Source organism: Bacteroidetes Order II. bacterium (assembly GCA_016788705.1).
In the GTDB taxonomy this organism is placed as follows: Bacteria; Bacteroidota; Rhodothermia; order Rhodothermales; family UBA2364; genus UBA2364.
The window spans coordinates 1-40,986 of record JAEUSQ010000036.1 but is presented as its reverse complement, the minus strand read 5'-3'; the positions used below and the strand labels follow the sequence as shown (position 1 = coordinate 40,986).

36 protein-coding genes are annotated in these 40,986 nt (G+C 46.4%); 8 read left to right on the top strand and 28 right to left on the bottom strand.

The features are described 5' to 3' along the window. The first annotated feature begins 326 nt into the window (after positions 1 to 326). Positions 327 to 953, top strand: a complete 627-nt coding sequence (locus JNN12_09160) for a hypothetical protein (protein ID MBL7978498.1) — start codon at positions 327 to 329, stop codon at positions 951 to 953. Positions 954 to 1,012: 59 nt separating this feature from the next. Here the strand turns inward: JNN12_09160 and JNN12_09155 are convergent, their stop codons facing one another. The 8 genes from JNN12_09155 to JNN12_09120 all read right to left on the bottom strand — a co-directional run bounded on the left by JNN12_09155 (position 1,013) and on the right by JNN12_09120 (position 10,844). Then, positions 1,013 to 1,411 (bottom strand): hotdog fold thioesterase, encoded by a 399-nt coding sequence (locus JNN12_09155; protein ID MBL7978497.1) that lies wholly within the window; start codon positions 1,409 to 1,411, stop codon positions 1,013 to 1,015. A gap of 26 nt (positions 1,412 to 1,437) precedes the next feature. Next, positions 1,438 to 2,334, bottom strand: coding sequence for a DUF4249 family protein (locus JNN12_09150; protein ID MBL7978496.1), 897 nt, complete (start codon positions 2,332 to 2,334; stop codon positions 1,438 to 1,440). Between the two features lie 18 nt (positions 2,335 to 2,352). Further along, entirely contained in the window at positions 2,353 to 4,641 is a 2,289-nt protein-coding gene (locus JNN12_09145) for a carboxypeptidase-like regulatory domain-containing protein (GenBank protein MBL7978495.1), read from the bottom strand. A gap of 96 nt (positions 4,642 to 4,737) precedes the next feature. After that, the gene (locus tag JNN12_09140) at positions 4,738 to 5,580 is read right to left on the bottom strand and encodes a 50S ribosomal protein L11 methyltransferase (protein ID MBL7978494.1); all 843 of its coding nucleotides are present in this window, start codon (positions 5,578 to 5,580) and stop codon (positions 4,738 to 4,740) included. Further along, the gene (prmA, locus tag JNN12_09135; GenBank protein ID MBL7978493.1) at positions 5,567 to 6,445 is read right to left on the bottom strand and encodes a 50S ribosomal protein L11 methyltransferase; all 879 of its coding nucleotides are present in this window, start codon (positions 6,443 to 6,445) and stop codon (positions 5,567 to 5,569) included. The genes JNN12_09140 and prmA overlap by 14 nt, the downstream gene beginning before the upstream one ends. Positions 6,446 to 6,455: 10 nt before the next feature. Further along, complete coding sequence (locus JNN12_09130; protein ID MBL7978492.1) at positions 6,456 to 6,860, bottom strand: hypothetical protein; 405 nt, start codon at positions 6,858 to 6,860, stop codon at positions 6,456 to 6,458. 80 nt (positions 6,861 to 6,940) lie between these two features. Then, on the bottom strand, positions 6,941 to 10,186 hold the full coding sequence (locus JNN12_09125) for a PD40 domain-containing protein (protein MBL7978491.1): 3,246 nt from the start codon (positions 10,184 to 10,186) through the stop codon (positions 6,941 to 6,943). Positions 10,187 to 10,346: 160 nt separating this feature from the next. Then, complete coding sequence (locus JNN12_09120; GenBank protein ID MBL7978490.1) at positions 10,347 to 10,844, bottom strand: DUF4920 domain-containing protein; 498 nt, start codon at positions 10,842 to 10,844, stop codon at positions 10,347 to 10,349. A gap of 408 nt (positions 10,845 to 11,252) precedes the next feature. Here JNN12_09120 and JNN12_09115 point away from each other — a divergent pair, with 408 nt between their 5' ends. After that, a complete protein-coding gene (locus JNN12_09115; GenBank protein MBL7978489.1) occupies positions 11,253 to 14,639 on the top strand; it encodes a PD40 domain-containing protein in 3,387 nt (1,128 codons plus the stop codon). Positions 14,640 to 14,696: 57 nt separating this feature from the next. Here JNN12_09115 and JNN12_09110 read toward each other — a convergent pair whose 3' ends face one another. Next, entirely contained in the window at positions 14,697 to 15,461 is a 765-nt protein-coding gene (locus JNN12_09110; GenBank protein ID MBL7978488.1) for a hypothetical protein, read from the bottom strand. Between the two features lie 98 nt (positions 15,462 to 15,559). Between JNN12_09110 and JNN12_09105 the strand changes: the two genes are divergently transcribed. From JNN12_09105 to JNN12_09095, 3 genes are all read left to right on the top strand, one after another. After that, the gene (locus JNN12_09105; protein ID MBL7978487.1) at positions 15,560 to 16,096 is read left to right on the top strand and encodes a hypothetical protein; all 537 of its coding nucleotides are present in this window, start codon (positions 15,560 to 15,562) and stop codon (positions 16,094 to 16,096) included. 302 nt (positions 16,097 to 16,398) lie between these two features. After that, positions 16,399 to 16,776: an HU family DNA-binding protein gene (locus tag JNN12_09100; protein MBL7978486.1), complete on the top strand. Its 378-nt coding sequence runs from the start codon at positions 16,399 to 16,401 to the stop codon at positions 16,774 to 16,776. 135 nt (positions 16,777 to 16,911) lie between these two features. Continuing rightward, the gene (locus JNN12_09095) at positions 16,912 to 18,477 is read left to right on the top strand and encodes a response regulator (GenBank protein ID MBL7978485.1); all 1,566 of its coding nucleotides are present in this window, start codon (positions 16,912 to 16,914) and stop codon (positions 18,475 to 18,477) included. Between the two features lie 134 nt (positions 18,478 to 18,611). Here the strand turns inward: JNN12_09095 and JNN12_09090 are convergent, their stop codons facing one another. The 12 genes from JNN12_09090 to uvrA all read right to left on the bottom strand — a co-directional run bounded on the left by JNN12_09090 (position 18,612) and on the right by uvrA (position 32,398). Next, positions 18,612 to 19,184, bottom strand: coding sequence for a cell wall hydrolase (locus tag JNN12_09090; protein ID MBL7978484.1), 573 nt, complete (start codon positions 19,182 to 19,184; stop codon positions 18,612 to 18,614). Between the two features lie 463 nt (positions 19,185 to 19,647). Then, entirely contained in the window at positions 19,648 to 20,301 is a 654-nt protein-coding gene (locus JNN12_09085; GenBank protein MBL7978483.1) for a protein-L-isoaspartate(D-aspartate) O-methyltransferase, read from the bottom strand. Positions 20,302 to 20,311: 10 nt separating this feature from the next. Next, positions 20,312 to 20,920 (bottom strand): 3'-5' exonuclease, encoded by a 609-nt coding sequence (locus JNN12_09080; GenBank protein MBL7978482.1) that lies wholly within the window; start codon positions 20,918 to 20,920, stop codon positions 20,312 to 20,314. Positions 20,921 to 20,937: 17 nt separating this feature from the next. Beyond that, positions 20,938 to 21,510: an SIS domain-containing protein gene (locus JNN12_09075; GenBank protein MBL7978481.1), complete on the bottom strand. Its 573-nt coding sequence runs from the start codon at positions 21,508 to 21,510 to the stop codon at positions 20,938 to 20,940. A 3-nt stretch (positions 21,511 to 21,513) separates the two neighbouring features. Next, complete coding sequence (locus JNN12_09070; GenBank protein MBL7978480.1) at positions 21,514 to 22,551, bottom strand: GHMP kinase; 1,038 nt, start codon at positions 22,549 to 22,551, stop codon at positions 21,514 to 21,516. After that, positions 22,548 to 23,303 (bottom strand): nucleotidyltransferase family protein, encoded by a 756-nt coding sequence (locus JNN12_09065; protein MBL7978479.1) that lies wholly within the window; start codon positions 23,301 to 23,303, stop codon positions 22,548 to 22,550. The genes JNN12_09070 and JNN12_09065 overlap by 4 nt, the downstream gene beginning before the upstream one ends. Before the next feature lie 24 nt (positions 23,304 to 23,327). Beyond that, complete coding sequence (locus tag JNN12_09060; GenBank protein MBL7978478.1) at positions 23,328 to 24,983, bottom strand: CotH kinase family protein; 1,656 nt, start codon at positions 24,981 to 24,983, stop codon at positions 23,328 to 23,330. Between the two features lie 6 nt (positions 24,984 to 24,989). After that, positions 24,990 to 26,384, bottom strand: a complete 1,395-nt coding sequence (gene menE / locus JNN12_09055) for an o-succinylbenzoate--CoA ligase (GenBank protein MBL7978477.1) — start codon at positions 26,382 to 26,384, stop codon at positions 24,990 to 24,992. A 2-nt stretch (positions 26,385 to 26,386) separates the two neighbouring features. After that, complete coding sequence (locus JNN12_09050; protein ID MBL7978476.1) at positions 26,387 to 26,809, bottom strand: MaoC family dehydratase; 423 nt, start codon at positions 26,807 to 26,809, stop codon at positions 26,387 to 26,389. Positions 26,810 to 26,834: 25 nt separating this feature from the next. Beyond that, positions 26,835 to 27,962, bottom strand: coding sequence for a glycosyltransferase family 4 protein (locus JNN12_09045; protein ID MBL7978475.1), 1,128 nt, complete (start codon positions 27,960 to 27,962; stop codon positions 26,835 to 26,837). 20 nt (positions 27,963 to 27,982) lie between these two features. Next, on the bottom strand, positions 27,983 to 29,161 hold the full coding sequence (locus JNN12_09040; protein ID MBL7978474.1) for a glycosyltransferase family 1 protein: 1,179 nt from the start codon (positions 29,159 to 29,161) through the stop codon (positions 27,983 to 27,985). Positions 29,162 to 29,491: 330 nt separating this feature from the next. Next, a complete protein-coding gene (gene uvrA, locus JNN12_09035; GenBank protein MBL7978473.1) occupies positions 29,492 to 32,398 on the bottom strand; it encodes an excinuclease ABC subunit UvrA in 2,907 nt (968 codons plus the stop codon). A 765-nt stretch (positions 32,399 to 33,163) separates the two neighbouring features. Between uvrA and JNN12_09030 the strand changes: the two genes are divergently transcribed. Beyond that, complete coding sequence (locus tag JNN12_09030) at positions 33,164 to 33,892, top strand: FkbM family methyltransferase (GenBank protein ID MBL7978472.1); 729 nt, start codon at positions 33,164 to 33,166, stop codon at positions 33,890 to 33,892. A 333-nt stretch (positions 33,893 to 34,225) separates the two neighbouring features. Here JNN12_09030 and JNN12_09025 read toward each other — a convergent pair whose 3' ends face one another. The 3 genes from JNN12_09025 to JNN12_09015 all read right to left on the bottom strand — a co-directional run bounded on the left by JNN12_09025 (position 34,226) and on the right by JNN12_09015 (position 36,482). Continuing rightward, on the bottom strand, positions 34,226 to 34,843 hold the full coding sequence (locus JNN12_09025; GenBank protein ID MBL7978471.1) for an NAD(P)-binding domain-containing protein: 618 nt from the start codon (positions 34,841 to 34,843) through the stop codon (positions 34,226 to 34,228). Positions 34,844 to 35,092: 249 nt separating this feature from the next. Beyond that, the gene (locus JNN12_09020; GenBank protein ID MBL7978470.1) at positions 35,093 to 35,497 is read right to left on the bottom strand and encodes a hypothetical protein; all 405 of its coding nucleotides are present in this window, start codon (positions 35,495 to 35,497) and stop codon (positions 35,093 to 35,095) included. 10 nt (positions 35,498 to 35,507) lie between these two features. Beyond that, positions 35,508 to 36,482 (bottom strand): SGNH/GDSL hydrolase family protein, encoded by a 975-nt coding sequence (locus JNN12_09015; GenBank protein ID MBL7978469.1) that lies wholly within the window; start codon positions 36,480 to 36,482, stop codon positions 35,508 to 35,510. A gap of 119 nt (positions 36,483 to 36,601) precedes the next feature. On the opposite strand from JNN12_09015, the gene JNN12_09010 reads away from it, so the two are divergent. Next, positions 36,602 to 36,946, top strand: coding sequence for a helix-turn-helix transcriptional regulator (locus JNN12_09010; GenBank protein ID MBL7978468.1), 345 nt, complete (start codon positions 36,602 to 36,604; stop codon positions 36,944 to 36,946). A 112-nt stretch (positions 36,947 to 37,058) separates the two neighbouring features. Here JNN12_09010 and JNN12_09005 read toward each other — a convergent pair whose 3' ends face one another. The 4 genes from JNN12_09005 to JNN12_08990 are packed head-to-tail and all read right to left on the bottom strand — an operon-like array spanning position 37,059 to position 40,024. Next, complete coding sequence (locus tag JNN12_09005) at positions 37,059 to 37,646, bottom strand: DUF1211 domain-containing protein (GenBank protein MBL7978467.1); 588 nt, start codon at positions 37,644 to 37,646, stop codon at positions 37,059 to 37,061. A 4-nt stretch (positions 37,647 to 37,650) separates the two neighbouring features. Beyond that, on the bottom strand, positions 37,651 to 38,598 hold the full coding sequence (locus JNN12_09000) for a hypothetical protein (GenBank protein ID MBL7978466.1): 948 nt from the start codon (positions 38,596 to 38,598) through the stop codon (positions 37,651 to 37,653). Between the two features lie 26 nt (positions 38,599 to 38,624). Beyond that, positions 38,625 to 39,254, bottom strand: a complete 630-nt coding sequence (locus tag JNN12_08995) for a hypothetical protein (protein ID MBL7978465.1) — start codon at positions 39,252 to 39,254, stop codon at positions 38,625 to 38,627. Positions 39,255 to 39,259: 5 nt separating this feature from the next. Beyond that, on the bottom strand, positions 39,260 to 40,024 hold the full coding sequence (locus JNN12_08990; GenBank protein MBL7978464.1) for a type 1 glutamine amidotransferase domain-containing protein: 765 nt from the start codon (positions 40,022 to 40,024) through the stop codon (positions 39,260 to 39,262). A 172-nt stretch (positions 40,025 to 40,196) separates the two neighbouring features. On the opposite strand from JNN12_08990, the gene JNN12_08985 reads away from it, so the two are divergent. Further along, positions 40,197 to 40,541 carry a helix-turn-helix transcriptional regulator gene (locus JNN12_08985; protein MBL7978463.1) on the top strand — a complete coding sequence of 115 codons (345 nt, stop codon included), beginning with the start codon at positions 40,197 to 40,199 and terminating at the stop codon, positions 40,539 to 40,541. Positions 40,542 to 40,986: the final 445 nt, after the last annotated feature.

Sequence of the window (40,986 nt, the reverse complement as noted above, 5' to 3'; positions counted from 1 at the left end):
CTACACCCTATTCAAATGCCCAGATCAGAACCTACATGGGGTATGGAAAGGCGAGACCTTACCCTTCCCTGTCCCCATACTGCTTTCTACAGAACGGCCAGACGCATGGAAAAACCATTGCTGGACAATAATCTAAAACTTGTGTCCCTGATTTGAGGATCTACGGATCACTTGACAGTATTTAGACATATTTCCTATCGTATTTTTTTATTCTTTTGACTTATACTTAGTGGAAAAAATAATTTTCATCCATAGGTAAATCTATTGATCTTCTACCCATATCTATTGTAATTTCCGTTTATCATCCATTATCAAAAACATTTGCCATGAAACACTATTTCCTAACCCTCCTCTTCGGTCTTTTTGCCCTTGGTTGTTCCGAGCAACCCGCTACCACACAAAACAACCGTGTAGCAGTTAAAGAGGCCTCTTATTCCTTTGCGATCCCTCCAAATACTCCCGCAGCCTCACCTGAGCAAACATTGAAAATGAGAAAGATCGAAACAGAGGCCCACATAATTATTATGGGGAATCTTTCTCATGAAAAAGCACATGAAAAGTTACAACCGTTATTGACCCGCGCCCAAAACCTTACCGATGCTTATAGTTTTGAACAAAGTGTGGCGATGACGATGCTCGACCAACGTTTGTTGCAATCGGAAACCCTAACACCAGCAGAACTGAAAATCGTGGGGTTTTATACGGACTTGTTGCTTAAATGGAAAAACCCAGATGCCAGCATCATCCAGCCTGCCCTTGCAAAATTGGAGGGGACGTGGAGCCAAGAGAAAATACAACAAGCGAAAAATACTGCACTTACCGCCGCAACCGAGTGGATGCAGAAACAAGGAAAGCCTGTTTGTAAAGATTGTAGCACAACCGAAAAAGACTTAGACCAATCTAAATTCGGGCAGATTTCAGCTTCTGTGCAGGCTTTGCAACGTGCTGAATAAAGTCTTTTATACTTAGCAGTGCCTAAAATGCCCTTTCTTATCACGAGAAGGGGCTTTTTTTAGCGGTCTATTTGCACCACGGCCAAAGTACATCGGCAGATACAGATCATTTTCTCGGCCTCGTCGTAGAGTTTGGCTTCCCATACTTGGGTGGATTTTCCGGCATAGACTGGTGTGGCAACGGCCTTAAGGATGCCCGACTTTACAGGTCGGAGGTGATTGGCATTGATTTCCATCCCCATACAGGCTTTGCCCTCGTGCATCACACGCAAGGTCCCACCCACACTAACAACGGTTTCGGCAAGGGCTACACTTGCGCCCCCGTGCAAATAGCCCATAGGTTGGTGATGATCGGAGGTCACAGGCATGGTAGCAACCACCTGCTCGCCAGAGGCTTCAACAAACTGAATTCCCAATAATTTGGTGAGGCCCGTTGCTAATTTTTCGGGAGGAAACATGGAATAAAATAATTTTTCAGAGGTGATTATCGGTCTGCGGGCGTGCCATAGCCAATGGTTTTAACGACTTGATCCGAGAGCGTCCACTCCAGATCAAATTGCCCTACCGATCCAAAAAAGCCAAAACCGTTGGTTACATTCGTCAGTACGTTCGGTTGCGCAATCACATCTGGATCCCAAACGCCATTGGGTGCTTTCCATTTATCGTCCAATTGTATCAACCGAACACCAACGCCATAGAGAATCCGGTTATCGGTATTAAAAATTTCTTTGTCTTTCAGCAAGATTTTATCTCTGGAGTAGCGTAGTGTCATCGCATAATTCCCTCCGGAAGCTTTCCCCAATTCCCCATAGAGGATTTTGTATGGCGCTTTAGCATCTACAAACGGACCAACGGGTGGATTAAAGAAACGATACCAAACCTCGACGTCATAAGGCTCTTCGGGCACATCGTTCCAAGAGACTTGCTGGGTAACATCTGCAGCACCACTTCCAAACGTTCCCACGACAACGTTGCCTAATGTGATCGTTTTCCGTTTGGGAATGGTGGTTTCGGCATACGTGGTCTGTCCGTCCGAGCGTGTCACTTCTACGCGGTAGGTGTGGTTATCTTCTACCGGAAACCGAGCATAGAACACATGCCCAACCGTTCCTTTGGGAAACGTAATCACCGAATCTCGCCAATGTACCACGTTTCCATTGTTCAGGTCTATGGTTTTGACCGTGGCGTCTATGGTGGGGCTGTTTGCGGGCGTAACCACTGGCCGCAAAGGTACAACCCGCAAATAATGGACCGGACGCCCCATGTCTAAATACCCCAAAAGGGTGAAAATCTGAGAACTTTTGACAAAAGGATCAAAGGTGCTGTCACAAGAAGCCGTGGCCAAACACAACAGCGTTAATAGGTAATTCCGGAGTTTCATAAAGTTGGCGGCTAACAATTATTTAACGGTGATTTTCATCCCAAAAGTTGGGATCAGCGGCAATTGATCTACTCGTTCGAGCGTAAACAAATCCAAATAAAAAATATTGGTTTGGTTATAAGCATTAATCAAACCTGCCTGCAAGAGCAACTCCAAGCGTTTAGAGAAGTCAATTTTTTTCTCTACCGAAACATCTAAACGGTGATAATCTGGCATTCTGGCTTGATAGGGTGCGCCATACAACACACGCCCAATGGTACCTTCTTCTTGGGTAATATCTAACCGACCTGATAACATAAACCAATCATCGAAGCCGATGGATTGGGTAAAGGGCAAACCCGTTCCAAATTGCCACCGCGCATTGAATGCAAACCCCTTGACTGCATATGAGAGTACGGCATTGGTTTGGTGTGTCCGATCGTGTGGCGGATGGAAGACCAATTTATCTACACCATACCAAACCGGAATACTGGCTTGCTTGGCTTCGTATAACACCGAGGCATACCCATAACTGATGTAGCCATAGAACTTGCCAAGGTCTGCCTCTATGCGAAAGTCTGCCCCACGCACGTTTCCCGATGCGGGTTGGAGTTTGGTGGTAAAACGGGGATAAGGCGTCCATTCGCCAATAGCCAAGTTTTCGAGCGTTTTATAGAATCCCTCCACCGAGCAGGTAATTTTGTTAGAGGGTTTGTATTGCCAGCCGAGAATGGCGTGCATGGCCTCGGGTACTGCTTTCCCGAAGGGCGAGGAGGTCCAAGCCGTAAACACATCCCCGGCATCGCGACGGTCATTTAACCCTACAATTTCCTGATGATAGATTCCCCAAGCAGCACTTATTTTGTGTTTTAGATTAGGCGTAAATACGGTCTTAAATCGGGGTTCGATGTATTTACGATTGGCCCTTGGAAAGGAATGTAGCCTAACACCGGGGGTGAGTTTTAGCTTTTTGAACAAGACGATGTCGGCTTCTACATAGCCACCAACATCTGTCATGTATTCTGCATCCGAGGTAAAGTTTTGGTATTGTCCGCCGAGTGTATATCCCAAAGAATAGTTATTGAGAAAGATGCCATAATTCAGCCCACTTTCCCCGATCATGTAGGAAAGGTTGGCCGAAAAACCAAATTGCCGAACGTCCGCCTTTCGGGTTGGCTTGTTTCTCGGCCCAATTTCATTATGAAAAATCGAGGTGTTAAGGTTTATATCCGCCAAGACTGGAAAGTTGGTGGGGAGCAATAAAAACCGCACGCCATACGCCTCGTTCCCCCATCCGGCTTGTGTGAGGGTGGTATCGGAGAGGCTGGCATTGCTCAGTTTGTCCTGACTTGCTACAGTGCCACGATCGTTTGTCCGTAGGGCACTAACAGAAACTTGGCTACTGGGCGATAATGTGGCATGGAGTTTTGCAAATTGGTCCCCGAACTGAAACGGCAATGGACGCCCAACAAGTTTGGGGCCTACCAAATCCACTACTGATTGCCGCGCCGAGGCCATTAAAGAGACTTTATCGCGAATGATCGGGACTTCTAACCGCCCACTGGTAACAAAGGGTGCCACCGAAACCGCGCCGGCAAAGTTTCGCTTATTGCCATTTCTGGTTCCAATATCCAAGACCGACGAAATACGCCCACCAAATTTTGCGCCATAGCCACCCGCATATACATCGGCCTTATTCACAATATCAGACGGAAATGCCGAATAGAACCCCAAAATATGGAAGGGGTTATAGACCAGCATATTGTCTATATAGATTAGGTTTTGCGAGGCGGTTCCACCACGGATAAACAATTGTCCCCCTCTGTCGCCGTCTGAGACAACACCTGGCATGGTGGTGAGATAAGCCGCCAGATCGCCGGATACATCGGGTACAGGGATCCGGTCTATATCCACCGCACGTACGGTTTGAAGGCCTGCCGTTACATCGGCAGCACCCCGTTCATCGCGTGCCTCAATTACCACTTCCGAGGATTGTTCGTCTTCCTGAAGAATCAGGGATTTAGTGACTACTTGTCCGGCTTTTAGGCGCAGGGTTTCGGTATGGGTTTTATACCCCACAAAAGACACACTAAACGTATAGGTATCGGGTGCTAAGCGACTAAGTACGTAATACCCTTCGGTATTGGTTACTACGCCAACAATCTTGCCAGCCTCCGACCGCATGGCAACGGTTGCGCCAATCAAAGGGAGTCCATCGGTACTACCCGTTATAAATCCACGAATAGACTGCGCCTGAAGAGGGAAACAGAAAGCAATCAGAGACAACAAAAAGAGGCTAAAAGCGCTCCGGTGTGGGTTCTTTGGCATAAAACAGGAAAGGTTTCGGGAATACGGCTGAAAAAGATACGGCGGTTTGCGGAAATCCGGTACGACCATAGACCAAGTTTTGACAACAAGATAAACTCATAACGGTTTAAAAACACCTGACCACCAACCTTCTTCGACTTCGGCTTGGACGTGCTTTAGACCAGCGCGCATAAACGCCTCCAATACGTCTTCGGCTTCTGGTTCTTTTATACCAGACACCATCAAAAGCCCATCCAAAGACAACAGATCCATCAGCTCATGCACATTTTCCAAGTGAAAAGTTGCCGAGATATTGCTTAAAACCATCGAAAAATGTTTTTGCGGAAAGTCCTTAGGTGGCTTGGTCGTGAAATGAATGTTTTCTGGCGAGCATTGGTTGAGCAGCAAGTTATGCTGGAGTTCTTCTACCATCCATTCATGTAGATCGCTACACCAGACGGATGTAACCCCACATTGCAAAGCAGCGATGGTCAGAATACCCGTACCAGTGCCGATATCGGCCACGGTATCACTGGGCTTGAGGTACTTGGACAGCATCCGGAGCAGCATCCGTGTAGCGGGGTGCTGGGCCGTTCCAAACGCGAGGGATTGCTTAAGCAAGAGGTAATGTGGTGCCAACGTAGCAGGCTTGGGATGCAACCAGTCCGGCAAGACGTAGAAATCTCCTGCTAAAACAGGGCGAGAGAATACTTCCCACTGAACAGGGCTTTCTTCTCCTTGTATATGCCAATCTAATAAGCGACGGGCTTCTACAAAATGTGTTAATGTTTGAAACGTATGATTGGCAAAGACCCCTTTCCAGTCGGTGCGAAATGCTGAAGCAGCGGCATAGGCACTGGTCCCATAAGGGTGTTGCCAACCGATTTGGGCCAATGTCTGAACCCAATCTTCGGGATTTTCTCCTTCGGCAGGAAAGACAAAAAGACTAATTCTTTCCATTTGTGGAGACATTTTCAGCAAAGGTATTGTGCCGCAAGAATACCCCGCTCCACCATTCATCCTCGGTTGCTTCGTCTTCCAAGGTAAACCCATGCGCCGCCGCCGAAGCAATGATCGGTACGCGGTCTGTCTCCGTCAACAACCCAGCCAAGATCAGAAAGCCATTGGGCTTGGTTTTCTCCTGAAAGTCTGGCATCATCTCTAACAACACATTCCGCTGGATATTGGCAATGATCACATCAAAGCCAACTTCGTAGATACCCTCCATACCACAAATCCGTAGTTCATACGCATATTCTACATGGTTTAAGAGGAAGTTTTCCTGAACGTTTTCCTCTACCCAAGGATCGTCGTCGAAGACCAGTGCATGAAGTGCACCCAGTTTGAGGGCTGCAATTCCCAAAACCCCCGTTCCGGTTCCGGCATCCAATACGCGGTCGTTGGGCCGGACAAATTTAGGCAAAAAGCCTAAGACCAACCGTGTACTTTGGTGATGGCCTGTACCAAAACTCATCTTGGGGTCTATGCGGATAACGGTTTTCCCCACATATTCTCCCCCAACCGCACTCCAAGTAGGGGCAATCACAAACGATCCGGCCACAATCGGACGAATCGAGGCTTCCCATTGTGCATTCCAATTGCGCGGCTCTATTTCATCAAGAGAAACCTGCTGCGGGTATCCATGGTGTGCCAGCCAGTCTAATACTACATTTGCCGCCTCGGCAGGATATTGATTTTTAGCGACAAATGCCTGTATGTGGTCATTTTCCTGCAAAAAAGACTCAAAGCCAAGGGCAATCAACTCTGCGATGAGCAAGTCCTGTTCTTCAGACGGGACGGAAACCGTAAGGGAAACGTAGTTCATGTAAAAAGAATTAGGGCTGTGTTCCCAATGAAAGATCGCGCTTAGCAGACGAAATGGTGACGGTAAACCCGGCCACCACATCTACCAAAGACATGACCGCAATGGCCAGGAAAGTGGCATTTCCACACGCTCTGACGGTAATGAACTCTATCAGGAATAAGACAAAAATAATGGTGGACAGACCATGATCTACCACCGAAGCGGTTGTGGTGCGGGTGGCCTTTATAATCTCGAAATATAAGACCACAACGCCCACCATCAAGAGAAGATGTCCCAAATCCAAGATAAAGCGTGCTCCGGAAATAAGCGGGACATCCAAAATAACGGTCTCCAATGCCCGATCGCTGGCAAATACCACCATATTGAGCACCAACAAAAGCCATGCAAATAATGGAATAGACTGTAAGATTTTCATATCAGAAAAGATTAGGTGAAACAGTATAGAATACCACAAAAGGTGCAGAAGAAGGAAATAGAAAGGAGATAGAGCACCCTTTAATGCGCTCCAAAACATCCACAGGCTGCTTCTCCAAAGCCAAATGTTGCCCCTTTCCAGATAAAAGCATCTGCAATTTTGTTGTTTTCCCACCAGAAGGGGCCGCGTTTGGCATCCCCATTACCGATTTCGTTCATGGTGTGTGCGTCGTAGAGGCGCCCATTCTTCATGACATAGCGAATCGTCTCGGTATTACGGATGTTTTCGAGCGGATTTTGGTCCATCACCACCAAATCGGCAAGCTTTCCTGCTTCAATAGAACCCAAGTCACGATCCATGCCAATATATCGTGCACCATTCAATGTGGCCGTCCGGATGGCTTGCAGGCTTGTCATACCGCCTTGTGCCATCATCCACAACTCCCAGTGTGCCCCAAGGCCCTGTAACTGGCCGTGCGCCCCCAAGTTTACCCGAACCCCGTTTTCAGTGAGCGTCCGCGCCGACTGTGCCAGCCCAATGTGTCCAAAGTCGTCATCTGGTGCCATCATCCTGCGGCGGCTCCGTCCATCTACAATAGGCCGAGGAACAAAATTGAGCAAGCGTTTATTTTCCCAAACATTCGTTTTTTGGTACCAATAGTTTTCTCCCCAGATGCCGCCATAACCAACAATAAGGGTGGGCGTATATTGAACCTGCGTTTTGCCCCAAAATTGCTGAACGTCTTTATAGAGGGGCGCCACCGGGAGCGCATGTTCTACGCCCGTATGCCCATCTGCCACCATTGTTAGGTTGTGTTGTAAGAAGGAGCCTCCCTCGGGAACCACCATCATACCCAACTCGGCGGCAGCCGTCAGCACCTGCTGGCGTTGGTTCCGACGTGGTTGATTGTAGCTTTTCACCGAAATCGCCCCAACGGCCTTCATGCGGCGCAGGTGGCTACGGGCATCGTCTAAGCTATTGACAACGGCCTTAAAATCGCCATCGGCACCGTATAGAATGGTTCCGGTGGAATAGATACGCGGGCCGGTCATTATTCCTGCTTGTACCATTTCCGCTTGCGAAAACACCATTTCGGTATCTGCCGAAGGGTCGTGTGCAGTGGTTACACCAAAGGCCAGATTTGCAAGATACGACCAACTTTGTTGGGGCGAGAGGCCATTGTAACTTGTTCCGAGATGGGCGTGAACATCCACAATGCCAGGCATAATCGTGGCTCCTTTCACCTCTATTGTTCTGTAACCACGTGTAGGGAGTGCTTTCCCGACGGCGACAATACGGTTGCCTTCTACCAAAACGGTTCCGTTTTCTATCACTTCATCGCCCTTCATGGTGATGATCCGTGCTCCAGTAAGGGCGAATCTTCCAGAAGGCTTATCCGACTTTAGCATCAGCCCGATTCGAATGCCTGTCGAGTCTGGCACAGGCAGTTTTTCTGACGCACCGGTCACAAAAGAGAACGTTTCGCTCAACTCGCGGTGGAAGTATGTGCCTCCGATTGTCCACAGCAGTGCCTTGCTATCCGCAGACCAATGCAGATAGTCCCCTGCATCGCGGGTGATGCGTGTAACAGGTACCTCTTTCATGTCTTTGTTCAGCTCCACTGTTCGTCCGGTTTGGGGAAAAGGTGCCACATATAGGTTGTATAATTCTCGCCAAGCCACCCATTGCCCATCTGGGCTTGGAATCACGTCATTGGGATATTTCATCGAGAAATGCGTCCGTACATCACTTCCATCCAAGTCTATGCTCTTATAAGATTTGGATAGTCCGCCGCCACTCAGATAAAACACTCGGTTCCCATCCTTCATCCAACGCGGCTCGGTTCCTTCTTCGGTAATAAATTGCAAGTCTCCACCATTGGCATCCACCCAGTACAAGCCTGGCGCAAGGGCAAACGTAAAGCCGAGGTGAGGATTTCCGGTACCCCGCTGAAAAGCCACCTTTTTGCCATCTGGTGAAAAACGGGGTGATAGATAATATCCTTTTGTGGTCGTCAATTTTTGGGCCGCGCCGCCATCAATTGGCATTTTATAAAGCGCTCCATGCGCTACATCGTTCCAGCCACTATACACCACCCACTTCCCGTCGGGTGAAATATCCGGATAATAAGCCCCGTGCGTGCGGTCTGTTAGGCGTTCTGGCTTGCCATCGGGTAGGTTTTTTCGCCACAACTGCCCAGCCGCAACAAAGACCAAGGTTTTGCGATCGGGTGTGGTAATGGCGTGGCGCACCATCTTCACCTCGAAGGTCTCTGGTGAAACTTCTACTGGAAAACGGAGGGCCTCGGTCATAGTATGTTTCGCCTTCACTTCAAAGGGAATCTCCGTGGCCTTTTTGGTAGCCAGATCAATCCGGCGGATTTTACCCATGGCCCAAATCACCACACTTTTGCCATCGGGCATCCATGCAAATCCTGGATAAACGCCAAATGTGGCCCATGTCTCTTGCTGGTCTTTCGAGAGGGCATCATAGACGGGCCACTCCTCCCCGGTTTGCAAGTCCATCATATACAAAACAGTCTTTAGCCGTACCCGTTTGATAAAAGCAAGCAACTTACCATCTGGGGAAGGCTGTGGCCGCACCGCTCCTCCGGCACTGGTCACCAAATTCAATATTTGCCCAGTCATACGGTCTAAGCGCCGGATATAATAAATACTGCCATTCGGATCTTTGTTATACTCGAAAGAGCTCCCGCCAGACATGTCTTCGCTCCAATACAGGTAACGGCCATCGGGCGAAAAAACGGGTTCTCCTGCATCCTGTTGATCGTTTTTACGAGTCGTTAAAGGCAACCCACTGGTACCGCCTGATACATGATAGAGCCACATCTCACCAGCCCCCAACGACCGCGTAGCCGTGAAGTGCTTTCGGGCAACTATATATTGTCCGTCGGGGCTCCAGGTCGCGTTATTCAGCAAGCGGAACGTTTCTTTTGTGATTTGCTTCGTACCACTGCCATCACGACGCATCATCCAGATATTATCGCCGCCGTCACGGTCCGAGGTAAAGGAAATCCACTGCCCATCTGGTGAATAACGAGGTTGAAGTTCCCAAGCAGGCCCACCAGCAAGCAAGGTGGCTGTTCCACCCGAAGCAGGCATCGTATAAAGATCACCCAAGAGATCAAATACAATCTCTCGACCATCAGGCGAGACGTCTAAACTCATCCACGTTCCTTCATCTGTGGTAAATTGGTTTTCAAATGTCTTACCAAAGGGCTTGGTTACATCCCATTTTGTGTCTTGTGCATGCAAGAGTGCCGGACAGAGTAACAGAAAGCCTAAATGTCTTAAATACTTTTTCATGATGAACAAACGATGTAATGAATAAGGAACCACAATATACAACCTTATAGGACGAAGTGCGGACTTCCGCCCTACTCGTTTGTTACCTTCATAAAGACAAAAAAAGGCACCTATTCTCAAACAAGTGCCTCTAAGAACGCGATTAAGCCGGAGTGGCCCCTTATTTCTTCAGCAGAACGCCACTGGCCAAGAAGCCCCAGGTAGTTTTAGGGGAAGTAATGGCGTCAATTTCAGATTGCGGTTTGCCTTCATCCTCAGCCAAGTGGCGAAGGTGCTCTACGGATTCCTCCTTTTTCTCGAAAACACCCGTAGCTACAATTTGGCGTCCAGCAATGTCTTTGGGCATAAAGAATGCATAATCCTTAAACGTAACCCGAATGGGTTCCCCACTGGTCGTTTTTAACGTCATCCAACAACCTTTGGCCTGACATACTTTTTCCACCTCCCCTTTCACCACCACAGCCTTGCCTGGTTTGGTTTGGGCAGACGCCAGTCCTTTCTCAACCGGAATAGCGGCACTCAACCGAACGGGCGATAACCCAATGTGTTCATATCCGACAGGCGACGGTATCGAGGAATTGGCCTCAGCCGTTTGCTTTATCGAACTCGTACAGGCCGCGAAGCCCAACATCAGCCCACATAGAAGAAAAATTCGCATATATACTCCAGGTTTTGTGAATGGTAAATTCTGTCACCGAAAGATACACCACCTTCATGTATAGTTGTGTGATCATCTCAAAAAAACAACCTATGGCGTCCTTCAGCAAACAAGAAGCCAAAAGAGATCACTAAAATTGCATGATTCTCTGCGCCATAGAAGCCACAACAGCCCCTAAACAAGGAATGTCTTGGGCTTTTTTATCATTTCGGGTATTTATCTTGGGCCTCTTTATGGAGATTGGGGTATATTAACCGGGTAGCTGTTTACCGAACAAGCGTGCCGGATGGTACGAATGAGGGGGTGAATGGTGTAACCTTTAGAGAACCCAAAGCGGCAAATACGGTGTATTCCGACCAAAAAAACGTGCGTACTGGTGACGCGCCCATCTTTTAGACCCCAAAAAACATGCGTATCCAAAAAAAGTTACGGATTTGTTTGCTCTTATTACCACTCATCCTGCTGTTTGGCGGGCAAGCCGAGGCCCAGTATTTCAATTTTGGAAAGAACCGGGTTAATTATGGCAACCACATCTGGTCCTTTATTCAGTCCAAACACTTCGATGTCTATTATTACGAAGGTGGAGCATATCTAGCCCGCTTCACCGCCGATGCTGCCGAAGATGCCTACAACCAAATTGCCAAGGACTTCAATCACGACATCTCGGACCGCATTACGATTATGGTCTATCAGAGTCACAACGACTTTGCCGTAAACAATGCCGCTCCGCTTCCTGATAACGCCGAGGGCATCGGTGGAGTGACGGAGCTCTATAAGAACCGTGTAATCATGCCTTTCACTGGCGATTATGCCGATTATCGTCGGCTGATTCACCATGAACTGACCCATGCCGTTGTGAACGATATGTTTTATGGCGGCTCTATTCAGAATGTGATCCAAAATCGTATTCAACTCAACATCCCGCTGTGGTTTAATGAGGGCATCGCCGAGTACCAAGCGCAAGGCTGGGACACAAACTCCGACATGTACGTCCGTGAAGCGATCCTGACCAATCAGTTATCCCGAATTGAACAACTGGATGGTTACTTTGCATACCGTGGCGGACAAAGCGTATGGGATTATATCTCCGAGCAATACGGGCGCGAAAAAATCGGCGAAATCATGCAAAAACTACGCCTTACCCGCTCGGTGGAAAGTGCCTTTAAACAAGCCACCGGGCTTTCATTGAAAGAACTATCCGAACGCTGGCAATCTTCGCTAAAAAAAGTCTATTGGCCGGAAGTGGCCATTCGTGAAGACCTGAACGATATAGGAAAATTGCTCATTAGCCGCGAGAAAGGCTTTCTCTATACCTCGGCCGCCGAAATTTCGCCGCAAGGAGACCAAATGGTCTTTATCTCGACCCGCGACGGCTTGTTTGATGTATTCCTTGCCCGAACCAGTGACGGGAAGGTGATCCGACGCCTCGCCAATGGGCAAGACAATAACCGATTCGAAAGCCTGAAAATCCTCTCTCCGGGCATTGCTTGGAATGCTGCAGGAACCCACATTGCCCTGCCTACCAAAAGCAAAGCGAACGATGTGATCCAAGTAATGGATGTAAAAACCCGTTCCACCAAAGAATATCGCATTCCGGGCGTAGATGCCATTATCTCCATCGCTTGGCATCCTCAAAAAGACGTCTTGGCGGTATCGGCTACGCGGGACGCCCAAAGTGACTTGTATTTATTGGACATGAAAACGGGTGATGTCAATAACCTCACGAATGATATTTTTAGTGACATGGAGCCTGAATGGTCGCCTGATGGATCCTTTTTGATTTTCCATTCCGATAGGGGCACACATACACGGGTTGCCACCCAACAAGTGGAGAACTTCAATATGATGAGCCATAACTACGCCCAAAACGATCTATATAAACTAATCCCTGGGCAATCAGACTTGGTGCGGATCACAACAGACGAAAAGTGGGACGAAAAAAGCCCCGTCTTTGGCAATGATCCAAATCTACTGGCCTTTATCTCCGACCGAAACGGCATCCCCAATCTGTACGCCAAAAACTTATCAACGGGTGAGGAGCAGCCTTTAACCAATGTCCTTACAGGCATTACACAGGCATCCCTATCTGCGGATGGAAAAAAAGTAATCCTAAACAGCTTGGAAAAAGGCACTCCCTCTATTTACCTCTTGAAAGATCCCTTTACCCGCATGAAGTCTAAAGAGTCTTTAGTACCTAATGTATGGGCACAGCGGGTAACCCAAACTGCAGATCCACGAACGCCTGCACTCGCTATGGTGGACAAAGACCTGATTCAGGCCAACCCCTTCTTGCGGGATGCCACCGATGGCAAGCCCTTCCCCTACAAATCGGATCGCCCAGGAAATATCTTCTCCCGAATTAAGGCCTCCATTGGCAATCCATCCGATGTACGTAGTGTTCCGGACAATACATCGCCCGTACCCACCAAGCCCGACTCAGGAAGCAAACCAACTCCAGCCAGCGGCACTACCAACACCCCACCCATTGCAGCAGCCAAGCCTGACACCACAAATTATGGTGGAAAACGGGTGGATTTTCGCAATTATGTCTTTAATAATTCGTTTGATACCGCCAACAAAGACCGCCTACCCGAAGATTTAAACCGCTTTGATCCAACAGATAATGTGGACTCTACAGGTGCTTATCGCGATAAAAAGTATAAACTCAAATTTACGACCGACCTCATTAATGGTGCTGCCGGATATAGCACACTCTATGGCGTACAAGGAAATACCACGTTTGCCTTCTCGGACGTGACCGGAGACCATCAGTTGGTGCTCGCAACAAACCTGATGGTAGATCTCCGAAACTCCGACTACCTGCTGGCTTACACGTATCTACCCAAACGCATGGACTGGACCATGATCGGGTATCACAATGCCAATATCATTGCCCTGAGCGATAACACCGAATACGGCTATAGTTATTATCGCTACCGGTCTTTTGGTGGGGGAGTACAGGCTTCTTACCCGATTGATAAGTTCCGTCGCATAGACGGAACGATGTCTCTGGCCTCGCTTCGTCAGACCAATATCAGCTACTTCAATGTTCCGGTGGAAGTACGTTCCTATCTCTATCCCTCGGTTTCCTTCCAAAAAGATGTAACGGTGGATGGCTATACCTTCCCTGTAAGTGGCTACCGTTATGGCCTGTCATTTCAGGGTTCACCCTTCAGTTTTGGGTCCGATAAAAAAATAAGATTCGGTACTATTTTAGGAGATTTTCGATATTACAAATCTTTGATGTCTCGGTACTACACGTTGGCCCTACGCTTATCCGGTGGACACTCTTTTGGTAAAACGCCCCAATTGTTTTACACCGCTGGGACAGGTAGTTACTGGATTAACCGCCGATTTGATAGCCAAAACAGTTTCCCTATTCTGGATGTTGCAGATTTCGAACTCGCCCTGCCCGTGATGCCTTTGCGTGGCTTTGATGTAACCAATCAATACGGTTCTACTTTTGGATTGGTGAATGCCGAGTTTCGATTCCCATTGATTGCCGCCCTGTTACCAGGCCCAATTCCCGTAATCCCTCTGTACAACATTCAGGGGGTCGCTTTTGTAGATGCAGGCTCCATATGGGGCGGACGCAACGAGAACAATCCTCAATTTAACCTTTGGAAAACAGATACAACCGGAAACCGGGTTTTTGATGACCTCAGGGCAAGCGCTGGTCTGGGCATCCGGATTATTGCACTCGGCTACCCCATTCAGTTAGACTGGGCTTGGCCCTACACGGGGAAAGGCTTTGAGAAGAGTCGGTTCTTAGTTTCACTCGGCTTAGATTTTTAGACCTACACCTATTAACTACCATACACAGAGGCTTCCACTAGGGGCCTCTTTTTTTGCTCATTCACCTATCCGATCCAGAACAAACGCCACTTTTCCGGCTTTATATTCCGGCTTTCCATCTTTTTCGGTCATATTTACCAAATAATGAAGGAGGAGCTTGGTACCGTCTTTGCGCCATCCAAAGTGCCGTACTTGCCTTTTTGTCATATTAATCAGCGAAATCACGTCTATATCTGTAGCAGCCATATCTCCCCCAATCACCAATTGGACGTGTGTAGCACCAAGGCCTTCCGCACGGCCATTGGCATGGATGGTAAAGAGGGGGCCGGTGCTCGGTTCGTCTTTATATTGTCCTGTAACACGATACTGGCCTTTTAAAAGTTGTTCCAGAAAGAAATTGGGCATCACCGCGCCCGTTTGTTTGTCCGTAAGAGCTCCGGTTATCCGTATAAATGTATGGTCTGTCCCGGTCTTATGGTTATGGAATGATAGGTGATCCTCGTCCTCCAAGGTCAGAATGGTAGGCTTTTCGGTATCAAAAAGATGAACTGCCCGTTGATTAGGCTTAAGGGTTCGGAAAGAAATAACGCCTGCCTCGAATGTACCATTTTGAACAAAAACAGAATCAGTACGTGGTGTAAAAATCAATTCCATGGGTAAGGTAGGCGCAGCAAGGAACGTCTCATTTTTCAAAACACCCTGCCGGATACCATCATCTATCCAATTTCCAGTCCAATTACGAATGGGCGGGGTCTCTGGTACATTTTGGCATCCAGCAACAACCCAGAAAATGAGCAATGCCAGCCGGAAGGTACAATTCATAAGCCTAAACATGGTAATTCGCAAAACATGATTGAGAATAGTTCCCGATGGAACCTTCCCGGAAGAGAAGAATATACGAATGTCTGACGCATAAATATATGGAAGAAGATCCTGACTTAATGGAAGAAGATTCTGACTTAGAGGTTCTGGCCATTCTGGATGCGATGGCCCTTTTTGCCACATTGTTTGCAGCCCGAAAGACCCAAAAGAAAATAGTAGAACGACATGCGGGAATATCCCCCCAAGATTTTCTGCCTAAACACCTCGCACACCAAGGGTTTGATGCAGAGTGGGCACTCCTTAAAGGTCTCACTTATGAACTACGAAAAAACCTCCATACGGAACGCAATCGGCCTATGGAAACATGGGGCACAACCGAGCAAACGCTCCTCCGGTTCCATAGTATGGTGCTCATACAAGATCTATCAGACCGGCTACAACGGATTCACCACCACGCCATGAGCCTATATCCTCACCTCCCCGACATCCACCAACCAGAAGAACTTATGGAACAACTTAGAACCCTAATCTTTGATGCACGTGCCCTCCTTTCTGCCCATCCCCACTCTTTTCTTGATCTATTACAAGACCTAACCCAAAGGATTGCAGATATTGCCTCTTTTCACAATCCCTGATCTGTGCCAACCGACAATCCTGCTGATTTGAAGGTTATGAAAAGTTAAAGTTTCATGGAACCCCCACAAACTATAAGGATTTACTAAAGCGTACAAAAAACAAAGTGATAGGTTCTTTTGTTGTTCAAATGATGTTCAACATGTTTAAACAATTCGGCTTGTGTTTTTGTCGGAAATTATACCCTTATGATCAGTACCTGATTCTTAAAATCCACAATACCCGCTAACTTCCCGACACCACCCTTATTGGTGGCATTTTTGGCCGGAAAGCGGCGTAAATAGCCAAAGGAGGAGACGTACAAATGGCAAATGAACTTGAAAAAGAAGATCGAATTCCAACCCTGACAAAGAAAGATGTCGCACGGCGGGTTGCTGAAAATATGGGAGAGCCAATTTATCGTTGTGAGCCGTGGGTACACGCCGTCATTACAGCTGTCCGCGAATTGATGGTAGAGGCAGATCCGGAAGTACGAATTGAATTGCGGGACTTTGGTGTGATCGAGGTAAAGAAAACCAAAGCAAAACCGAAAGCCCGAAATCCTAAAACCAACGAAGTGGTCTTTATCCCCAGCCGTCGGAAAACGCACTTTAAACCCAGCAAGACCTTGCGCAAAATCTTGCAGCAACCTCTAGCAGAACTTGAGTACGCTGTTCCGGATGGAAGTGCAGATGCTTCTTGATTTCCTAATTTCAGGGGGCGCATTTGATAGCGGCCCCCTACCTCTTTTTCGACACAACCAATCTTTCGCCTATCGCCAACTGGTACCACAGACGTTTAATAAACCTTCTCTCACCGTCATCAAAAGGTACAACTTATGGCAAACCTCCCCCGAATTCTATGGGCAGACGACGAAATCGAACTACTGAAGCCCCATGTTCTTTTTCTGGAATCTAAAGGCTACGACGTTGTTGGTGTGACCAACGGCGTTGATGCAGTTGAAAAAGTACGTGAAGAGCGATTCGACTTGGTGTTCCTTGACGAGCAAATGCCTGGCATGGGCGGTTTGGAAGCCCTAAGCGAAATCAAAGCTTCAGCTCCTGATATTCCGGTGGTGATGATCACCAAAAGCGAAGAAGAAAGCCTCATGGAAGATGCCATTGGCGGACAAATTGCAGATTACCTGATCAAACCCGTAAAACCGAACCAGATATTACTAACTTGCAAAAAATTGCTGGATGGCAGGGTACTGAAAGAGGAAAAAGCGGCCCAAACCTTTTTGCAGTCCTTCGGACGCATTTCCACAACTCTCAACGACGAACTCTCGCATGAAGCCTGGGCAGAGGTTTACCAAGAGTTGGTACGGTACGACCTACAACTTGAAGGGGATGACGGTGCCAGACAAATCTTAGACGAACAACTCCGGAATGCACAAACCGCTTTTGGGAGATGGATTGAAGCCAACTATGAAGACTGGATTCAATATGCCCATACCCCACCCGACGAACACCGACCTGTACTTTCTCATGAGGTAATGCCTAAATGGGTCTTCCCGCTGCTGCAAGAGAAAAAACCCACCTTCTTTTTCCTGATAGATTGTATGCGCTACGACCAATGGCTGGAGTTCGAGCGCCTGCTCTACCCCCTTTTCGAGATGGAAAAAAACTTTCATTATGCCATCTTACCAACCGCAACGCCCTATGCCCGCAATGCTATTTTTAGTGGATTACTGCCCATTGATATGGCAAAACGGTTTCCGTCACAGTGGGCTGATGCAGAAGAAAATGAGAATAGCAAAAACCTGAACGAAGAACTTTTTCTTCAGGATCTACTAAAACGACACCGACTTGCTCCCAAAACCCGTTACGAGAAAATCGTTAACGGAAACGAAGGCCGGGAATTGCTCAAAAACATCCGTACCCACGCCAAAAACGACCTCTCGGCCATCGTCGTGAACTTTGTAGATATTTTGGCGCATAGCCGATCGGACTCGAATGTATTGAAGGAAATTGCACCGGATGAACGCGCCTACCGCGCCCTTACACGTACCTGGTTTGCGCACTCTTGGCTGTTTCAGGTTTTTCAGGAATTGGCTGAATTAGACTGCAATATTATCGTTACGAGCGATCATGGCGCCGTCCGGAGTTTACACGACACCAAAGTGATCGGAGACCGCTCTACCTCTACCAGTTTACGGTACAAACATGGCCGAAACCTGAAGGCGGATTCACGACATGCCATTTTTATTAAAGACCCTAAACGTTATGGATTACCCCCGGGTGGGATTAATACAAACTACATTATTGCAAAAGAGGATTATTACTTTGTCTATCCCACCAACTACCATCATTATCAACACCAATATTGGGATACCTTCCAGCATGGTGGTGCCTCTTTGCAGGAAATGATCCTACCCGTCATACGGATGAAGCCAAAGAAATGACACCCTATCCCAGAAACCTCTAATGACCAGTTTGGATCTGTTATACCAGCCAAAACCATGACCATTAAAAAAAATCAAAAACCCCGACACAAAACTGGTCGGGGTTTAAGGTATAAGGAAGTTCGCCCAAACTCTTAGAATATATCCCGATAGAACCGGAAGCGACGGGCGTCAATGTCTCGACCTTCCAGAAAAACTGGCATCCGGCCATTCGCCCAAATGGGTTCATTGTGGCCAGTCATGGAAATTTCGCTATAAAAATGACGGGTTTTTTCAGAGAAGGGACGTTCTGTCTCCTCTGCGTTAATCACTTTGGCAGCAATATCAAGTGCTTCTTTCCAGCCAGTGGTCTTGGAGTTTCGGTCAAGTTTCATGAAGTATGAACGGGTGGACCAGCCAGGATTAAAGGCCGAAAACTGGAAAGGATCTAGTACAACATCTTCATAGGTACTTTTGCCACGATAGCTGGTATCCACACGATTGCGGATCACCCAAGCGACCAATTCCATTTCTTCCGGGCGTCGGGTTTCGGAGAGCATACACCGTGCCATCCATAACATATTTTGTTCAATCTGTATTGGGTCAGGTGCAATTTCGGTTTCTTCGGCAACAACTTCACTGGCTTCGGGAAGAACAGGCTGATAAGCTTTGATATTCAGATTTCCGGCTTGACGGGCATCATATGCAAGGGGCATTCCGGCTTGCATTGTGCTGGGTTCATCGGAAAACAGTTGATCCAACATTCCGTTGTATATTCCTTGATCCAAGGTCATTGAGCCGAGGAATATACCGGAGGATACCAATAGCGCCGAGCCTAATACCCGCAGTTGTGACTGTCGAGAGGTTAGTACTTTGGCCATGATTAAGAGGTTTTGGTGAGCCGAAACAGTCGGTAGCATGTCGTAGGAAAGAACACTTCCTAATTGACGTTTACTTAAAATAAGGGAAATAAAGGAGATAAAGAAGATTTTCCGTTTGAAGATTTCTCAAGCAAAACTTGCAATCGGGTATTAAACCAATAAGCAAGTGAAGAATTTACAACAAAAAGCGCTTCCAATGACAAAAAATCATTTTAGAATCGCAATAAGCCGATTTTATTTTAAAAATAAACACACAATAAGTTCATAATAACACATGGAAGAGGATCCCGTGTAGGGGTTGTTCTAAAGATCAGCCATTAATAAATGGGACAAAACGAAAGGCCCCTCCTTCTTGCCACTGGTATTCATACGGGCCTACTCTTAAACATTTCATCATTTTCTGCGAAGTCCGGTCGCCGATAGGCACGACCATTCGACCGCCTTGTTTTTGCGGGCTTGGCAAGATTAACTGATTCATCAGCGCTTTTGGTATTTCTGTAGCCCCAGCTGTCACCACCACTCCATCGAAAGGTGCAAATTCTGGCCAACCACAACTACCATCTCCGGCGCGAGAAGTGAAGACATACCCCAAGGTGTTCAACCGTTGTTGTGCAAGTTGCCAAAGCCGCTCGTGGTATTCAATGGAATAAACCTGCACGCCCATTTCGCACAAAACAGCGGCCTGATAACCACTGCCCAGCCCTACCTCGAGCACACGATCTCCCGGCTTTGGGTCCAACAAGGCAGTTTGGAGTGCTACGGTAAGGGGTTGAGAAATGGTTTGGCCGTTTCCGATGGGCAATGCCTCGTTTCGGTAGGCCCTAAGGTGTAATGCTTGGTCTATAAAAAGATGACGTTCTACGCGCCCAATCGCATCAAGCACGCCTTCGTGTGTGATGCCAAGGCTGCGAAGTTCTGCCACCATTGCGGCACGCTGACGATCGAATGAACGAAAATACTGCATGGCCTTCGGGTTAGCGTGCCTGAATCCGTTGGGTCATTTCTCGAAAACACTTCGCCGTAAGCAAACTATCTTCAAGCGCATTGTGCGTGTTATCTGCCCGTTCAAATCCAAACCATTTGGCTATACTCCCAAGGCTGCGGGAGTGTGGCACATCGCCCTCGGCCCCACCCATCACATCAAAATAGAGATACGACAGGGTATGAAGGTCTAAGATTTGGTGAGAGAAGGGCCAATTTTTCTTTTCTTGCCGATAGGCATAACGCAGAAAATTGATGTCGTAGATCACACTTTGTCCGCAAATAATAACTTCTCGGAGTGCACGTTCGCGGCTACCAGGAATATGTTTTGCTGGACGAATGGGTAGGCTTCCTATGATCCACTCTTCCAACTCCGGCAATAGTTCGTGCAGCATCGGGGCCTCTTCTAAATCATCTAATGAGAGGCCATGTACTTTCCGAGAAGGCTCGGAGAAACTCTCCTCATTTTCGGGATAGACATTCGAGAGAAAGGTACTACGTTCACCCCATTGACTATCGCATAGGACTGCGCCAATCTGCACAATCTCGTGCCAGCCAGGTTCGGAACCAGAAAGTTCTAAATCTAATACCAAGAAAGCCATATTTTCAGGAGTTTGTTCTATCCGAAGATCATTCGTTCTACCAAGCCGCAGATCAGATGGCCACAAAGTTCATGTCCTTCCTGAATACGCGCCACGTTTTGAGAAGGCATCCGAACACACCAGTCCGCCATATGCAACAATTTTCCTCCCGTTTCGCCTGTGAATGCTACGGTTCGGATCTTTTTTTCCTTTGCTGTTTCTACGGCCCGAATCACATTGACCGAGCTACCACTGGTTGAAATACCAATGAGCATATCCCCTTCTTGCCCTAACCCGTAGAGGGGTCTTGAGAAGACAACGTCGTAGCCATAGTCATTTCCGATAGCGGTAATTTCGGAGGTGTTTACGGTGAGGGCAATGGCAGGAAGCCCTGGACGATCTAAAAAGAATCTACCTGAAAGTTCGGCGGCCCAGTGTTGGGCATCGGCGGCACTTCCTCCGTTTCCGCAGAAAAAAACGCGGCCATTGTTTTGGAAGGTGTTCACCATTTCTTGCGCAATGGACTCAAGCAGTGGAACCATGCCTTTTACGGCCTCATGTACACGAATGCTTTCTTCAATCTGCTCATGGAGCCAATGGGTTGTTGTCATTTTTTATTTATTAAGAGGAATACTTCTTTTCCAAGTTTGTAAACCCGTTTGGGTAAAGCCAAAATGAACCACTTCAGCTCCGAGCGCCTGAATGGAATCGGCTACGGCCTTGCGTTTATCAAACGCTGCAAAAAAATACATAAATCCACCACCTCCAGCACCCGAAATTTTCCCTCCGACAGCTCCTGCCTCACATGCCGCCTCATAGAGGCGGTCTATTTGCGGATTGGAGATATGGTCAGACATTTTTTTCTTCGCGACCCATGCTTCGTGCAGTAATTCACCCAGCCTGCGGTAAGTTCCTTTTAGGAGGGCCGCCTTCATTTCGGTGGCCAAGGCTTTGGTAGCATCCATCCCCGCAATGGCATCGGCGTTTTGGGCTTCATAATTTCGGATTTGTGTCTCTATGATGGAGGACGAAAAGCGACTTTTCCCGGTAAAAGCCAAAATCAGCGAATACTCCAACTCTGCGATAGCGGCATCTGAAATACGTAGCGGATTTACGAGCACATGATCGGCATAAAACTCTATCAGGTTAAAGCCTCCAAAAGCGGCTGCATATTGGTCTTGGCTTCCCCCCTTAATCCCCAAGTCTATCCGTTCGATATCGTAGGCCAATTGGGCAATGTCGTAGGTACCGAGGCTCAAGCCTTTCCACTCATTAAAAGCCCCCAAAAGCGCTACCACCATTGTCGAAGAGGCGCCAAGGCCACTTCCGGGAGGGCAATCGGTGTGGGTATAAAGATTAAACCCCTCGCCGGAAATCCCCAGCCGCCGGATAACGCCTTTGGCTAATTTCATATCGTCATTCTCTGTAGGAATCGGGGAATCGGCGTCATACACAACTTCTTGTCCAAAATCTAACGAAACCAACTTAATTCGTCCGGAGTCGTTTGGCTCAATGGTGACATAGGCGTATCGGTTGATCGTGGCATTCAGTACCAAACCACCCCGTTCAGCACAATACGGAGCCACATCAGTTCCACCGCCTCCAAAACTGATGCGCAACGGCGCACGAGCGCGAATAATGGTTTTGCTCATAATGTCGGTCTTTTAGTCAGGTGGGTTTCACGAAAAATGGGGAGTAGGGCCTCCGCACGGGTGTAATCTTCAGGTGTCCCGATGTCCAAAAAAAAAGCCTCTGGAAAAGGATGGGCATATAGCTGTTGTTGATCAGACAAACGGGGAAAAATATCGTGTTCCAAAGAAAAGGCATCTGGAAGGGAAGGAATGTCAAAAACAGCGGGATTTAGCAGGTATTGCCCGGAGTTGATCCAAGAGGCGGCCTGATGGCTGCCATTTTTCTCTTCAAAACCAGTGACCAAGCCACTTTCAGGTACAAACATCACGCGGCCATATCGGCTCGAATCGGCGACTTGGGTGACACAAATGGCGACCATAGCTTTTTTTTGTGCATAAAACCGGATGAGTTCAGCGACCGATCCACTAAAAAAGGTATCCCCATTCAAGACCAAAAAAGGTTCTTTCAAGGCTGCTTTACGAAGGGCATAGAATATCGCTCCGCCCGTTCCAAGTGGTTTTGGCTCGGTTATGACTTCAATGCGTAGCTTCGAATCGGCAACCTCTTGTTGGTATTCCCTTGCGAAAACCTCGATTTGCTCGGCCAAATATCCGGCACTCAGTACAAAATCGTATTGATTTTGACGGCGAAGCGCATCTAAGGTCCACGCCAAAAACGGGCGATGGGCAATAGGTGCAAGCGACTTGGGGCGATCCGCGACGGCGCTTCTTAAACGGGTCCCAAGACCGCCACAAAGGATTAGGGTTTTCATGTGATGTTTTAAGGCTCCATTACACTATTTTGGGTTTTTGACGACTTTAAACCGGTTCACATCTGACAATAGTCGTGCCGTACCCAAGTAGATGCCGGGGGCTAAAGCCTCTATGGGTAGTAATATTTCGTATGATCCTTTATAGGGAATCAAGACTTCTTTTTGCATCACGCGCCTACCTAAGACACTAAACAGTTCAATATCCAACATTCCAGAAAGCGGCGTATCGTACCGCAAGGTTAGTTTATCCGAGAATGGATTTGGGTACACATGAAGGCTTTTGTCATACTCACGCATTTCGGGCGGAATATTGGCCGTTGTACAGGAGCCAGGGAGGTTTTCGTCTATCCATCCAATACGAAGAAGCAGCCACGAACGTAGAAAATCTATTTCACTGGCATATGATGTGCCCACAAAGCCATTTGGCCACACATATTTGCCCATAATGGGCCACCGTTGGAAGTTTCTTTTTTGCGCCTCGTTCAATACAACAGCCATAGAATCCACCCAATGAAGCATGTGGTTGCGGGTTAGTTTCTCTCCTCTTAGTGAAAGCCAGCGGCATCGCATATCGTTCTGAAAATTGGTATCTTGCCAGATTTTGGCCCACCAAAAAGGTACATAAAAATTGTCGTTAAAGCGTTGATTAAACAATACCACCCAATCGTTGGTGTCGTTTCCGTCGTGATAGTCTGCATTACCAAACGTCAGGTTATAGTCCCAGGGTGGCCCGATACGTAACCGTGGGTCTTTACTATCGCGGTCTTTAAACATAAAGGCACTCAGGCGGTAGCCATCAATGTTTTTGGTCACCTCGTTCAGCAACAAATAGTCCACCATCGAGGCGGTGTCTATATATTTACGGTATCCAGTCGTAGGGTTATTCCAGCCTATGCTGTTCAGATCTGTATCCAGATTTGTCATCCATTGCCGAATGTACGTTTTTTGTTCAGGAGCCAAGTCTTCCAGATCGGGATACTCAACCTGATAGGTAATGCGCTGTGATGCACCAGGCTTGGGTGGTATGGTCGAGGTCCATGAAAAGCTTTTGTCACCCGTCAGTTTATCCACTTTTAGGATATACCCCCCCGTCAGGGCATCTCCTGTCAGATCTTTATTGGTTAGTTTAGAAATATTTACTCGGTCTTTACCCCGTTTAATTTGCTCCATAAAGACATAAACCCCCTCGTATCGGCCATTTATTGCCAGCTCCACAAATTGTGTACGGGGCGCCCAGTATCCGCCCATATCCCGTGCAATTTTGAAGGCCAAGACATCCCTCAAGAGGGTTTTATCGTTATATGCAGCGTTTAGTACCCAATCGTGCCCTTTGGGCATACCAAACAAAGAGACCTCATTGTTTTCGCCGCTCGGCAAGATGGTGTCCAAACCATAGGGCTTTTTGGGAAACAGGTCTTGCGATGTCGAGCCACGAAATTCGATGGTGATTGGGCCATCATAATGATTTGCCGGATCGTTCAGGGCATTTCGTTTTCCGGGACCATTCCACACCACTTCCATTTTTGCTACGATGCGCGGCTCATCCACAATCGTCTTCCCTCCGGTATCAATCCGAATAATGGGCAAGTTAGAGTCGGTAAATTGGGCCCATGCAAATGAGGAGACCCCAAAGGCCAAAACGCTGATTAGAAAAGAACAACGAGATAAAAATGGGCACATAGGTTCTTAGGATAAAGAAATTTGTTTTTCCAAGTATTCCATCGCCTTTTGCTCAAAAAAATGGCGTTTCGGTTTTAGTTCCGTGTTGTCTTTCGGTAATGGCCAATCCCAAATATGCACCGGGATTTTAAAGCGCGGCAATTGTTTTTCTAATGCCAACAACAGGTCAGGAGCAGAGACTTCCCCTTGTATAAAAGCTACGGGACGCTGCCCATAAACCACATCTGGAATGGCGACGACCAAGACGTTTTGTACACCCGGAACCTGATATAAAAGGTTTTCGATTTCTTCCGGCTGAATATTTTCGCCACCGGAGATAAATAGATTATCTTTTCTGCCTGTCACCTGTAGAAACCCCTCCTCAGTCCACGACCCCAAATCGCCCGTAGCCAACCACCCTTGTTCATCAAAGGGCGCTACCAAGTCGTTTTTTGTCCAATATCCCAAAAAGCGCGTTTTGCCTCGAACGCAAATTTCCCCATCGGCATTAAGACGGACTTCGCGATGAGGCAATAAACGTCCGGAAGTTCCAGTCAAACATGCCAAGGAAGCATTGGGCGGAGTTGTAGTGATTTGCGAGGTCATTTCCGTCATCCCATAGCTTATAAAAATAGGCCACTTATGGGAAATCATTGCTGAAATAACGGATTTTGGCATTGCACTTCCGCCGAGTAATACGGCGACCAAACGGTCTAATGGAGCTTTTTTTTCTAATAAACGAATGGCTTGCGTACCAACCAATGAGACATGGGTGGGCAGGCGACTTTTTTGCAAGGTCTCCCACAAAGAACCAGAGAGCAGCAGAGCAGCACCGGAAAACCAACAACGAAAAACGATGCCCAAGCCCGAAACATGATAGAGTGGTAACGACAATAACCAACAATGGCCTGGTGCGAGGGGGATATTCTGACAAGAGCCGTCTGCACTCCAATAATGATTACCCAATGAATGTAATGCCGCTTGGGGGCGGCCGCTGCTGCCCGACGTAAAGACCAGTGTGGTGTGTTGCGTAAAGTACCAAGGAGTTTCTCTATGTGGCACGGCATCTGTTGGCATATCAGCAAGTTCTGCTTCTTGGTAACAAGCCTTTGCACCCACTTCGCGCATCTGTTCATGCAAAGCGTCTTCTGGCAATTGCGGGCTTAACGGGCAAAAAACAATTTTTTCCCGAATACAAGCCAGCATTAAGGCCATATAGTTGGGTTGTGGATGGGCACAAATCGCCAGAATGTCGCCTTGGCCGATCCCGTCATTTTTCAACTTAGTGGCCATACGGCGGGCTTTTTTATCTAAGTCTGCCCAAGTCCAGAACCCCTCCTCTGTATAAATAGCAACCGCTTGAGGGGAAGAAGTCGCCCTGAGTATAATAGGATCTGGAATTTTGAAAGGGTCTTTTGTCATTTTTATTCGGTGGGTGGAATCAAAACTGCCGACCCATCAAAAGCAATTTTTTTTCGATCACGCACGACGATATACCCTGCTGTTCGAACCTTTACCTGATTACGCGGGAGTTTTTCCAGCACCTCTATCTCGATGGTCACTTCTTCGCCGACGGCTACCGGACGCAAGAACTTGGTTTCTATGGATACTGCCACACTGCCATGCCCCGGAAAATCTCGTCCGAGCACCTTAGAAACCAGCCCCATCAGAAAAACGCCATGCACAATCGGCTTGCCAAAAGGGGTATTTTGGGCATATTCATAATCTACGTGAATTGGATTGTCATCGCCCGTAACCTGTGCAAAAACCATGACTTCCTCCATGCTGAGGGTGCGCTTCATTGCAAAGTGTTGCCCAATTTCCAAGGTATCGTATGTGTAGTTCATTTGTTTGATAAAAGACATAAGAGCATTAAAGATGTTGCTGGAAAATGGCAAGGTATTGCTCCACCGCGCTTTCCCAGGAAAAAACGTTCGGAATATACGCCATTGCCCGCTCGGATGCAGACTTTAGCTGGTCTCGATCTTCATAAAACAAAATTTTATCCCGAAAGGCGGCGGCATCACCAGATGGTACAAAATGTCCATTTTCTCCTTCATGAATGACGTCATGCAAGCCCTCCAAGTCCGAGACGATAGCAGGAAGACCACAAGTACCCGCCTCTAATAATACCATCCCAAACCCCTCTAGGTCTCCTACAACAGGGATATTGGGCATGATAAACAAATCCGCCCCCGAATACAGGTTTTCCAAGACAAACTCTGACGTCCTACCCAAAAGCCTAACCCGTCCTTCGAGATGATGTCGGTGGATGGCCTCGCGTATTTTTCCTTGATAAGGCCCATCGCCCGCCAACCAATAATGCACACTTGGCGGAAGCAGAGGCATTACTTCTTCAATAAACCAGTGAAACCCTTTACGCTCCACCAAATGTCCTACACTACATAGAATGAGGTCGGTATCCGGCACTTCAGAAATGCCCAATAACTCAAGTTGTGCATGACGGGCCTCTAATCGGGTAGCCGTTTGGGTAAACCGAGATACGTCTATGCCATTATGCACGACATGGCACTTTCCGGGCGACAGCCCCCGCGCCAAACAGGCCTCCGCAGTGGCCGTACTTACAGGAAGAATACCATCTGCCGCCTTAAAGACCTGATGTACCAACCTTTGATATACAACAGCCCGCATGGTCACATCGTGTCCATGTACGATGACAAAGGTTTTCACCCCAAGAGACGCCATTTTATGATGAATTCGCGTAAGAACGAGGGCAGGAACCATAGACGAGAACAAAACCACCTCAATTTGGTGACGTTCTATGTATTCGGGGAGGTTGCGCCACAACCCCACCAAGAACTGGGCCGTGTTCCATTCGATCCACTTCCAAGACGTTCTAAGGACTTTAGAATGCAACGAAAGATCCGTCCTTTTTTGCAGTACCGCATATAAATCGGTTGCCACCCGCTGCATCCCACCTACATTGGCTTCAGGTCGGTCTTGTGGCGGAAAAAGATGCGATACGAATAAAATACGCACGATAACGTGTGGTGAAGGGGTCAAAGGTTGAACAAACTTTTTTCGGCGTCGGGGAAAAGTAATTGATCGTAATAACCGTCTATCTTCCCCAAGATTTCGGGCCAGCTATACAATAAGGCCCGTTCACGCGCAGCGGCCCCCATTTCTTTCCTAAGAGCATCTTGGATAATCAGGGTTTCTACACGTTCATAAAACTGGGCCACATTGCCAGACGCCAATAGGAAGCCTGTTTTATGATTGGCTACCAATTCTTTGCTTCCAGTCGCATCTGCACAAACTGTAGGCAAGCCAGAAGACATGGCTTCTAAGGTAACATTTCCAAACGTCTCGGTAGTACTGGGAAAAAGGAAAACATCCGACGACGCATACGCCATGGCCAGCTCTTCGCCCGCTAAATGCCCTTTAAAAATACTATTGGGTAACTGCTCGCGCAGCTCTTCCTCCGCAGGACCATTCCCTACAATCACGCTCTTATGCGAAATACCTTTTGCCTCCAGTTGCTGGACTACCCGCATAAACACCTCCAAGCCCTTTTCCCATACCAGCCGACTTACGAACAGCACAACAGGCTCGTTTGGGGCAATCCCATGCGCTATACGCCATGCTTCCGACTTTTTCTCTGGCGAGAACTGGTCTGTTTCGACCCCCCGTTCCCAGAGTAAAATATTTTTCTGGATGTCGTGTTCACGTAAAACCTCGGCCATAGAACTCGAGGGCACATATACATGGTCGCATTGATCATAAAACCTTTTGAGATACTGCCACAAACGTCCCACCAACATATCCATGTGGTAATAGGATAAATACGAACTAAAGTGGGTATGATAGGAAGCAACAACGGGGATCCCCAATTTCCGTCCAAGTTTAAGCGCATTACGCCCAGGCAGATCGGGCGTGGCAATATGGATTAATTGTGGGCGAAAGCGTATGACTTCTTGTCTGGCGCGTATAGACATTGGAAAAGCCACCCTGTACTCCTGCCGATTGGGAATGGGCATGGGAATAGAGGGGACGGGGCGAAATAACCCCGCTGCTTCAATGGGAGGTTTTTCGATGGTTGGCGCAACCACCATCACTTTAGAACCACGAGCTTCCAAATATCGCACCAAGCGATTCAATGTGAGCGAAACACCATCTGCCACATGGTTGTAGTTTCCAGTAAAGAGGGCAATACGTTTAGGTCTATGTGTATGCTCCATGCGGGGTCAATACGTTAGGTTCGTCTAAGATCAAAAGGAAGCCGCAAAATATTGGATTCCCGCTGGTGTATTTGTCACAAATAACCCAAGATTCATCAAAAAAGCAGCCATGACATTTGAAGAATGAACTTTTGATTGCTATGTTGCGATGAATTGTGGGCGTCTTTACTCTGTGTGCGACACAAACTAATTCGGAAATACTCACTACCAACCATCTCCCACTATGTTACAGTATGCACGTAGCATCAAATTGATGCTGGTCTGTACGGCAATTGTAAGCCTTATGGTTTTATTGGTGTATAATTTTGCCCTCTGACCCCTTATTCCATTTTACAGTTCCCCATTCATAGGCTTTTGGCATTTATGGGTGGTCATTGCCTGTTTCAAAAAGCGACCTGTATGGCTTTCCGAAATCTCGGAGAGCACTTCTGGTGTTCCCTCGGCTACAAGGGTACCACCTTTATCTCCGCCTTCCGGACCAATATCTATGACCCAATCTGCACACCGGATAACATCCAAATTATGTTCAATAACAACTACGGAATGACCGTTTTTGATCAACATTTGAAACGAATCTAATAGTTTTTGAATATCGTCGAAGTGTAAACCAGTTGTGGGTTCATCGAAGATATACAAAGTGTGTTCTTTAGCAGATCTTGCCAGATAATAGGCTAATTTCAGACGCTGGGCCTCCCCGCCCGATATGGTATTGGCCGGTTGCCCCAAAGACAGATACCCTAATCCAATATCTTGCATGACCTTGAGTTTTTTTACTAAGCGAGGCTTATCTGCAAAAAAAAGAACCGCTTCGTCCACCGTCATCCGAAGTACATCGTCAATATTTTTATCTTTATACCGTACATCCAACACATCTTGTTTAAACCGTTTGCCTTTACAGGCTTCGCACGTCAGGTATAAATCGGCCAGAAACTGCATTTCCACTTTCACCACCCCATCACCCTCGCACGTTTCACATCGTCCACCAGGTACATTAAAGGAGAAATACCCCGCCTTATAGTCGCGTATTTTGGCTTGGTAAGTATCTGCGAAAAGGTTGCGGACTTCATCGTATGCCCCCATATAGGTTACAGGATTGGAACGGGGCGTCCGGCCAATCGGAGATTGATCCACCATTTCTACCTGCCCTATGGCTTCCGAGCCATGTATGGCTTCGTGCGCCCCTACTTCTTCCGAAAAACTGTCTTTCAGACGTTTTAGCCCACCGTACAAGGTTTGATAGACTAAGGTAGATTTTCCAGATCCACTCACCCCAGTAACTACCGTAAAAATGCCTAATGGGAAACGAACGGTAAGGTTTTTTAGGTTATTGGCCCGTGCTCCTTCTACAACAAGCATCCGCGCCGGGTCCACCGATCGCCTTGTTATAGGCGTGGGAATGCTTTTAGTACCGGAAAGATAAGCCCCTGTCAACGAGTCCGCGTTTTGGATCACTTCCTCATAGGTACCTGCCGCCACAATTTCTCCTCCAAACTTGCCCGCCCCAGGCCCTATATCTACAATATGGTCTGCCCGTGCCATCATGTCTTTATCGTGCTCTACCACCAAGACTGTATTTCCGATATCGCGTAGGTGTTCCAAAATCCGGATTAACCGATCGGTATCACGCGGATGTAGCCCAATACTGGGTTCATCCAAGACATAAAGAGAACCCACCAGCGATGAGCCAAGCGATGTAGCGAGGTTAATTCGTTGGCTTTCCCCGCCAGAGAGGGTTTGCGACAAGCGATTTAGGGTCAGGTATTCCAGCCCCACCTCATTTAAATACCGGAGGCGTTTCAAGATTTCCTCCATCACCCTTCCAGCTACCCCATGTTCAAAGGCCGTGAGATGTAATCCATAAAACCAATCATGTGCTTCTCGGATGGTCAAAGCGGAAACTTCACCAATACTTTTGCCTTTAGTGGGTGTACCATCATCCACCCGTATATACCGTGCCTCTGCCCGTACTCGGTGGCCTTTGCAATCGGGACACGTAGTATATCCCCGGAACCGTGCGTGGTAAATCCGGTAGTGCATTTTATAATTGTTCTTTTCCAAAAATGCAAAAAAAGGTCGGACCCCGATATAGGCCCCATAACCGTTCCACAGCCATTCTTTTTGTTCGGTGTTTAGCGCTACATAGGGTATATCTATTGGAAATCGGTATTTCGAGGCTTCTGAGAGCAAGTCTTGATAGTAAGTCCTCCAAGTATCGGTATTAAAAGGCGCCAAGGCTCCTTCGCGTATCGTCAGATTAATATTGGGCACAACCAGATTTTCGTCTATGCCTTGCACGCGACCAAATCCTTGGCAAGTTGGACAAGCACCTGTTGGCGAATTAAAGGAAAACAACTGAGGGGTAGGCTCCTGGAATACAATACCGTCGCGCTCGAACAACTCCGAAAAGACCCATTGAGTTGTATCTCTGAACCGTTTAACCACACATTGGCTTCCTCCCTCCCGGAAAGCCGCCTCAACCGAGTCTGCAATACGCGAGAGGAGGGCTTCATCTCTCTTCTGCATAGCCAGACGGTCCACCAACACCAAAAGCCGTTCTTTGGTGGCTTTCACCTGTTCAGGGGGTGTCTCATTAAGGTCTATCAGGGTTTCCGTGATCCCCTTTTCCGCCTGTTTAGAGGTTGGGAGCACCAAAAACCGAAAAAAACCACGTGCCTGCATTGCCTGAAGTTCCAAGAGCAAGGAACCGCCTTTACGCTGTGGAAACGGAAAGCATATATAAAACCGAGCGCCCTCTTCCAGGATGGCTTCCAACTCGTTCGCTACCGAGCGAGGCGAGTCTTTTGTTACCACTTCGCCGCTTATCGGAGAAACCGTCTTCCCTATGCGGGCAAAAAGCAAACGCAAATGGTCGTAGATTTCCGTAGTTGTAGCAACCGTGGAACGTGGATTTCGGGCTACGGTGCGTTGCTCAATGGCGATGGCTGGTGAAAGCCCCGTAATATTATCCACGTCTGGCTTATCCATACGCTCCAAAAACTGGCGGGCATAAGCGCTCAGGCTTTCGGTATAGCGCCGTTGTCCTTCTGCATAAATGGTATCAAAAGCGAGTGAAGACTTGCCAGAGCCAGATGGCCCGGTAAACACAATCAGTTTATTCCGGGGCAATACCAAATCCACATTTTTCAAGTTGTGTTGCCGAGCACCCTTTATTACAATGGGCCTACGTACATCGGCCGAGGGCCCTTTTTCCGGCGGAAATTGAACGGTTTCGGACATCTATGCGGGTTTACGGTTTTGAAATAGGACGGTGGGCGGATGTTTTTGGCAAGGTACGCCATTATCACATGAAAAAACATATGTGCTTATCTGAACTTTTTTTGTAACTCCTAAAAGACTGCCCTAAAATGACCACTAATATCTTGTACAGATCTCTGTATGGCCCTTAAATTGACTTATTATTTTTCTTTATGATGCCGAATATAGTACACCACTCTAAAACAGCAGACAACTTAATCGGTTGATCTGCTACTTTTTAAAGATGTTCGACCAAGGGAGAGTCGGTTATATTCAGGAGGGGTTTTCGGCCTACTACTTTTTAATATCAATCCCTTTGATTCCGTCGCTTTCCCATTCAATCATTGATGTATCATCTAGCGCCGTTTATTGAATAAGGTGATAATTTGGGGTATGATTTACCTTCATGATTCAACAATAAGCCATGCACCGTTGCCTAAAACGATGTGTGACTTGAAAGGGATCTTCTTTGGTTACCTCTTTGTGCTCTTTTTTAGTAAGTAATAATTAGCGATGTGGTTTCATTTGGATAAAGCAATTATTCCTCATAGAATTGTGTAATTATTTAAGGAATACTGCTTAATTCCATTATTGAAGAGGATTCGCGTTTAATTCTCTTTATTTTGCTGCCTTCTTTCCCTTTTGCTCAAACCTCTGGCCTCTATGAACCTCCCGCGCATTAAAACATGGCTTTAAAATCTTTTAGGTGAAACGCCTACGGCTTACCTCCAAGCCCTGCGGTTAGTTATGATCGCCCGCTCGGAGGCCCTGCGCGACCCAGAAACCGCATTGCTGTCTCATTTTTTAAAAGAAAACGACCTCGCCTTAGACAATGGCGCAAACTGGACGTATTATTTACAGCAAGCTGTTGGAAAAAAAGGGCGTGTTTTTGCTTTTGAAGCCGATCCATACTATGCCCGTGCCACTGCTTTGGCAATCCGTTGGATGGGGTTAAAAGGCACGACCTTATTTTCGTTTGGGCTTTCGGATCAAAACGAGCAGGTCGCCTTACGCATAAAAGATGCTTCAGGAGAACGAATGTCAGGGCTTTCGCATATTGATAAAACCAACCAAGCCCCAAAAGAAGCCGTTCAATCTATTCAATTGAAGGTATTAGATGAGATGATCGCAGAATATCCAGCTTTAATTGAAACGAAACTCATCAAATGCGATGTGGAAGGCTATGAGTTTTTTGTTTTGCGCGGTGCTAAAACACTCTTACAAGTCGCACAACCCATTCTTATTTTCGAAGTAGGAAATTTTGAGATGCAAGGCTATACAGAAGCCGATTTGAATTTGTTTTTGAAAGATTTACACTATGACATCTTTGCACTAACAACCGCACAAAAACTCACCAAGGTTTCCGCATCGCTTACCCACTCCGAAGCCATTAGCGTAAATCGCATCGCCATTCCTGAAAAACAAATTAACCTGCTTGACCCTGCTTTATTCATGAGATTTGGCCCGAACGCATAAACCTGCCCAGTTGGGTAAAACCAAGTGTCCTTCTTCGACTAAAATGCCTTCATTGGGGTCATTCGCCATCAGTAAATGATCATCTAAGCCTGCATTTCGAAAAAGGCTTTTGACCTTGACCCAAGCCTTAGAAAGAATCTGTCCGAATTTTGAGACATTGAAGCAAGATTACGAAACGCAAATCGGGGAATGGGCGCTTATAGATCGCTATGTTGGTGACCTGCGTATGGTGTACTTGGGGACTTAAGGTATTCCAAAGCGGAATTCAAAGCCACCTCACGATCCTTTACGCCCCAATACAAGATCACGTTTAAACCTAGCGTGGTCTTCAGTTTACCGCTTTAGGAGTTTAAAACCTATTTCACGACCTTGTCCTTGGAACATGGCAAGATTGATCCAGAACCACGCGAATTGCTCCATGAGCTGAAATTTATCGTTTCCGCCCACATCGTAACAAGCAGCAAAGCCCGCATCCAATGCCAATTCAGTAGCAAGTGCCTTGCCTTTTGCGCTATCGCCTGCCACAAAGGCATCAATCGCGTTATCCCCATAAACTGGGTTCTGCATATTGTTATAGCCTGTTGTATTGAAGCATTTCACCACATCACAGGCTGGGGTGTGCGCCAGAATGGCATCGGTGGTATTAGAAAACCCTGCTGGCCCCCGCCCCATGACGATATTCATGGCATCTATCACAATTTTTCCAGTGGTATCACCCAGGGATTGTGCCACCTCTACGGCCATCATGGCAGGGGTGGAGAGTAAAATCACCTCGGCTCGTTTTACCGCTTCGGGGATCGAATGAACCGTTGTATGCGGATTTTGGAGCAGGTTTGCCCCTTTAAAGTTTTGGGGATCGCGTACCCCCAAGAAAATCGTATGCCCTTTATTTGCCCAATGTGTGGCGAGCGCACCGCCCACATTTCCAGTTCCAATAATGGCGATATTCATTTTTTTAATTATTTTGAGTTAATAAATTTTACGGCTTCGCCTGCGATGATTTTATGAACTTTGGCACTTGCTGAAACTGCCCACCAATTCATTAGGTTTAGCCTTTATAATATTATTTAATGATTGGATTTAGCTGTTATTTTTCTTGTTATAAAATAGTAAATTATCAAACCAAGTGTCAACAAAAAGGAAGTTAAATAGATCAATGTTTTTATTGAAGAAACGCTGAGAAGTGTATTTGCTACTTCACTACTTATTTTTTTCTGGATACTTTATGAGTATATTAAGGATAATTCCATTCTCAATAAAATCAAATAAGGTTAATAAAAATGGAAAATACCCGATAAATGAAAATTTAATACCTCTCTTTATTAAGATAGTTAAACAGATGCTAACCAATAAAAACCCTAATAATAAGGGAGATAGGAAATCAAAGAATTGAATTTTAAAATATAAATTAACACCTGCATCTCCAAATTTAGACACAATTTGATTGATTGTCTCGGAATTGAAATCAGAAAAATCGAGTAACTTTTGACCTGTAAGTTTACCGAATTTAGGGATAAAATATGACTGAAGTAAGATTAATACTGAAATCCAGCTTAACGCAACTGCTATAATATGCTTTTTGCTTTTGAAATATAATTGCTTCATAACATTATGATTATTTTTTATCTGATACAAATTTTACTGCTTCGCCTGCGATGATTTTATGAACTTTGGCACTTGCTGAAACTGCCCACCAATTCATAAATTCGTCTGGATTTAAACCTTTTACTTTGTTCGGAATAGCTACATTCGTTCTTTCCAAAGGATTCATAAAGTTGATGATGTTCATCGGTAAATAAGCGTCTGTGTATTTGATGCCATATTCAGTAGGGTTCATTCCAACTTTCGCAAAAACGGCTGCACCATCAAATTTGAAAAATTTTACTGGTGTGTTTTTGTAAGTATCTTCAATTTCTTGAAGTCCTTTGTTTAATTGTTGACAGAGTTCAGATGCCTTGGCTTGCTTATCAGTTCCAAAATAGCCTGAACTATATCCCATATCGGGCATAGTGCCTACAAAAATATTTTTTGCTCCTGCTTTTACCAAAAGTTCAATGGCTTGTTTGTAATTGCTGGATGGGGGATATTGTGTTAAATCGGGTTGTCCATATTCCAGATAGTTTCCAATATCGTGTCCGCCTGCCCAAAGTACAAACAAGGTTTTGTCGTCAATCTTAGGATTCGAAGTAAGGTAAGTTTGCACTTGTGCCAACATTCCCAAGAGAGGAGTTTTTTCATCTAATTTCAGTGCAGGTTTTAGTGGTTCATTGATGTTGTATAAACCTGTGGTTGCACCGCCCATTGCAAAATTGTTATCTAATGAAATGGGTAAGTTTAGACTTTCTGAAAAATATTCAACCCATACTTTTCCGTTTGTCCAACGACTTTCATAAAAGCCAACTTCTGCTGGTGGATATTGATTGTTAGTTAATTTTCCCCATTTACCCATATCGTTTAAGCCATCTCCAAAAACGACAATTCCTGAAAATTTTTGTTCCATTTTGTTTGATTGTTTAAATGTTTTACAACTGAAAAGCATCGCAGAAAAAACAACGATAGCTATAAATTGAATATTGAATTTGTTCATCATTAGTTTGATTTTAAAAATTGATGTTCCAAATTACGTTTAACAGTGTTATATTTGCAAGTAGATACCTATAAGTATTATACTTACAAAAAAGTGACTATCTAATAAAAACAACCACTTATATGAAAAATAAAATTGAAAATGCACAAAAATACTTCGACTGCCCACTTACCACGGCAATGAATGTGATTGGGGGGAAGTGGAAGGTTGTTATTTTAGGACATCTTTCTATAGGCAAAAAACGTTTTGGAGAATTAAAAAAGATAATTTGCGGTATAACACAAAAAATGCTTACACAGCAGCTTAGGGAATTAGAAAATGACGGGTTAATTTACAGGAAAGTATATACTCAAGTTCCACCTAAGGTTGAGTATAGCCTTACAGAATTTGGCAAAAGCTTATCTCCAATTTTACAGGATTTATGTATTTGGGGGCAAATAATTAAGGATGAAAATAAATTAGGTTAGAATTTAGTTTATTTCCAAGTTTTAATCTTAAAAACAATCATTTATACAAATAAACTTATTTACCAAGATGCCCTATATCTTGAGTATCCATAATGGATCGTAACACTTATGTTTAAGATGATTTAGAGGCGTGAAATTTATCTGGTAAAAAATACCAGATTGGAATGCCAATAAAAATGATGAACGAAAGATACACCGAGACCCAAGCCAATGGCACAGAAGCCAAATAGAGCAAGCTTGTGATACGGTTGCTTCTTTGAATAAAAGGATTATAGGGCAGTAATTGGGCTTTGGCTTCCACATACCAACGCAAAAGATAAAAACCAAGCCCATTCATAAACATTATAAACCCATAGAACATAACTGCTTGAGGCAAAAAAGGATGGACGGCCAAAAAAGCGGTTGGTGCCGGAATGAGCGACATGGCAAAGAGCAAAAACGAATTATACCAAACCAGTTTAGAAGTGGTATGGGGCAATTGGTCGAAGAGGGCGTGATGATTGAGCCACATAATGGCCAAAACGACATAGCTCAGGGCATAAGCCCCAATTTTGGGCATAAGCGCTCGAAAGGCATTCCACACATCGGCATCGGTAAAATGGGCAGCCAAATCAGGGATTTTCAGGTCAAAAACCATGACCGTAATGATAATGGCTATGACACCATCCGAGAAGGCTTCGATGCGGTTTTTGCTCATCATACGTTTAGAATAAATATCCGTTTTCAGGTTCTACTTTTGCGGGTAAGTTTACCTCTCCTAAACTTTCGCGCAAATCGCGTTCGATGGTATTGCAGATGTACGTTAGCGGCACATCGGTAATTTTGTTTTCAAATGGGTCTTCATTGGCAACACCCGTTCGCTCCATAATGATGAAAACAGTAGCCAATACAGTAGAAAGTGGCACAATAAGCCAAGAAACCGGTTGTAAGGCTTCGGAAGTAAAAAAACCTAAAAGCCCAAACGGAAGTAACAAGGCAAAGAGCAACACAAAAAGCCGCGTAAAAAAGTCGTATTGGCGCGGCAAAGGCGTGCTTTTGATACGCTCACATCCTGCTTGGGCATTCGCCAAGCTCAAAAGCTGCCCTTCCATCTGAAAACTATCAAAACCTCCCAAAGTGCCATTTGCCATCGCTTCATAAATCCGTTGTCCCATCCACACCTGTAAATAAAACGGCTTGTTATGGGCCGTCTTAAAGGCTTCAAAATCGGCGGATTCAAGCAACGGCTTCAGGGATTCCCAATCATTTTGCTGGCGAAGTTGCATCCGCAAGGCATGTGCCCAAGCAATACAGGCATAAACCAAACGGCGTTTAAACGTTTCGCTCCGCGCACGGTCATATTGGGTTTGGTGGGCATGGCTATCTGTAAAGGTAATAATGAGCCGCCCTAAGACACGGCTTGCCCCCAAAATACTGCTCCACAAGGTTCGGGCTTCCCACCAGCGGGCATACGCACTCTGGTTCCGAAAAGCAACAAAAATGGCCAATGCAGACCCCAAAACGCCCATGATGGTAAAGCTAAGCCCCATCTCTTTTGCGCCTGTCAAACGGAAAATCGTCCAAACTGCGCCTGACCAGAAAAGGGCAAATAAAGTCGGATTTTGGATATAGCCCCAGACTTTAAGGGGGCTAAAATTACGTTTGAGAATCATGACCTTCGTGTTTATAAGACAGCAAATTAAAACTCATACCTCAAAAATGCGCCGAAATTATGGGTTTTCGTAAAATGGTCTTGCCCCGTTTGATTAAAGTCCATCATCAAGCCACCTGCCCAAGCCTGATGTCTTGCTCCCAGGCGTAGGCGTTGGGTGAGGTTCCATGTTTTTGTTGTCGGATTATAAATAGGGAACAACTCTGCCTGTCCGAAACCTTTCCATTTCTCGTTGATTTTCGGCTGATAACGAAATAGCCCAAAGCCATCTATACCACCTTTTTCCTTCAAATCGGCCACCAGCCAGCCAAAAAACAAAAAATTATCCTTCATTTTCACCCATTGAACCCCAGCCTTGGGCGTAAAGCCTGCGTTCAAGAAGGAACCAACAACCACCAGGCCTAAACCATTTTTGAAATTGTACGACACCGCATTGGTCGAGCCAAAAGCCGTCGGCGCATTGCCATAATCCATACTGGCTCGGTTGCGGCTGAAAAACAAAAAAGGCGTTCGCTGTCCTGCTGTGTCCTTAAAGTTTTTGAACCACATCAAGTCCACCCCTACCCGTTTATGCCCTACATAGGTTTCAACAGATTGGGCATGGGCAATGCTCCCGAAAAGGAACATTGCCATTACCCCAAATACGCGCATCAACATCACACTTAGCGATTGAGTGCTTTTACCACCAGTTCCGCCGCTGCAGCCCCACTGTTTTGCTGCTGACCTGTAATCAGGTTGCCATCCTGAATGGCATATGAACTAAAGGGGGCTGCCACTTTGAACGTCGTTCCTTCGATTTTGCGGGCTTCCGTTTCTATGCGATAAGGTTGGATTTTCATGCCCACCGCTTGATCGGCAAACTCTTCTTCTGCATCGGCAAAGCCTGTCCATGTTTTGCCATGGACCAAAAGTTCGCCGTCTGACTTTTTCGCTTCTAAAAGCAAGGTTGTTGAGTGGCAGACAGCAGCGCTTGGTTTTCCACTTTCATAAAAGTCCACAAAAAGCTTTTCTAAGGCTGCATGGCCCCTGAAAGTGTACATGGGACCTTGACCGCCCACCAAAAAAATGGCATCATAATCTGATGCGTTTACATCCGTCAGTTTTGGCGTGTTTTCCAGCATCTCCTTGAACCATGCTTGTTGCATATAGCCCAGCGAAATGACATCATGTGCCGAGTAGCCACTGGCATCGGTAGGATTGGAGTAGCTATCCATTTCTAATTTGCCGCCCTCGGTAGAGGCAAGCGTGACTTCATATCCTGCTTCTTGGAAAACGCGCAAGGGGTGCGTGAGTTCAGCTACCCAAAACCCGATGGGCCAACCCGTTTGTTTAGAAATGCTGGGTGAACTGGCCACCATTAAGATTTTGCCTTTAGAGGACGCGCCGTGAAAATGAACGTAGTTTTGGACTTCTTGGATTGTTTGCATCTTGGTTTCTCAAAAAAATGACGGGAACACTTCACCTTTTGGTTTGTAAAGGCAAAGCTTGCTTCATAGCATGGTCCTAAATTGCACACAAACGCCATGTAAAAAAAAGAATGTACACTATTGTATGAAACGCACTTTTTAGTAGGAATCAATAAAAACAAACGCTTAAGGTATGGGCGATTTTCATTACCAAGGCAAAACCTTCTATAATCCCGTAGAGTTTGCTTTAGACCAGATTGGCGGAACATGGAAGATGCCGATTCTTTGGCGGCTTAAAAATCGGGTGATGCGATATAGCGAATTGCATAAGGACATTCCCCATATCAGTCAAAAAATGCTAACCACCCAGCTTCGTGAATTGGAACGTGATGGATTTCTGGGGCGCAAAGTCTATCCAGAGGTTCCACCCCGTGTGGAATATCGCCTCACACCGAAAGGTGAACGAGCGATAGAGGTGATTACCTTTATCCGTGATTATGGCTTGGAATTGATGAAAGAGGCCGGCATTGAGGCGTAGCCTTATCATCAACAAGAAAGCCGCGCTGATAGCGATAACCCTATGCGCACTTCGTAAAAGCAGGTAAAGCGCCAAAAAATATCTCTTCTTATCTACAAAAGTACTTGCCTCATTACAAAAATCTCTCATAACTTATCAACCATGTTATGGGTTGTTTGAAGGGCAAGAAAGCGGACAATACAGCGATAGAAACGTACAGCAAGTTTTACGAAAAGCCTAAGTTAGGCGTAAACCCTTATCCCATCGTTCACACTTTAGACCGCTCCTTTACAACACACTTGCTTGAACAAAGTATGGATTTGCGTGACATGGTCCCATTTTCACGGACACAGCGTTAAGTTAGAAAAGTAGTGTTCCTCGAACTTGTCGGGGCAAAGATACCCCAGTGCCGAATGCCTCCTTTTCGGGTTGTAGGAGCACGCTATGTAATTGAAAATTTCCGTGT

What these genes read in the sequence shown, in the direction of transcription:
- JNN12_09015 (MBL7978469.1), bottom strand. Translation starts at nt 36,482, where the DNA reads ATGATGAACAAATTCAATATTCAATTTATAGCTATCGTTGTTTTTTCT.
- prmA (MBL7978493.1), bottom strand. Translation starts at nt 6,445, where the DNA reads ATGAACTACGTTTCCCTTACGGTTTCCGTCCCGTCTGAAGAACAGGAC.
- JNN12_09150 (MBL7978496.1), bottom strand. Translation starts at nt 2,334, where the DNA reads ATGAAACTCCGGAATTACCTATTAACGCTGTTGTGTTTGGCCACGGCT.
- JNN12_09085 (MBL7978483.1), bottom strand. Translation starts at nt 20,301, where the DNA reads ATGCAGTATTTTCGTTCATTCGATCGTCAGCGTGCCGCAATGGTGGCA.
- JNN12_09140 (MBL7978494.1), bottom strand. Translation starts at nt 5,580, where the DNA reads ATGGAAAGAATTAGTCTTTTTGTCTTTCCTGCCGAAGGAGAAAATCCC.
- JNN12_08990 (MBL7978464.1), bottom strand. Translation starts at nt 40,024, where the DNA reads ATGCAAACAATCCAAGAAGTCCAAAACTACGTTCATTTTCACGGCGCG.
- JNN12_09065 (MBL7978479.1), bottom strand. Translation starts at nt 23,303, where the DNA reads ATGAAAACCCTAATCCTTTGTGGCGGTCTTGGGACCCGTTTAAGAAGC.
- JNN12_09120 (MBL7978490.1), bottom strand. Translation starts at nt 10,844, where the DNA reads ATGCGAATTTTTCTTCTATGTGGGCTGATGTTGGGCTTCGCGGCCTGT.
- JNN12_09090 (MBL7978484.1), bottom strand. Translation starts at nt 19,184, where the DNA reads ATGCAAGCCGGAATGCCCCTTGCATATGATGCCCGTCAAGCCGGAAAT.
- JNN12_09160 (MBL7978498.1), top strand. Translation starts at nt 327, where the DNA reads ATGAAACACTATTTCCTAACCCTCCTCTTCGGTCTTTTTGCCCTTGGT.
- JNN12_09095 (MBL7978485.1), top strand. Translation starts at nt 16,912, where the DNA reads ATGGCAAACCTCCCCCGAATTCTATGGGCAGACGACGAAATCGAACTA.
- JNN12_09125 (MBL7978491.1), bottom strand. Translation starts at nt 10,186, where the DNA reads ATGAAAAAGTATTTAAGACATTTAGGCTTTCTGTTACTCTGTCCGGCA.
- JNN12_09040 (MBL7978474.1), bottom strand. Translation starts at nt 29,161, where the DNA reads ATGGAGCATACACATAGACCTAAACGTATTGCCCTCTTTACTGGAAAC.
- menE (MBL7978477.1), bottom strand. Translation starts at nt 26,384, where the DNA reads ATGACAAAAGACCCTTTCAAAATTCCAGATCCTATTATACTCAGGGCG.
- JNN12_09100 (MBL7978486.1), top strand. Translation starts at nt 16,399, where the DNA reads ATGGCAAATGAACTTGAAAAAGAAGATCGAATTCCAACCCTGACAAAG.
- JNN12_09010 (MBL7978468.1), top strand. Translation starts at nt 36,602, where the DNA reads ATGAAAAATAAAATTGAAAATGCACAAAAATACTTCGACTGCCCACTT.
- JNN12_09080 (MBL7978482.1), bottom strand. Translation starts at nt 20,920, where the DNA reads ATGGCTTTCTTGGTATTAGATTTAGAACTTTCTGGTTCCGAACCTGGC.
- JNN12_09005 (MBL7978467.1), bottom strand. Translation starts at nt 37,646, where the DNA reads ATGATGAGCAAAAACCGCATCGAAGCCTTCTCGGATGGTGTCATAGCC.
- JNN12_09020 (MBL7978470.1), bottom strand. Translation starts at nt 35,497, where the DNA reads ATGAAGCAATTATATTTCAAAAGCAAAAAGCATATTATAGCAGTTGCG.
- JNN12_09110 (MBL7978488.1), bottom strand. Translation starts at nt 15,461, where the DNA reads ATGAATTGTACCTTCCGGCTGGCATTGCTCATTTTCTGGGTTGTTGCT.
- JNN12_09050 (MBL7978476.1), bottom strand. Translation starts at nt 26,809, where the DNA reads ATGAACTACACATACGATACCTTGGAAATTGGGCAACACTTTGCAATG.
- JNN12_08995 (MBL7978465.1), bottom strand. Translation starts at nt 39,254, where the DNA reads ATGTTGATGCGCGTATTTGGGGTAATGGCAATGTTCCTTTTCGGGAGC.
- JNN12_09070 (MBL7978480.1), bottom strand. Translation starts at nt 22,551, where the DNA reads ATGAGCAAAACCATTATTCGCGCTCGTGCGCCGTTGCGCATCAGTTTT.
- JNN12_09155 (MBL7978497.1), bottom strand. Translation starts at nt 1,411, where the DNA reads ATGTTTCCTCCCGAAAAATTAGCAACGGGCCTCACCAAATTATTGGGA.
- JNN12_09105 (MBL7978487.1), top strand. Translation starts at nt 15,560, where the DNA reads ATGGAAGAAGATCCTGACTTAATGGAAGAAGATTCTGACTTAGAGGTT.
- JNN12_09145 (MBL7978495.1), bottom strand. Translation starts at nt 4,641, where the DNA reads ATGCCAAAGAACCCACACCGGAGCGCTTTTAGCCTCTTTTTGTTGTCT.
- JNN12_09115 (MBL7978489.1), top strand. Translation starts at nt 11,253, where the DNA reads ATGCGTATCCAAAAAAAGTTACGGATTTGTTTGCTCTTATTACCACTC.
- JNN12_09130 (MBL7978492.1), bottom strand. Translation starts at nt 6,860, where the DNA reads ATGAAAATCTTACAGTCTATTCCATTATTTGCATGGCTTTTGTTGGTG.
- JNN12_09000 (MBL7978466.1), bottom strand. Translation starts at nt 38,598, where the DNA reads ATGATTCTCAAACGTAATTTTAGCCCCCTTAAAGTCTGGGGCTATATC.
- JNN12_09025 (MBL7978471.1), bottom strand. Translation starts at nt 34,843, where the DNA reads ATGAATATCGCCATTATTGGAACTGGAAATGTGGGCGGTGCGCTCGCC.
- uvrA (MBL7978473.1), bottom strand. Translation starts at nt 32,398, where the DNA reads ATGTCCGAAACCGTTCAATTTCCGCCGGAAAAAGGGCCCTCGGCCGAT.
- JNN12_09030 (MBL7978472.1), top strand. Translation starts at nt 33,164, where the DNA reads ATGATCGCCCGCTCGGAGGCCCTGCGCGACCCAGAAACCGCATTGCTG.
- JNN12_08985 (MBL7978463.1), top strand. Translation starts at nt 40,197, where the DNA reads ATGGGCGATTTTCATTACCAAGGCAAAACCTTCTATAATCCCGTAGAG.
- JNN12_09060 (MBL7978478.1), bottom strand. Translation starts at nt 24,983, where the DNA reads ATGTGCCCATTTTTATCTCGTTGTTCTTTTCTAATCAGCGTTTTGGCC.
- JNN12_09075 (MBL7978481.1), bottom strand. Translation starts at nt 21,510, where the DNA reads ATGACAACAACCCATTGGCTCCATGAGCAGATTGAAGAAAGCATTCGT.